At 65.5% G+C, this 53,431-nt stretch carries 61 protein-coding genes (2 of these 61 running past the window's edge); 31 read left to right on the top strand and 30 right to left on the bottom strand.

Annotation, left to right across the window (positions count from 1 at the left end):
• From HT578_RS13135 to HT578_RS13105, 7 genes are all read left to right on the top strand, one after another.
• Window positions 1–2,423, top strand: partial view of a TonB-dependent receptor gene (locus HT578_RS13135; RefSeq protein ID WP_213499955.1) — the 3' portion only. Its footprint begins 79 nt before the window's first position; 2,423 of the gene's 2,502 nt are visible here — the last part of the coding sequence; its start codon lies off the left edge, out of view; it ends in the stop codon at window positions 2,421–2,423.
• Window positions 2,423–3,418, top strand: a complete 996-nt coding sequence (locus HT578_RS13130) for an MBL fold metallo-hydrolase (protein WP_213499953.1) — start codon at window positions 2,423–2,425, stop codon at window positions 3,416–3,418. Before HT578_RS13135 ends, HT578_RS13130 begins: the two co-directional genes overlap by 1 nt.
• A 24-nt stretch (window positions 3,419–3,442) precedes the next feature.
• Window positions 3,443–4,471 (top strand): aromatic ring-hydroxylating oxygenase subunit alpha, encoded by a 1,029-nt coding sequence (locus HT578_RS13125; protein WP_213499951.1) that lies wholly within the window; start codon window positions 3,443–3,445, stop codon window positions 4,469–4,471.
• Window positions 4,468–5,370: a VOC family protein gene (locus tag HT578_RS13120; RefSeq protein ID WP_213499949.1), complete on the top strand. Its 903-nt coding sequence runs from the start codon at window positions 4,468–4,470 to the stop codon at window positions 5,368–5,370. Before HT578_RS13125 ends, HT578_RS13120 begins: the two co-directional genes overlap by 4 nt.
• A gap of 208 nt (window positions 5,371–5,578) precedes the next feature.
• Window positions 5,579–6,058, top strand: coding sequence for a 50S ribosomal protein L13 (gene rplM / locus HT578_RS13115; RefSeq protein ID WP_039389852.1), 480 nt, complete (start codon window positions 5,579–5,581; stop codon window positions 6,056–6,058).
• Window positions 6,058–6,588 (top strand): 30S ribosomal protein S9, encoded by a 531-nt coding sequence (gene rpsI / locus HT578_RS13110; protein WP_039389854.1) that lies wholly within the window; start codon window positions 6,058–6,060, stop codon window positions 6,586–6,588. Before rplM ends, rpsI begins: the two co-directional genes overlap by 1 nt.
• A 140-nt stretch (window positions 6,589–6,728) precedes the next feature.
• A complete protein-coding gene (locus tag HT578_RS13105) occupies window positions 6,729–7,346 on the top strand; it encodes a DUF2238 domain-containing protein (protein ID WP_213499947.1) in 618 nt (205 codons plus the stop codon).
• Between the two features lie 91 nt (window positions 7,347–7,437).
• Here the strand turns inward: HT578_RS13105 and HT578_RS13100 are convergent, their stop codons facing one another.
• On the bottom strand, window positions 7,438–9,120 hold the full coding sequence (locus tag HT578_RS13100) for an arylsulfatase (RefSeq protein ID WP_239026281.1): 1,683 nt from the start codon (window positions 9,118–9,120) through the stop codon (window positions 7,438–7,440).
• Window positions 9,121–9,434: 314 nt separating this feature from the next.
• On the opposite strand from HT578_RS13100, the gene HT578_RS13095 reads away from it, so the two are divergent.
• The 3 genes from HT578_RS13095 to HT578_RS13085 are packed head-to-tail and all read left to right on the top strand — an operon-like array spanning window position 9,435 to window position 11,134.
• Window positions 9,435–9,833, top strand: coding sequence for a PadR family transcriptional regulator (locus tag HT578_RS13095; protein ID WP_213499945.1), 399 nt, complete (start codon window positions 9,435–9,437; stop codon window positions 9,831–9,833).
• On the top strand, window positions 9,820–10,386 hold the full coding sequence (locus tag HT578_RS13090) for a DUF1700 domain-containing protein (RefSeq protein WP_213499943.1): 567 nt from the start codon (window positions 9,820–9,822) through the stop codon (window positions 10,384–10,386). The genes HT578_RS13095 and HT578_RS13090 overlap by 14 nt, the downstream gene beginning before the upstream one ends.
• Window positions 10,387–10,408: 22 nt before the next feature.
• Window positions 10,409–11,134, top strand: coding sequence for a GIN domain-containing protein (locus tag HT578_RS13085; RefSeq protein ID WP_213499941.1), 726 nt, complete (start codon window positions 10,409–10,411; stop codon window positions 11,132–11,134).
• A 196-nt stretch (window positions 11,135–11,330) separates the two neighbouring features.
• On the opposite strand, the gene HT578_RS13080 is transcribed toward HT578_RS13085, so the two are convergent.
• The 3 genes from HT578_RS13080 to HT578_RS13070 all read right to left on the bottom strand — a co-directional run bounded on the left by HT578_RS13080 (window position 11,331) and on the right by HT578_RS13070 (window position 13,491).
• Window positions 11,331–12,197, bottom strand: coding sequence for a metallophosphoesterase family protein (locus tag HT578_RS13080; RefSeq protein ID WP_213499940.1), 867 nt, complete (start codon window positions 12,195–12,197; stop codon window positions 11,331–11,333).
• Between the two features lie 71 nt (window positions 12,198–12,268).
• Window positions 12,269–13,180, bottom strand: coding sequence for a diacylglycerol/lipid kinase family protein (locus HT578_RS13075; RefSeq protein WP_213499939.1), 912 nt, complete (start codon window positions 13,178–13,180; stop codon window positions 12,269–12,271).
• Between the two features lie 38 nt (window positions 13,181–13,218).
• On the bottom strand, window positions 13,219–13,491 hold the full coding sequence (locus tag HT578_RS13070) for a hypothetical protein (protein WP_239026280.1): 273 nt from the start codon (window positions 13,489–13,491) through the stop codon (window positions 13,219–13,221).
• Window positions 13,492–13,807: 316 nt separating this feature from the next.
• On the opposite strand from HT578_RS13070, the gene HT578_RS13065 reads away from it, so the two are divergent.
• Window positions 13,808–14,149 (top strand): UrcA family protein, encoded by a 342-nt coding sequence (locus tag HT578_RS13065; protein ID WP_039391981.1) that lies wholly within the window; start codon window positions 13,808–13,810, stop codon window positions 14,147–14,149.
• A 251-nt stretch (window positions 14,150–14,400) separates the two neighbouring features.
• Here the strand turns inward: HT578_RS13065 and HT578_RS13060 are convergent, their stop codons facing one another.
• The 3 genes from HT578_RS13060 to HT578_RS13050 all read right to left on the bottom strand — a co-directional run bounded on the left by HT578_RS13060 (window position 14,401) and on the right by HT578_RS13050 (window position 18,412).
• Window positions 14,401–15,153 carry a LytR/AlgR family response regulator transcription factor gene (locus tag HT578_RS13060; protein WP_052322099.1) on the bottom strand — a complete coding sequence of 251 codons (753 nt, stop codon included), beginning with the start codon at window positions 15,151–15,153 and terminating at the stop codon, window positions 14,401–14,403.
• Between the two features lie 7 nt (window positions 15,154–15,160).
• The gene (locus HT578_RS13055) at window positions 15,161–16,579 is read right to left on the bottom strand and encodes a sensor histidine kinase (RefSeq protein ID WP_213499937.1); all 1,419 of its coding nucleotides are present in this window, start codon (window positions 16,577–16,579) and stop codon (window positions 15,161–15,163) included.
• A 309-nt stretch (window positions 16,580–16,888) separates the two neighbouring features.
• Window positions 16,889–18,412: a fumarate hydratase gene (locus HT578_RS13050; RefSeq protein ID WP_199904351.1), complete on the bottom strand. Its 1,524-nt coding sequence runs from the start codon at window positions 18,410–18,412 to the stop codon at window positions 16,889–16,891.
• A gap of 246 nt (window positions 18,413–18,658) precedes the next feature.
• Between HT578_RS13050 and HT578_RS13045 the strand changes: the two genes are divergently transcribed.
• The 5 genes from HT578_RS13045 (at window position 18,659) to HT578_RS13025 (ending at window position 22,101) form a co-directional block, all read left to right on the top strand.
• Window positions 18,659–19,258, top strand: coding sequence for a protein-L-isoaspartate O-methyltransferase family protein (locus HT578_RS13045; protein ID WP_039389868.1), 600 nt, complete (start codon window positions 18,659–18,661; stop codon window positions 19,256–19,258).
• A gap of 2 nt (window positions 19,259–19,260) precedes the next feature.
• On the top strand, window positions 19,261–20,715 hold the full coding sequence (locus HT578_RS13040; RefSeq protein WP_039389870.1) for a TolC family outer membrane protein: 1,455 nt from the start codon (window positions 19,261–19,263) through the stop codon (window positions 20,713–20,715).
• A 50-nt stretch (window positions 20,716–20,765) separates the two neighbouring features.
• On the top strand, window positions 20,766–21,230 hold the full coding sequence (locus tag HT578_RS13035; RefSeq protein ID WP_039389872.1) for a DUF2497 domain-containing protein: 465 nt from the start codon (window positions 20,766–20,768) through the stop codon (window positions 21,228–21,230).
• 74 nt (window positions 21,231–21,304) lie between these two features.
• Entirely contained in the window at window positions 21,305–21,727 is a 423-nt protein-coding gene (locus tag HT578_RS13030) for an acyl-CoA thioesterase (RefSeq protein ID WP_213499936.1), read from the top strand.
• On the top strand, window positions 21,724–22,101 hold the full coding sequence (locus tag HT578_RS13025) for a (2Fe-2S) ferredoxin domain-containing protein (RefSeq protein WP_239026279.1): 378 nt from the start codon (window positions 21,724–21,726) through the stop codon (window positions 22,099–22,101). Before HT578_RS13030 ends, HT578_RS13025 begins: the two co-directional genes overlap by 4 nt.
• A gap of 9 nt (window positions 22,102–22,110) precedes the next feature.
• Here HT578_RS13025 and HT578_RS13020 read toward each other — a convergent pair whose 3' ends face one another.
• Window positions 22,111–22,407, bottom strand: coding sequence for a hypothetical protein (locus HT578_RS13020; RefSeq protein WP_213499932.1), 297 nt, complete (start codon window positions 22,405–22,407; stop codon window positions 22,111–22,113).
• 332 nt (window positions 22,408–22,739) lie between these two features.
• Here HT578_RS13020 and HT578_RS13015 point away from each other — a divergent pair, with 332 nt between their 5' ends.
• The 3 genes from HT578_RS13015 (at window position 22,740) to xth (ending at window position 24,539) form a co-directional block, all read left to right on the top strand.
• Window positions 22,740–23,165: a CBS domain-containing protein gene (locus tag HT578_RS13015; protein ID WP_039389879.1), complete on the top strand. Its 426-nt coding sequence runs from the start codon at window positions 22,740–22,742 to the stop codon at window positions 23,163–23,165.
• Between the two features lie 132 nt (window positions 23,166–23,297).
• Window positions 23,298–23,630 carry an iron-sulfur cluster insertion protein ErpA gene (gene erpA, locus HT578_RS13010; protein ID WP_213504315.1) on the top strand — a complete coding sequence of 111 codons (333 nt, stop codon included), beginning with the start codon at window positions 23,298–23,300 and terminating at the stop codon, window positions 23,628–23,630.
• A 132-nt stretch (window positions 23,631–23,762) separates the two neighbouring features.
• A complete protein-coding gene (xth, locus tag HT578_RS13005) occupies window positions 23,763–24,539 on the top strand; it encodes an exodeoxyribonuclease III (protein ID WP_213499930.1) in 777 nt (258 codons plus the stop codon).
• A 77-nt stretch (window positions 24,540–24,616) separates the two neighbouring features.
• On the opposite strand, the gene HT578_RS13000 is transcribed toward xth, so the two are convergent.
• The 10 genes from HT578_RS13000 to HT578_RS12955 form a co-directional block, all read right to left on the bottom strand.
• Window positions 24,617–25,288, bottom strand: a complete 672-nt coding sequence (locus HT578_RS13000) for a cell wall hydrolase (protein WP_213499928.1) — start codon at window positions 25,286–25,288, stop codon at window positions 24,617–24,619.
• Window positions 25,289–25,484: 196 nt separating this feature from the next.
• Window positions 25,485–25,814, bottom strand: a complete 330-nt coding sequence (locus HT578_RS12995) for a DUF1491 family protein (protein ID WP_213499926.1) — start codon at window positions 25,812–25,814, stop codon at window positions 25,485–25,487.
• Window positions 25,815–25,819: 5 nt separating this feature from the next.
• Complete coding sequence (locus HT578_RS12990) at window positions 25,820–26,317, bottom strand: PaaI family thioesterase (RefSeq protein ID WP_213504313.1); 498 nt, start codon at window positions 26,315–26,317, stop codon at window positions 25,820–25,822.
• Entirely contained in the window at window positions 26,307–26,768 is a 462-nt protein-coding gene (locus HT578_RS12985; RefSeq protein ID WP_039389891.1) for a PTS sugar transporter subunit IIA, read from the bottom strand. The genes HT578_RS12990 and HT578_RS12985 overlap by 11 nt, the downstream gene beginning before the upstream one ends.
• Window positions 26,769–26,887: 119 nt before the next feature.
• Window positions 26,888–27,475 (bottom strand): ribosome hibernation-promoting factor, HPF/YfiA family, encoded by a 588-nt coding sequence (gene hpf, locus HT578_RS12980; protein ID WP_039389893.1) that lies wholly within the window; start codon window positions 27,473–27,475, stop codon window positions 26,888–26,890.
• Between the two features lie 28 nt (window positions 27,476–27,503).
• Window positions 27,504–28,187: a DNA polymerase III subunit epsilon gene (gene dnaQ, locus HT578_RS12975; RefSeq protein ID WP_213499924.1), complete on the bottom strand. Its 684-nt coding sequence runs from the start codon at window positions 28,185–28,187 to the stop codon at window positions 27,504–27,506.
• A 50-nt stretch (window positions 28,188–28,237) separates the two neighbouring features.
• Window positions 28,238–28,834, bottom strand: a complete 597-nt coding sequence (coaE, locus tag HT578_RS12970; RefSeq protein ID WP_213499922.1) for a dephospho-CoA kinase — start codon at window positions 28,832–28,834, stop codon at window positions 28,238–28,240.
• 34 nt (window positions 28,835–28,868) lie between these two features.
• Window positions 28,869–29,741 carry a shikimate dehydrogenase family protein gene (locus tag HT578_RS12965; protein ID WP_213499920.1) on the bottom strand — a complete coding sequence of 291 codons (873 nt, stop codon included), beginning with the start codon at window positions 29,739–29,741 and terminating at the stop codon, window positions 28,869–28,871.
• An 8-nt stretch (window positions 29,742–29,749) separates the two neighbouring features.
• Complete coding sequence (locus HT578_RS12960; protein ID WP_213499918.1) at window positions 29,750–30,334, bottom strand: Maf family protein; 585 nt, start codon at window positions 30,332–30,334, stop codon at window positions 29,750–29,752.
• A gap of 43 nt (window positions 30,335–30,377) precedes the next feature.
• Window positions 30,378–31,223: a pyruvate, water dikinase regulatory protein gene (locus tag HT578_RS12955; RefSeq protein WP_039389899.1), complete on the bottom strand. Its 846-nt coding sequence runs from the start codon at window positions 31,221–31,223 to the stop codon at window positions 30,378–30,380.
• Between the two features lie 370 nt (window positions 31,224–31,593).
• Here HT578_RS12955 and hemE point away from each other — a divergent pair, with 370 nt between their 5' ends.
• The 4 genes from hemE to HT578_RS12935 all read left to right on the top strand — a co-directional run bounded on the left by hemE (window position 31,594) and on the right by HT578_RS12935 (window position 35,416).
• Entirely contained in the window at window positions 31,594–32,622 is a 1,029-nt protein-coding gene (gene hemE, locus HT578_RS12950; RefSeq protein ID WP_213499916.1) for a uroporphyrinogen decarboxylase, read from the top strand.
• Window positions 32,623–32,697: 75 nt separating this feature from the next.
• Entirely contained in the window at window positions 32,698–33,141 is a 444-nt protein-coding gene (locus tag HT578_RS12945; RefSeq protein ID WP_039389904.1) for a CopD family protein, read from the top strand.
• 277 nt (window positions 33,142–33,418) lie between these two features.
• Window positions 33,419–34,675 carry a transcription termination factor Rho gene (gene rho / locus HT578_RS12940; protein ID WP_039389906.1) on the top strand — a complete coding sequence of 419 codons (1,257 nt, stop codon included), beginning with the start codon at window positions 33,419–33,421 and terminating at the stop codon, window positions 34,673–34,675.
• 30 nt (window positions 34,676–34,705) lie between these two features.
• The gene (locus tag HT578_RS12935) at window positions 34,706–35,416 is read left to right on the top strand and encodes a YjbE family putative metal transport protein (RefSeq protein ID WP_213504312.1); all 711 of its coding nucleotides are present in this window, start codon (window positions 34,706–34,708) and stop codon (window positions 35,414–35,416) included.
• Between the two features lie 170 nt (window positions 35,417–35,586).
• On the opposite strand, the gene HT578_RS12930 is transcribed toward HT578_RS12935, so the two are convergent.
• Genes HT578_RS12930 through HT578_RS12920 form a run of 3 tightly spaced genes read right to left on the bottom strand, consistent with a single transcriptional unit; the run spans window position 35,587 to window position 38,893 of the window.
• Window positions 35,587–36,567, bottom strand: coding sequence for a quinone oxidoreductase family protein (locus tag HT578_RS12930; protein ID WP_213499914.1), 981 nt, complete (start codon window positions 36,565–36,567; stop codon window positions 35,587–35,589).
• Window positions 36,568–36,581: 14 nt separating this feature from the next.
• Window positions 36,582–38,198, bottom strand: a complete 1,617-nt coding sequence (locus HT578_RS12925; RefSeq protein ID WP_422394351.1) for an FMN-binding glutamate synthase family protein — start codon at window positions 38,196–38,198, stop codon at window positions 36,582–36,584.
• Window positions 38,195–38,893 carry a dienelactone hydrolase family protein gene (locus HT578_RS12920; RefSeq protein WP_039389912.1) on the bottom strand — a complete coding sequence of 233 codons (699 nt, stop codon included), beginning with the start codon at window positions 38,891–38,893 and terminating at the stop codon, window positions 38,195–38,197. Before HT578_RS12920 ends, HT578_RS12925 begins: the two co-directional genes overlap by 4 nt.
• 151 nt (window positions 38,894–39,044) lie before the next feature.
• Here HT578_RS12920 and HT578_RS12915 point away from each other — a divergent pair, with 151 nt between their 5' ends.
• The 6 genes from HT578_RS12915 to HT578_RS12890 all read left to right on the top strand — a co-directional run bounded on the left by HT578_RS12915 (window position 39,045) and on the right by HT578_RS12890 (window position 45,070).
• Entirely contained in the window at window positions 39,045–39,320 is a 276-nt protein-coding gene (locus HT578_RS12915; protein WP_039389915.1) for a DUF6489 family protein, read from the top strand.
• 63 nt (window positions 39,321–39,383) lie between these two features.
• Complete coding sequence (gene mnmE, locus HT578_RS12910) at window positions 39,384–40,688, top strand: tRNA uridine-5-carboxymethylaminomethyl(34) synthesis GTPase MnmE (RefSeq protein WP_213499912.1); 1,305 nt, start codon at window positions 39,384–39,386, stop codon at window positions 40,686–40,688.
• 122 nt (window positions 40,689–40,810) lie between these two features.
• A complete protein-coding gene (mnmG, locus tag HT578_RS12905) occupies window positions 40,811–42,673 on the top strand; it encodes a tRNA uridine-5-carboxymethylaminomethyl(34) synthesis enzyme MnmG (protein WP_213499910.1) in 1,863 nt (620 codons plus the stop codon).
• Window positions 42,670–43,311, top strand: a complete 642-nt coding sequence (rsmG, locus tag HT578_RS12900; protein ID WP_213499908.1) for a 16S rRNA (guanine(527)-N(7))-methyltransferase RsmG — start codon at window positions 42,670–42,672, stop codon at window positions 43,309–43,311. Before mnmG ends, rsmG begins: the two co-directional genes overlap by 4 nt.
• Window positions 43,308–44,084 (top strand): ParA family protein, encoded by a 777-nt coding sequence (locus HT578_RS12895; protein WP_213499906.1) that lies wholly within the window; start codon window positions 43,308–43,310, stop codon window positions 44,082–44,084. Before rsmG ends, HT578_RS12895 begins: the two co-directional genes overlap by 4 nt.
• Window positions 44,081–45,070 (top strand): ParB/RepB/Spo0J family partition protein, encoded by a 990-nt coding sequence (locus tag HT578_RS12890; protein WP_213499904.1) that lies wholly within the window; start codon window positions 44,081–44,083, stop codon window positions 45,068–45,070. The genes HT578_RS12895 and HT578_RS12890 overlap by 4 nt, the downstream gene beginning before the upstream one ends.
• Window positions 45,071–45,212: 142 nt before the next feature.
• On the opposite strand, the gene HT578_RS12885 is transcribed toward HT578_RS12890, so the two are convergent.
• Both HT578_RS12885 and HT578_RS12880 read right to left on the bottom strand, forming a co-directional pair.
• On the bottom strand, window positions 45,213–45,596 hold the full coding sequence (locus HT578_RS12885) for a hypothetical protein (protein ID WP_213499902.1): 384 nt from the start codon (window positions 45,594–45,596) through the stop codon (window positions 45,213–45,215).
• Window positions 45,597–45,726: 130 nt separating this feature from the next.
• On the bottom strand, window positions 45,727–46,212 hold the full coding sequence (locus HT578_RS12880; RefSeq protein WP_213504307.1) for a GAF domain-containing protein: 486 nt from the start codon (window positions 46,210–46,212) through the stop codon (window positions 45,727–45,729).
• A gap of 61 nt (window positions 46,213–46,273) precedes the next feature.
• Between HT578_RS12880 and HT578_RS12875 the strand changes: the two genes are divergently transcribed.
• Window positions 46,274–47,773: a PQQ-dependent sugar dehydrogenase gene (locus HT578_RS12875; RefSeq protein WP_213504306.1), complete on the top strand. Its 1,500-nt coding sequence runs from the start codon at window positions 46,274–46,276 to the stop codon at window positions 47,771–47,773.
• Between the two features lie 24 nt (window positions 47,774–47,797).
• Here the strand turns inward: HT578_RS12875 and HT578_RS12870 are convergent, their stop codons facing one another.
• Window positions 47,798–48,643 carry a DUF815 domain-containing protein gene (locus HT578_RS12870; RefSeq protein ID WP_213499900.1) on the bottom strand — a complete coding sequence of 282 codons (846 nt, stop codon included), beginning with the start codon at window positions 48,641–48,643 and terminating at the stop codon, window positions 47,798–47,800.
• A 54-nt stretch (window positions 48,644–48,697) separates the two neighbouring features.
• Between HT578_RS12870 and HT578_RS12865 the strand changes: the two genes are divergently transcribed.
• Window positions 48,698–49,645 carry an L-threonylcarbamoyladenylate synthase gene (locus tag HT578_RS12865; protein ID WP_213499898.1) on the top strand — a complete coding sequence of 316 codons (948 nt, stop codon included), beginning with the start codon at window positions 48,698–48,700 and terminating at the stop codon, window positions 49,643–49,645.
• Between the two features lie 249 nt (window positions 49,646–49,894).
• Here HT578_RS12865 and HT578_RS12860 read toward each other — a convergent pair whose 3' ends face one another.
• The 6 genes from HT578_RS12860 to HT578_RS12835 form a co-directional block, all read right to left on the bottom strand.
• Window positions 49,895–51,235, bottom strand: coding sequence for an anti-phage deoxyguanosine triphosphatase (locus tag HT578_RS12860; RefSeq protein ID WP_213499896.1), 1,341 nt, complete (start codon window positions 51,233–51,235; stop codon window positions 49,895–49,897).
• A gap of 42 nt (window positions 51,236–51,277) precedes the next feature.
• The gene (locus tag HT578_RS12855) at window positions 51,278–51,610 is read right to left on the bottom strand and encodes a hypothetical protein (RefSeq protein ID WP_039389936.1); all 333 of its coding nucleotides are present in this window, start codon (window positions 51,608–51,610) and stop codon (window positions 51,278–51,280) included.
• Window positions 51,611–51,721: 111 nt separating this feature from the next.
• Window positions 51,722–52,255, bottom strand: a complete 534-nt coding sequence (locus HT578_RS12850) for a CarD family transcriptional regulator (RefSeq protein WP_039389939.1) — start codon at window positions 52,253–52,255, stop codon at window positions 51,722–51,724.
• A gap of 401 nt (window positions 52,256–52,656) precedes the next feature.
• Window positions 52,657–52,995, bottom strand: coding sequence for a ferredoxin FdxA (gene fdxA, locus HT578_RS12845; RefSeq protein WP_039389942.1), 339 nt, complete (start codon window positions 52,993–52,995; stop codon window positions 52,657–52,659).
• Complete coding sequence (locus HT578_RS12840) at window positions 52,992–53,309, bottom strand: RNA-binding S4 domain-containing protein (protein WP_084592003.1); 318 nt, start codon at window positions 53,307–53,309, stop codon at window positions 52,992–52,994. The genes fdxA and HT578_RS12840 overlap by 4 nt, the downstream gene beginning before the upstream one ends.
• A gap of 35 nt (window positions 53,310–53,344) precedes the next feature.
• Window positions 53,345–53,431, bottom strand: partial view of a helicase-related protein gene (locus tag HT578_RS12835; protein WP_422394396.1) — the end only. 2,847 nt of this gene lie beyond the right edge of the window; 87 of the gene's 2,934 nt are visible here — the last part of the coding sequence; its start codon lies beyond the right edge, outside the window — the gene reads right to left on this strand; it ends in the stop codon at window positions 53,345–53,347.

Below are 53,431 nucleotides of genomic sequence, written 5' to 3'. Positions count from 1 at the left end.
CTCAGGCCACTCAGACACAGACCTCCGAGACAGGCGAGACCTTCGGGCTCAACGCCATCATCGTCACCGCACAGCGCCGCGCCGAAACCCTGCAGGATGCGGCCATCGCGATCAACGCGGCCAGCGGCGACCAGCTGGTCCAGAACGGCGTCGCCGACGCGACCCAGCTCAACACCGTGGCGCCCGCGCTCTATGTCGCGGCGGGCGGCGGCGCGAACACCGGCTACTTCATTCGCGGCGTCGGCAACTTCGCGAACAACGGCTACACCAGCCCGGCCGTCGCCTTCAACATCGACGGCGTCTACATCGGGCGCCCCTCCTCGACCGTCGCCTCCTTCCTCGACGTCAACCGCGTGGAAGTGCTGAAGGGCCCCCAGGGCACGCTCTATGGACGCAACGCCACGGGCGGCGCGATCAACGTGATCCCGAACGCGCCGCAGCTGGGCGTTTCGGAAGGCTCGGTCAGCGCGCAATACGGCAACTACGATGCCTATGAGCTGACGGGCATGGTGAACGCGCCGCTCGGCAACGATGTCGCCCTGCGCCTTGCCGGGACGGTGAACGAGCGCGACGGTTACTTCTCGGACGGCACCGGCTCGGCCAAGGATCTGGCCCTGCGCGGACAGATCTATGCCGAACTCAGCCCCGCGATCAACCTGCGCGTCTCGGCCGACTACTCGACTCAGAAGGGCACAGGGCCCGGTCTCAACGTCGAGGGCGTCTACACCTTCACCCCCTTCAATCCCGGCGCGACGGTCCGCAACTGGCTCCACGTCGAGGCTCCGGACAATGTGCGCGCGCCCTACACCGGCCTGTTCACGCCGGAAGCCCTGGACTTCATCGAGAACACGGCCACCGCGGCCCCGCTCTTCGCGCCGCTGACCGGCTATGCATATCCGCGCCGCGACGATGAATACTGGGGCCTCAACGCCGAAGTGAACGTCGATCTGGGCGGGGTCGATCTCGTCGTGATCCCCGCCTATCGCCACTCCAAGCTGGACAACCAGTTCAACGGCCCCCCCTTCAAGGCCGCGATCAACTCCGACACCGCCGAGCAGTACAGCCTCGAAGCGCGCCTTTCGGGCACGAGCGGCCCTGTCGAGTGGCTGCTGGGCGGGTACTGGTTCGACGAGACGGTCAAGGGCGTCAATTCGTTCAACCAGTTCTCGACGACCACCTTCAACAGCTTCGACACGCACACCCGCTCGCTGGCCGCCTTCGGGCGCGTCACCTGGAGCCTCACCGATACGCTGCGGCTCGTGGGCGGCCTTCGCTATTCCGACGAGAAGCGCGACATCGTGGCCCAGGCCGATTCGCTGGCCGCGATCTGCCTGACCGAGCTGCCCTCCGGCCAGCCCAGTTGCCCGAACCTGCCGACCGTGCCGGTGGGGCTGACCTTGCGCGATTCGCTTGCCCAGTACGCCCCGGGGCTGTTCCCGGCAGGAAGCCCGCTCGATGCGCCTGCCCCCTACGGCGCCTTCCCCTTCGGCCCGTTCGGTCCCATGGGCCCCACCGCGCTTCTTGCGATTACCCCGACCGTGATCGACCGCGCGGCGAGCGACCGCGAAGTGACCTGGCGCGCCGCGGTCGAATTCGACGCAAGCCCCGACAACCTTGTCTACGCCAGCTTCGAGACCGGCTTTCGCGCCGGTGGCTTCAACATCACCTTCGGGCAGGAGGAATACGCCCCCGAGTTCATCGACGCCTGGACGCTGGGTTCGAAGAACAGCTTCTTCAACAACAGCCTGCAGCTGAACCTGGAGGCCTTCTACTGGAAGTACCGGGGCCAGCAGCTGGCCGCGCTGGGGCTCGACGACAACGGCAACAACGCCTTCTACACGCGCAACGTGGGCAAGTCCTCGGTCAAGGGCGTGGAGATGGACTTCCAGTGGCTGGCGGGCCCCACCACGCTCGTCCATGGCGGCGCGCAGTACCTCGATGCCACCTACGACAGCTTCCAGTACAACCAGATCGACCTGTCCGACGAAGGCGACCCGCCCTACTTCCTCACCCCGATCACGGGCTGCGGCTACACCCAGGTTTCCGAGCCCGTCCGCTCGTTCGACATCGACTGCTCGGGCAAGCCTGCCCTCTACGCGCCCAAGTGGAGCTTCAACCTGGGCGTCCAGCAGAAGCTTGAACTCGATCCGCTCGACATCACCTTCGCGCTCGATGGCCGCTACCGCGCCAACCGCGTGATCGGCTTTGCCTACCTGCCCACCGGCGACAGCGGCGCGGACTTCAAGATGGACGCCTCGATCCGCTTCGAGCCGACCGAGATTCCCGTCACGGTCATGCTCTTCGTGCGCAACCTGACCGACCAGGCGGTGCAGTCGACCTACCAGCTGGGCGCGGGCAACGTCGCCAGTTCCGCCTATGAACCCCCGCGCACTTACGGCCTCAGGGTCGGGTACACGTTCTGATGCGTCCTCTTCGCACGTTCGCCTGCCGCGTCCTCCCCCTACTCCTGCTCACGGCGGCCGGTACGCCCGCCGCGGCGCAGGAGCCGGCACCGGACAGGAAAGGTCTGGGGACCTGGATCACGCTGGGCACCAATGCGGGGCCCGTGGTCGTGCCCGAGCGCTCACAGCCTGCAAACCTGCTGCGCTTTGCCGGAAAGGACTACCTGGTCGACGTGGGCGATGGCGCGGCGGGGCGGATGGAGCAGGCCGGGGTGCAATCGCGCGCGGTGGACGCGATCTTCCTCAGCCACCTGCACTTCGACCACACCGGCGGCCTGGCGGCCGTCCTCGGCCTGCGCTTCCAGACCAGCGCGCGCGATCCGCTGACCATCTACGGACCGCCCGGAACGCGCGAACTGGTCGAGGGCCTCCTCGCCTCGATGGTCCCGGGGGTCACCGCGAACTATGGCGTGGAAGGCGCGCCGCCCGTCGATCACCGCGCGGGCATCACGGTGCGCGAACTGCGCGATGGCGACCGGATCGAAGTGGACGGCATGACCGTCACGGTGGCGCGCAACACCCACTACAGCTTCCCCGAGGGCAGCGCGATGGCGCAGCGCTTCCAGTCGCTCTCGCTGCGCTTCGATCTGCCGGGCCGCGCGATCGTCTACACCGGCGACACCGGCCCCAGCGCGCGGCTCGAGGAGCTGGCGAAGGGCGCGGACCTGATGGTTGCCGAGATGATGGACATTCCGCTCACCATCGCGCGCCTGATCGCGGCCAACCCCGGTATTCCCGAGGGGCAGTTGCAGGCCATGCAGACGCACCTGGCGCACCACCATCTCTCGCCCGCCGACCTTGGCGCGCTCGCCGCGCGCGCGGACGTGGGCGGACTGGTCGTCACGCACTTCTCGGGCTGGGACCCGCGCAGCCCCGAGCACTTCGCCTACCTCACCACCCTCTCCGCCGCCTACCCGGGCCCCTTCGAGATCGCCGACGACATGGACGCCTACTGAGCGTCCAAGCACAGGACTTTCGACATGACCGAGACGAAACCCTTCCTCGAGAACGCCTGGTACATGGCCGCCTGGAGCCATGAAGTGGGCGAGGACATGCTCCGCCGCCGCCTGCTCGGCGAGCCGATACTGCTCATGCGCCGACAGGACGGCACCGCGGCGGCGCTGGTCGACCGCTGCCCGCACCGCTACGCCCCGCTCAGCAAGGGCGAGCGCGAGGGGGACACCATTGTGTGCCCGTACCACGGCCTCACCTTCGATGCCGCGGGCCAGTGCGTGCGCAATCCCTTCTCCGAGAAGATCCCCGCAGGCGCGCAGCTGCGCAGCTTTCCCGTGGTCGAGCGCGACCACATCGTCTGGTTCTGGCCCGGCGATCCCGCGCGCGCCGAAGAGACGCCGGTGCCCGATTTTTCGGCCATCGTGATCGACGGCCATGCGCCCATCACCGGCGTGATGCCGATGGCCGCGAACTACGAATACGGCACCGACAACCTGATGGACCTCTCGCACATCGAGTTCGTCCACAAGGGCACCTTTGCCGGGCGCGGCGTGATCTTTGCCGGGACCCACGAGGTCAAGGCGCAGGGCGACCAGCTCCATTCCAACTGGTGGATGCCCGCAATCCCCGCGCCCGCGCACACCTTCGGGATCTACGACCCGGCCATGATCACCGACCACTGGCTGGACATGCGCTGGGAGGCGCCCGCCAGCATGTACCTGCAGGTCGGCGCCTGCCCCCAGGGCGGCGACCGGGCCGAGGGCGTGATCGCCCACCAGGCGCACATCCTCACCCCCGAGACGGAAGGCTCCAGCCACTACTTCTGGGCGACCACGCGGCAGGGCCCCCCCTCCCCCGAGGGCGACGCCATGCTGGCCGGTCTCATGGGAGCGGCCTTCGGCGAAGAGGACAAGCCGATCATCGAGGCCGCCTACGCCAACACCGACGGCGCCGACTTCTGGGAGCGCAAACCGCTCTCGCTCGGCATCGACACCGGCGGCACGCGCGCGCGCCGCATCATCGAGAAACGCAAGAAGGAAGAGGCCGCCCTATGAGCCGCGTGACCGAGATTCGCTATGTCGGCTATGGTGTCGAGGACTTCGACGCCGAGCGCCGCTTCTACACCCAGGACTGGGGCCTTGTCGAAGTCGCGGCCGAGGACGACACCGCCTGGTTCAAGGCGCAGGGGCACGATGAACACCACGTCCTGCGCCTCCACCGCCGCGAGACGAACTGCGTCGAGGTCATCGCCCTCGCCACTCCCGGCAGGGACGATGTCGATGCCCTCCACACAGCGGTGCAGGACGCAGGGTGCTCCATCATCCACGCGCCCCGCCCGCTCGACGCGCCCGGAGGCGGCTACGGCTTCCGCTTCTTCTCCCCCGATGGCCTGCCCTTCGAGATCTCGGCCGAGGTCGCGCCCCTCGACAAGCGCCCGCTGGAGCGCTGGGAAGGTGTGCCCGTGAAGATCAGCCACATAGTCCTGCATTCGCCCGACCATCAGGCGCTGGTGCGCTTCTTCACCGATGTGCTGGGCTTTCGCGTCTCGGACTGGCTGGGCGATTTCATGTGCTTCCTGCGCTGCAACGCGGCCCATCACCGCATCGCCATTCTGCCAGGCCCGCCCTGTCTCAACCACGTCGCCTACGACATGCTCAGCCTCGATGACATGATGCGTGGCGCCAGCCGTCTGCAGAAGCGCGGCACCGATCTGCGCTGGGGGCCGGGCCGCCACACCGCGGGCAACAACACCTTCAGCTATTTCGTGACGCCGGGCGGCTTTGCCGTCGAATACACCTCCGAACTCGACGAGGTCGACTTCGACACCCACGAGGCGAAAGTCCACGCGCCTGCCCCCCAGGTCATGGACCAGTGGGGAATCGGCACCGGCGGCCCCCAGACCATGCCCAAGCCTGCCGTGGACCCCTGCCTGTTCACACCTGCGCAAACCTGAGCCGGCCCAGACCGATCCATCCTGCGGATCGGTCCCGGAAACCGCTGCAGGATACATTACGGTATCATATTACCTCTTCGCAAAGCCGCATCCTGCTTGACTTGGCGCCCGATTTCGACGAATTGGCGCCACTTCCCGCGTACGGGACGGATTCGCGCCAGCGCCAATCCACCGGACGCGCGCACGAAACACAAGGGATAGACCAGCCATGAAGGCGCTCACAAAGGTCACCCGGTCGATCAAGCCGGCCGAGGTGGAAAAGAAGTGGCATCTGATCGATGCCGAAGGTCTGGTGGTTGGCCGTCTGGCTGTCATCATCGCCGACCTCCTGCGCGGCAAGCACAAGCCGAGCTTCACCCCGCACGTCGATTGCGGCGACCACGTCGTCGTGATCAACGCCGAGAAGGTCCGCTTCACCGGCAACAAGCTCAAGCAGCAGACCTACTACAAGCACACCGGCTACGCCGGCGGCCTCAAGGAAGTCACCGCGGACAAGGTCCTCGCCGGTCGCTTCCCCGAGCGCGTGCTTGAAAAGGCCGTGGAACGCATGATTCCCCGTGGTCCGCTGGGCCGCGACCAGATGCGCGCCCTGCACGTCTACGCCGGCACCGAGCACCCGCACGGTGGTACGCAGCCCGAAGCCCTCGACGTTGCTTCGATGAACCGTAAGAACAAGGTGGGTGCCTAATGTCCGACACTGATACCGTCCAGAGCCTGTCCGACCTCAAGGACCTCGGCACCGAAGTCGCGACCGAAGAAGCTGCTGCTGAAGAGCAGGGTTTCACCCCCGTCGTCTCGAACGTTCCCCTGCGCGAGCAGGAACTCGACGCCCAGGGCCGCGCCTACGCCACCGGCCGCCGCAAGGACGCCGTGGCCCGCGTGTGGATCAAGCCCGGCACCGGCAAGATCACCGTCAACGGCCGTGACCAGGAAGTCTACTTCGCACGTCCGACCCTGCGTCTGGTCATTGCCCAGCCGTTCCAGATCACCGCGCGCGAAGACCAGTACGACGTCATCGCCACCGTCAAGGGCGGCGGTCTCTCGGGTCAGGCCGGCGCTGTGAAGCACGGCATTTCGCAGGCACTCTCGAAGTACGAGCCGGTCCTGCGCGCCACGGTCAAGGCCGCCGGCTTCCTCACCCGCGACAGCCGCGTGGTCGAGCGTAAGAAGTACGGCCGCGCCAAGGCCCGTCGTTCGTTCCAGTTCTCGAAGCGCTAAGTTTCGAACGGACCGACGCACCGGTTTACGAAAAGAGGGTCGCGGGCAACCGCGGCCCTTTTTTCATGCCTGCGCTGCGCAGGTGTGCCTTGTGTTGCCGGGGCTTGCATGCACCCGGTATCTGGCCAATCCTGCCGGGAATGCACCGGACCACCCTTCACGACCTGACCGCCCTCACCCTCCTCTGGCTGGCAGGCCTTCTGGCCTCGGGCTGGAGCCCGTACGAGCGCGCGACCTGGCTGATGGAGGTGGCCCCCGTCCTGATCGCGCTGCCCGTGCTCTGGGTCTCCCGCAGGCGCCTGCCCCTGACCCGCCTCGCGCTGGCGCTGATTGGCCTGCATGGCCTCATCCTCATGCTCGGGGGCGCCTATACCTACGCGCGCGTGCCGCTGGGATTTACCTTGCAGGACCTGCTGGGCCTCGCGCGCAACCCCTACGACCGGATCGGCCACTTCGCGCAAGGCTTCGTGCCCGCAATCGTGCTGCGCGAACTGCTGCTGCGCCGGGGCGGCCTTGCGCCCGGGTGGCTTTCCAGTGTGCTGGTCACAGCCTGCTGCCTCGCGGTGAGCGCCGCCTACGAGCTGATCGAGTTCGGCGCGGCCATGGCGCTGGGTCAGGGCGCGGAGGCGTTCCTGGGCACCCAGGGCGACCCCTGGGACACCCAGTGGGACATGCTCATGTGCCTTGTGGGCGCGATCTGTGCTCTTGCCCTCCTCACCCCCTGGCACGACCGCCAGATCACCCGGATCGAGGCCTGAGCCCCAAACAAAAGGGCCCCGGATCGGCCGCGACCGATCCGGGGCATGCTTGAGGATGGCCCCCGGGGGGGGGGGGGGTGGGACAAAGGGGTTACTGGAGGCCCTGCTCCATGAACTCGGCCACGACATTGGACATGTCGAACGAGGCCCCGCCCTGCACCGGCGGGTATTCGGCCAGGGTCTTGAGGTGCTTGTTCATCAAGACGCCCATCGGCTGCATCAGCCACGAGACCTTCTGGAGCAGGTGCCCGTAGGCATCGACCGAATCGTAGCTCTCGAAGGGGTCCATGCGGATGTTGAACATGAGCGGCGCCGTGCGCGGGACCAGGTTGTCGTAGTAGTTTTCCTTGGTCGAGAAGTGGATCTTCCAGGGCCCCATGCGCACCGCGGTCAGCTTGCTCTCGTAGTAGTGGAAGATGTGGTCGCGGTTGGAATTCTCCTGCTGACCGGTCCAGTAAGGCACGTTGTTCACGCCATCGATGTACTGCTTCTTGGCACTCTGCATCCGGCTGTTCACGTCCGGAACACCGGCAATCGCAGCGAGGCTGGTGAACATGTCCTGGTGGGCCTGGATGCCGTTTAGCACCTGATCCTGCGGGATCATGCGCGGATAGCGCAGCATCGAGACCACGCGCACACCACCCTCGTAGGTGGTCATCTTCTCACCACGGAAGGGCGTGGTCGCGCCGTGCGGCCAGGAATCGTGCTCGGGACCGTTGTCGGTCGAGTACCAGATCAGCGTATCATCCAGGATGCCCTGCTGCGCGAGCCAGTCGAGCACGGTGCCCACGTCGCGGTCGTGCTGCATCATGCCCGAACCATGAAGATCGGCCTCGGAGGTGTACTTCTCGGCCGCGTAGCGCCACTCATCGTCAAGGTGCGTGTAGACGTGCATGCGCGAGGTGTTCATCCACACGAAGAACGGCTCGTTCGCGGCCTTGGCCTTGTCCATGAAGTCGAGCGCGGTCGGAATCATCTCGGCCGAATCGAAGTTCTCCATGCGCTTGCGGGTGAGCGGCCCGGTGTCCTGGATCGTCTGCTTGCCCACCTTGCCGAAACGCGGGTCCGAAGTCGTATCGTCCCGGTCGGTGGCAAAGCTGTGAATCACGCCGCGTGTGCCGAACTGCGCCTCGTACGTCTCCAGATCGCCCGAGAACTTCTTGCCGAAGGCCTGGTAGTCGCGCTGCTCGGCCTCTTCCTGGGTGTTGAGGTGGTAGAGGTTGCCGAAGAATTCATCGAAGCCATGCGCGGTGGGCAGATGCTCGTTGCGATCGCCCAGGTGGTTCTTACCGAAGTGGCCGGTGCGGTACCCCGCCATCTTCATCACCTCGGCCAGGCAGGGCGAGGCGGCCTGAAGCCCGAGTGCGGCGCCGGGCTGGCCCACCGTCGTCATGCCCGAACGGATCGGGTACTGGCCGGTGATGAAGGCCGCGCGGCCCGCCGTGCACGAGGGCTGCGCGTAGTGGTCGGTGAACTTGATGCCCTCGCGCCCGATGCGGTCGATGTTGGGGGTGCGGTAACCCATGGTTGCGAGGCCATAGGCGGAGACGTTCTGCCAACCGATGTCATCGCCCCAGATGACGAGGATGTTCGGCTTGCGGCCCGACGCGGCCTGCGCCAGCGCCTTCTGCGTGCCGATCAGCGATCCCAATGCGGGAAGTGCCGCCGCCATGCTCGAGGCCGAAAGCATCCTGCGCCGGGACATGCCCTTGGGCGTGTCACCTTCGCGTGCGGCGTGGGGACTGTCGGAATGCGGCGTATCGTCGTCGTGCATCGCGGAACTCTCCTCTGAACACGGGCCGAAGGACAGCGGCGCAATCGAAGACGATTCGCGCGAGGAAGCCCCCAACCTCTCAGGACGCCACTCTCGCCCGACCCGGCATCGCGCCGATATCAGGGTTTCCCCCCGGTTGAGGGCTGCCTGACCCTGACGAAGTCACGGAAGTCGCGAACAAAAACACATTCCTTCGCATGGCGCCTATCTTGCCGTGCACGGTATAGAGCATGGCCCTGTACCTCTTTTAAGAAGGTACCTTGCATCACACACTAGCTGTCTATATACAGTCTCCATCGACAGGAGATGATTCGATGTCCGAAATCGAAGTCCAGCTTAAGAAGGGGGTGCTTGGCCTTTGCGTGCTTGCCCTGCTTTCGCGGCGCAACAGCTACGCCTACGAGATCGCCAGCCGCATGGCCGACGCGGTCGATATGGGCGAAGGGACGATCTACCCGCTGATGCGCCGCATGCAGAAGGACGGTCTGGTCTCGACCTATCTCGAGGAATCGCCGTCCGGTCCGCCGCGCAAGTACTACGCCATCACCGAAGCCGGCCAGACGCGCCTTGCCGCGCAGATCACCGAATGGCGTGGTTTCACCGCCGCGGTCGATGAACTGATCGCGGGCGATGCGCCCGCCGCCACTGCGCCGGAACCCACCAGCGAACCCGCGAACGTGCAGGAAGGGGAATCCAGCCATGACGCGTCTTGAATTCATCCGTCGCCTCGAAGCCGGGCTCAAGGGCCTGCCGCGCGAGGACGTCGACGACATCCTCTCCGACTACGCCGAGCACTTCGAGGCCGGCATGGCCGAAGGCCGCAGCGAGGCGGAGATTGCCGCCGCGCTCGGCGATCCGGCGCGCCTCGCCCGCGAACTGCGCTTCGAGTTCGGCCAGCGCAACTGGAAGGAGGCGCGCTCGCCGTCCTCGGCCTGGGCCGCGATCATCGCCTTCGTCGGCCTCGCCTCGCTGGACATCCTCCTGCTGCTGCCGATCATCGTGACTGTGCTGGGCGTGCTCATCGCGCTGTTCGTGGCCGTCATCGCGGTGTTCATCGCCGGTGGCTTTGTCCTTCTCGCCGGCCCCTTTACCGGCTTCCCGGGAGGCTGGGCCGTCGCCCTTCTCGCCGGTCTCGGCATCCTGAGCGGATCGGTCGCGGCCGCGGCGATCCTCATCCTCGTCAGCATCTGGGTCATCAACGCCCTGATGTGGTTCGGCCGCCTGCACTTCCGGGTGCTCGAGCCCGCCATTCACCCCGACAAGTAACCGCGCCCGCAGGAGATACATCATGTTCCGCAAACTGCTCATTGTCTTCGCCAGCGCCGCGATCCTCTCGCTCGTTGCCTTCGCCGGGGCTTGGATCGTCGGGGGAGAGGACGCCCGCCGCGAGTTCGCCCAGGAAGGGGGCTGGCACTTCGGTGACGAGGACGAGGACCTGGGTCCCACCAAGACCCGCGAGTTCGCCATCGAGAGCGGATCGCAGATCGCCATGGAAGTGCCCGTCGACCTCAGCTTCACGCGCGGCGAGACGGCCAGCATGACCGTCAAGGGGCCCCAGAAGCTGCTGGAGCGCCTGGTCTGGGAAGATGGCCGCCTCAAGCTCGACGGCCGCCGCAGCCACTGGGGCGATGGACTCAAGGTCGTCATCACCGCGCCCGAGATCGAGGGCCTCGATCTCGACGCGCCGGGCGACGTCACGCTGGTCGGCCTCGACCAGGACCAGTTCACGCTGAAGGCCAATGGCGCGCTCGACCTCGAAGCCGAGGGCAAGGTCCGCACGATGGCCGTCACCACCAATGGCGCGGGCAACATCGACCTCGCCAAGCTCTACGGCGATGACGTCAAGGTCGAGGTCAACGGCGCGGGCGATGTCACGCTGGGCCCCAAGCGCCTCGCCGAAATCGAGATCAACGGCGTGGGCCACGTGACCCTGGTGCGCAAGCCCGAGATCCTGCGCAGCAACATCAACGGCCTGGGCTCGGTGGATCACGACTACGCGAAGGCGGACATGTAAGATGAAGGATTCTCAAGGGGCTATTGCCCCTTGACCCCAGAATGGGCGACCTCACCCTTCACAGCCCAGGTGGCGCGCAGAAGGTGAGGTCGACAGTTCGGGGAGCCCGAGGGCAATGGCCCTCGGATCTGTTCTTTCTAAACAACTATATACGAAAAGAGCCGCAGGAAACTGCGGCTCTTTTCGTATGTGCAGATCAGCTTACCGGCGGATCGACTTCGGGCACCCTGCCCACGGGCGCCACCGGCTCTTCGGGATCGCGCGGGGGCAGCGCGTTCTCGGGCACGTCGCAGATCATCATGTCGCGGCTTGCCACGTCTTCCAGGTTGCGCGCGGTGACCCGAATGTCCTCGCCCTCGATCACGATCTCGTTGAAGCTGGGCGGGGTCGAACGGATGCGCTGCGAGAGCGTGCCCGCGCCGATCATCCGCAGCGGGCCTGCCTTCGTCTCCGCGACGAGGTCGAAGGGATCGTGGATGTGGCCCGAAAGGATCGCGGCGACCTTGCGCCCCGCCAGCGCTTCCATCGTGCGGGTGCCGTTGATGGTCAGCAGCTTGTTGTCATGTTCGCGCCGCTCGGTCAGCGGGTGGTGCGCGGCGATGAGGATACGCGTGCCTTCGGGCTGCGCGTCGATCGCGGCCAGCGTTTCCTCCAGCGCCTTCTTCGTCACCCAGCCGTTCGACCAGGGAAAGCGCTGCCACTGCGCGCGCGTGGTCGTCTTGAGCGGGATCACGGCAAGACGCGGCAGGCCCAGTTCGGCCTCGACCAGATGCTCGATCCGGTTGAAGCGGCGGTAGGGATCGAAGAAGCGCTGGTAGAGATTGGCGTAGGGGATATCGTGGTTGCCCACCTCGACGGTGACGGGAAGGTCCAGCCCCTGAATCCACGCACAGGCCGCATCGAACTCGCGGTGGCGCGCGCGCATGGTGAGGTCGCCGGTGATGGCAAGGGCATCGGGCTTTTCGCGCTCGATGCAACGCTCGACCCAGGCGAGGGCGCTGCGGTCCTCGAGCCCGAAGTGGATATCGCTCAGATGAAACAGCTTGAGCGGGCGGTCATTCATGCACTTTCACCTGCGTTGAGTCTGCGTTTCGGGCCATTTCGCCCCGGCGCGAAGGAACTCGCCTTCACGCCCTATACCTCGCGCGTGGCAATAAGATCGACCTCGCAGGGTGCAAGCTCGAATATTTCCTCGGGCTCGCCATCAAAGGGTTCGCCGTCGATGAGCAGGCCCATCGGCTCGCCCGCCGGGCAGACGAGACGGATACGCTGGTGGACGCCAAGATCATCGTGCGGCCCATTGCGGAAGTCGCGGTTGAGCAGCGCAATCCCCTGCCCCGCATAGTCGGCCAGCGATTCTGCGTAGTAACCACGGGCGGACAGACCCTCCTCGCCCGGATTGACGGTGATCGCCGCATAGCCGTCCTCGCGCCCGCAATCGCTCTGGTCACACACGACCTTGGGCCCGTTGGTGGAATAGCTGATGGCCTGGCGCGCGGTGGCGACCACCTCGATCAGGTTCGCATCGCGCAAAGCCTCCCGCACCTCGTTCCAGATCGTGCCCGGCCCCGCAAGCACGCCGGTCAGCGCGGTTCCGTGCCGGGTGTCGATGACAGGCGTGCGCACGCGGCGCCCTTCCCCGCTTTCAAGACGCGCGGCGATCTCGTCCGCGCTGGCCGGGCCGTGCAGCGTTTTGGCGAGGAGATTCATCGTGCCGCCCGGCAGGACCAGGACCGCACCGCCCCAGCCGAACAGGCCCGTGACGACCGCATGGACCGTGCCATCGCCGCCGAACGTGGCGACAACCTCGACCCCTTCCTCATCCAGATCCGCCGCCTTGGGCGCGGGATCATCGGGGAAGTACAACGTGCGCGCGACATCGAAGCCCGCGGACTCCAGAGCCTGCTTCGCCTCGCGCTGGGTCTGCGCGTCGTTGCTGCCGCTTGCCGGATTGCACACCAGCCAGAGACGCCGCGCCTTTGCGCCGCCGGGCGTTGAATCGTCGGGTTGCGCTACGTCGGCGGGTGTCTGCGATGCCTGTTCCATGCTTGGCGAAAAGCCCCGTACGCCCCCCGGTTCCCGACCTACAGACGCTCGGTGACAATCAGCCAGGCGGCAACGCCGTTGACGAGCGAATAGACAAGGTAGAGCAGCGCCCAGCCCTGCGATCCGGCCGAGACCATCAGCAGCGCGCCCAGCAGCATCACGAACTCGACGATAAGACTGGCCCGCCCGCCCAGCGACTTCAGCAGCCAGGGGACCTGCGCGAGCATGGGATGCCCGCTTTCCAGGACGGCCTTGTGGGCGGCGAAGTTGATCACGCCCAGACAGAAGACGACGAGAACGGCAATGGTCACATCGCGCAGCCTAACGCGGCTTGCGCCCCGATGCCAATCCCCCTGCATGGGGGCCTGCACCGGGGCCCTGCACGCCCCTTGCGAATCAGGTCCTGCGAGTCGCCGCCTTGCGCAGGCATCCCCGCATTTGCGCGGGCTCCGGCCCATGCCGTTCGTCGACTACAAACGTCGTTTGTCCGCTGCCCTTGCCTTTGGTCGACCTTGGACGACCCACCATAGATGCCCGCGTGAAGGGGGGCCGGGATGGGTGCAGAAGAAACTCAACGAGCCGGCCGACACACACATCGCGGACCTGCTCACCATAGGAGGAAACACGATGTTCACGAAGACTGCCCTTTTCGCCGCTGCCCTTGTTGGTCCCGCTGCCATGGTCGGCCTCGCCGCTACCGCCACTCCCGCCGCTGCGCAGGAAAGCATCCCCACCGCGACCGTCTACTACACCGACCTCGACCTCAGCACGGTCGAAGGCCAGGAGACCCTGGAGCGCCGCCTCGTGAAGACGGCCCGCAAGGTTTGCCGGATGGACGAACGCGCGGTCGACTCCTTCCTGCCCAGCTCCTCGTCGCAGGCCTGCTACCGCAAGGCCACCGAGAAGGTCGACGGCCAGATCGCGGCCGCCATGCGCGACCAGGAAAAGGCCCAGCGCTACGGCGGCTGATCCCCCATCCCCGAGGTCCCATAAGAAGAAATGACCCGGATACCGACTTGGTGGGCTGCCTCTGGCGGCCCGCCTCTTTGTGTGTGCGGGGTACAGGAAAAGAGAGATTTCCGAGGGCCATCGCTCTCGGGCTCCCAAAACTGTCGACCTCACCTCACACACGCGACGGTATCTGAGAGAAATGAGGTCGCCCGTTCTGGGGTCAAGGGGCGATGGCCCGTTGAATCAATACCTTCTTCCTGAGCCCAGGATCAGCGCCCCGCCATCTTCTTCACCTCGGGCAGGTACGTGCGCCCGATGCGCAGGCTGTCACCGCTCGTCGTTTCGACCGACCACACGCCCAGGCCCTCGTGCTTGAGGCCGGTCACGTGGTCGCGGCGCAGGATGTGGCTGCGGTGGATGCGAATGAAGCGCGCCGGGTCGAGCCGCTCCTGCAGGCTGGTGATGGTCTGGAGCAGGAGATAGCTCTGCTCGCCCACGTGGAGGCGCACGTAGTCACGCTCGGCATCGATGCGCTGCACATCGTCGGCGGGCACGCGCACCAGTTCGGAGCGGTGCGGCACCCAGAATTCCTCCAGCCAGTCGCTCCTGGGCTCGGTGCGTTCGCCGCGCCGGGCAATGACGCGCCCGATCGCGCGTTCCAGCCGCTCGGGCGTCACGGGCTTGAGGACATAGTCCACCGCGTCGAGATCGAAGGCCTCGACCGCGAATTCGTCGTGCGCGGTGACGAAGATCACCGCGGGCGCATTGTCCTGGCGCGCCAGACGCCGCGCGACGGTCAGTCCATCGGTCTCGGGCATGGTGAGATCGAGCAGCAGAAGATCGGGATGCAGCGCCTCGCACAGGCGCAGCGCGGCCTCGCCATCGCTGGCCGTGCCGACCACCGAGACCGAACCCAGCCGCGAGCAGATCACCTGCATGCGCTCCACCGCCAGCGGCTCGTCGTCCACGATCAGGGTGCGCAGCGGCGCACTGGTCACGGTGTCGTTGGCACCATTCGGCATGGCGTTGCTATCCGTCAAATCTCGTCTCCCTCGCCCCGGCTGCTCCCTGTTCGGTCTCCAGCGGCAGGTCGAGGACGGTCGCAAAGCCCCCCTCCTCCTGCGGACCGTAGGCCAGCCTGGCCGTATTCGCGTAGCGCGCGCGCAAGCGATCGCGCACGTTGGTCAATCCGATGCCGCACCCGTCGGCCTTGTTCAAGGGCACGCCGGGGCCATCGTCGCACACGGTGAGCACAAGGCGATCGGCCTCACCGTCTTCCCCTTCGCCGCGCCGGGCCGAGATCGTGATCGTGACCGGACGCTGCGTGGCCGCGACCGCGTACTTCACCGAGTTCTCGACCAGCGGCTGCAGGATCATGCCCGGTACCATCGCATCGGCGACGTCCTCGTCAATCGTGAAGTGAGTCTGCAAACGATTAGGGAAACGTACCCCCTCGATCGAGAGGTAGAGCTTCTGCATCTCGATCTCATCCAGCAGGCGCATGTCGTTGGTGGGATCGCCGTTCAGCGTGCGGCGGTAGAAGGTCGAGAGCGTCTGGATCATCGTCTCGGCCGCCTCCTGGCGCCCGGTCATGACCAGCGCGGAGAGCGAGTTCAGCGTATTGAACAGGAAGTGCGGATTGACCTGGTAGCGCAGCGAGCGCAGCTCGGCCGCTTCGGCGGCGCGGCGGTACTCGCCCTCGCGCCGCTCGGCCGCGCGCGCCTCTTCCGCCTTGGCGAGCGCGAAATAGAGTGCGGCCCAGGCCAGGACGAGGAAGTAGCGCCCGAAGGTCGTGTCGGCCATGCCCGCCCAGCGCCCGAACAGGGTGTCACGCGCGCCGCCGTTGGTGCGGATGGTAATCCCCCCTTCCGCGCCGGGCATGATACCCGCCGACGCAGGGCCCCGGCCGGTATCGTCCAGCAGCGGTCCTGCATCATCGCTCATGCCGGGGACGACATCGGGCACGGCCGAGCTCGTGACGGGAGGGGCGGGCGGCGCCTCCTGCTGGTCCGTTTCGCGCGAGGACGACTTGGGCAGATCAACAAGGATGTTCCCCGCCTCATCCTGCATCACGCGGACCTTGCCCGGATCGATCTGGGTCAGACCTTCCTTGTCGGCCGTCTTCATCGCCATTTCCAGGTCGGCAAAGACCATTGCGTTGATGAGACTGAGCAGCAGGGCAAGCGGCAAGGCGCCCACCAGCACGATCACCAGGCGCACCAGGTTCGACTTGCGGTCGAGCATCTGGAGCAGCGGCCAGACCGCGGCCATGACCATCATCGAGAGCAGACAGATCGTCAGCCTTCGCGAGATGATCGGCCAGGCGAAATCGAAGCCCATGAAGGCCCCGCGCAAGGTCGCGACGATGAAATAGCACGCCCAGAGCGCTGCCAGCGAAAGCAGCACCATGCGCGCAGGAACGCGTGGATTTTCAGATACGATGGCCATTGTTCCCCTGCCTTAGCCCCGGCAGGTGCAATCAGGCCAGTTCCCCGGTCGGTTCGCAATGGCTTTTTGTCGAGAGGTGTGCGGATCGTCCGGCAGAAGCCGGAAAGTCATAGAGTTCCGAGGGCCATCGCCCTCGGGCTCCCCGAACTGTCTACCTCACCTTGCGCACGCCGCGTTGCGTGAGAAAGGTGAGGTAGACCGTTTTGGGGTCAAGGGGCGATGGCCCCATGAATATTTGCCCCTGACAGCAAAACGGGCGGGTCAGCTTGCGCCGCCCGCCCGTCTTCAGGTTCGCAAAGGTTCTCCCGCTCAGTCGGCGAGCAGGTGCTCCTTGGCGATCTTTTCCTGCCACACCAGCGGGGCGAGCTGGTGGACGTTCTTGCCTTCGGAATCGACCGCCACGGTCACCGGCATATCCTCGACGGTGAACTCGTAGATCGCTTCCATGCCCAGGTCCTCGAAGCCGACGACCTTGGCTTCCTTGATCGCGCGGGACACGAGGTAGGCCGCACCGCCAACCGCCATGAGGTAGGAGGATTCGTGCTTGGCGATGGATTCGGTCGCGGCGGGTCCGCGCTCGGCCTTACCGACGCACGCCAGGAGGCCCTGCTCGAGCATGGTGTCCATGAACTTGTCCATGCGCGTGGCGGTGGTCGGGCCAGCCGGGCCGACGACTTCGTCGCGCACCGGGTCGACGGGGCCCACGTAGTAGATCACGCGGCCCTTGAAATCGACAGGCAGTTCCTCGCCCTTGGCGAGCATGTCCTGGATGCGCTTGTGGGCCGCGTCACGTCCGGTCAGCATCTTGCCGTTCAGCAGCAGGCGGTCACCCTGCTTCCAGCTCTTCACATCCTCGGGGGTGAGGGTGTCGAGATCGACGCGGATGGCTTCCTTGCTCGGCTTCCATTCCACCTGCGGCCAGTCGGCGAGGTTGGGCTTTTCGAGGTAGCTCGGGCCCGAACCGTCCAGCGTGAAGTGCGCGTGGCGGGTCGCCGCGCAGTTGGGGATCATCGCGACCGGCTTGTTCGCCGCGTGGCAGGGCCAGTCGAGGATCTTGACGTCGAGGATGGTGGCAAGGCCGCCCAGCCCCTGCGCGCCGATGCCCATCGCGTTGACCTTGTCGAAGATCTCGATGCGCAGCGCCTCGATGTCGTTCTGGGGGCCGCGCGCCTTGAGCTGGCCCATGTCGATCGGGTCCATCAGGCTCTGCTTGGCAAGCTTGACGCAGTGCTCGGCGGTGCCGCCGATGCCGATGCCCAGCATGCCCGGCGGGCACCAGCCCGCGCCCATCTGCGGCAGCATTTCGAGCACCCAGTCGACGATGTTGTCGCTGGGGTTCATCATCTTGAACTTGGACTTGGCTTCCGAGCCGCCGCCCTTGGCCGCCACGTCGACGGTGATCTTGTTGCCCGGAACCATCGAGACCGAGAGCACCGAAGGCGTGTTGTCCTTGGTGTTGCGGCGGGTGAAGGCCGGATCCGCCAGCACCGAGGCGCGCAGCTTGTTTTCCTTGTTGCCGTAAGCGCGGCGCACGCCTTCATCGACCACTTCCTGCAAGGAGCGGTCGCTCTCGAGGCGGCAGTTCTGGCCCCACTCGATGAAGACGTTGACGATGCCGGTGTCCTGGCAGATCGGGCGGTGGCCTTCGGCGCACATGCGCGAATTGGTGAGAATCTGCGCGATCGCGTCCTTCGCGGCGGGGCCCTGCTCGGCCTCGTAGGCCTCGCCCAGCGCGCGGATGTAGTCCATCGGATGGTAGTAGCTGATGTACTGGAGAGCGTCGGCGACACTTTCGATCAGGTCGTCTTCGCGGATAGTCACCATTTCGGCCATGGGATCAAACGCTCCTGTTGCGCGGTCCCGGACTTGGGACCTGTTGTGCTTTTGCGAGTTCCCATAGGCCGCGTGCCCCCCATCGTCAAAGCGTCAAGATGGATCGACCAGTGCCGTTCAAAGCACTTGAGCCCGAAGGCCTCCTTGGCCTAGAAGGCGCTTTGCAAAAGCCGACTTATCCGCGCGCATCTTCTGCCTGGGACCATCAGGCCCGACAGCCGCGCTTGCTTGAGGGATAGTGAACAGATGACCCTGACCGAGGACCGGTCCGCCACCGCGCCGAACGAAGCCCGCCGCGCGATGATCTCCAGCCAGCTGCGCACCAGCGGCGTCAACGAACCCTGGGTTCTGACCGCGATGGCGAGCGTCGCGCGTGAAGACTTCGTGCCCGCGGACTGGAAGGACGCCGCCTACATCGACCGCGCCGTGCCGCTGGGCGAAGGCCGTTTCCTGGCCGCCCCGCTGTTCTACGGCGCCGCGCTGACCGAGGCGGACCCGACCCAGGCGAAGAAGATCCTGCTGGTGGGCGATGCCAATGGCTACTACGCCGCCCTGCTGCGCACGCTCGTCGCCGAGTTCGACACGATCACCCCGGCACAGGCGCTCGAAGCCGGCCAGGGCGGCTACGACCTGATCCTGGTCGACGGCGCCGCCGAGGAACTGCCCGAAGCGCTCGTTGCCCGCCTGGACGATGAAGGCCGCGTGGTCACCGGGGAAATCCTGCGCGGCGTCTCGCGTCTCGCCGTGGGCGTCAAGACGGCTGGCCACCTGGCCCTCCTGCCCGTCCACGAGCAGGGCATTCCCGCCGTTCCCGAATTCGCAGCGCCCAAGCGCTGGAGCTTCTGACCATGTCCCGGCTCGCGCGGCGTGCCGGGATGATGACAGGCGCTGCACTGGTCAGCCTCGCCGGGGTACTTCCGGCGCGGGCCGATACCTTGCGCGAAGCTCTCGTCCAGGCCTACCAGACCAACCCGACGCTGGAAGCGGCCCGTTCCGGCCAGCGCGGCGTGGACGAGAACGTGGCGATTGCCCGCGCAGCCGGCCTTCCCAGCGCCAGCGTCTCGGGCACCTACACCGAGTTCGTGGTGACCAGCCGCACCTCGTTCACCGCGCCTGAACGCCTCGTACAGGGTCAGGGCGATGTGCAGGTGCCGATCTATTCGGGCGGCGCGGTCAAGAACCGCGTCAAGGCCGCCAAGATCCGTGTGGGCGCGGGCCAGGCCGACCTGCGCGCCAGCGAAAGCCAGCTCTTTGCCAACGTGGTCGCGGCCTACATGGACGTGATCCGGGGCGAGGCGCTGGTCGGGCTCAACCGCAAGAACGTCGCGGTGCTGGAGGTCAACCTTCAGGCCACGCGCGACCGTTTCGAGATCGGCGATGTCACGCGCACCGATGTCGCGCAGTCGCAGTCGCGCCTGGCGCTGGCGCAGAGCAACGTGCTGAGCGCCGAAGCGACGCTCGCCGCCGCGCGCGAAACCTACATCCAGCTTGTCGGCAAGGCGCCCGAAGCGCTGGCCCCGCCTCCGCCTCTGCCCGGCCTGCCGGACGACGCGCGCGAGGCGGTGATGGTCGCGCTCGACAACAACCCCGCGCTGATCTCCGCACGGGAATCGAGCCGGGCGGCGGAAAAGGACATCGACGTCGCCGGGGCCGGGCGCCTGCCCACCCTCGCGCTGTTCGGGCGGGGCAGCTACAGCAACTACCTCGACACGCTGGGCGGCGTGGGCAGCAGCGCCGTGCCGCAGACCGACCGCCAGGCGCAGATCGGCGCGCAGGTCTCGATTCCCCTCTTCCAGGGCGGCCTTCCCGCCGCCCAGCGCCGCCAGGCTCAGGCCCAGGCCTCGGCCGCGCTCGAACAGGAAATCGCCGCCGAACGCGACGTGATCGCGCAGGTCCGCTCGGCCTTCACCGCCTACCGAGCCGCGCTCGATCTCATCGAATCCTCGCAGGTCGCCGTCGATGCCAGCGAACTCAGCCTAGAGGGCGTGCGCGCCGAAAACTCGGTGGGCAACCGCACGATCCTCGACATTCTTGATGCCGAGCAGGAATACCTGAACGCGCAGACCGATCTCGTCACCGCACAGCGCAATTCCTACGTGGCCGGCTTCACTCTGCTGGCCGCGATGGGCCGCGCCGAAGCGCGCGATCTCAACCTCGAAGGCGGCATTCTCTACGACCCTGAGGTCAATTACGAGCGCGTCCACGACAAGATCTTTGATTGGGAAAGCGACCCCGCACCTGTGGCCCGTTCGACGCGCACCGTTGACACGCCGGTCCAGGACGGCGACATTCCGGAAAGCTAGATCTACCGCGCGCCCGACTCGAGGGCCTGCTTTTTAAGGGTTTTTACGAGATGGGTCACAACGGCGAACCTTCGGTCGAGGAGATTCTCCAGTCGATCAAGAAGGTGATCGCGCGCGAGACGCTCTCGGGCATCGGGGCCAATGCGCAAGGCGCACGCGCCCATGCCGCGCCCGAACCGACCCCTGTGTCCCGCTACGAGGAATCGGTGCTCGAGCTCGACGAGGCCGAAGCGCTCGCCGACGATGCTCCGCAGACCCCGCCCGCCCGGGACGACACGTCGCTGCTCCAGCCGCAGAGCCGCAAGTCGATGCAGGATTCGCTCGCCGCTCTGGCGATGATGTCCGAACCCGGCATGAAGCCGCGCATCGTGCGCTCGGGCGAAACCTCGCTCGAAGACCTCACGCGCGAACTCCTGCGCCCTGCGCTCGCCGAATGGCTCGACCGCAACCTGCCCCCGATGGTCGAGCGCCTCGTCGCCGACGAGATCGCGCGCATCGTCGGCAAGAAGGTCTGATCAGGCCAGTAGGGCAGGGCTAGAGCGCCTTCAGGGGCTGGACCTGGGCCTTGGTACTTCCTACCTGATCGGCCATGGCCAAACCTGATCCCGCGCTGCTCGATGCCAGCCGTTACCCCTTTCACCACGAGATCGTCCCGCGCTTTGCCGACCTCGATCTCAACCGGCACATCAACAACGTCACCATGGCGGCCTACATCGAGGACGCGCGCGTGCGCTTCTACGAGGCCTCGGGCTACCGCAAGCACCTGACCGGGCTCAGCACGATGGTGGTCAGCCTCAACCTCGAATATCTGAACCAGACGCACTATCCCGACCCGGTGACCATCGCCTGCGCGGTCGAACGTGTCGGGCGCACCTCCATGACCATGATTCACGTCGTCACCCAGAACGAGGTCCCCGTGGTCTTCTCGCGCTGCGTGACGGTAGCGGTTGACGCTTCGGGGCAGACGGTCGCCATTCCCGAACTTCTCAACGAATGGACACTGCGCCCGTGAGCGCGAGCGAGGCCGAGCTTCGCATCGCGCGCGCCGCGCTCGCCAAGGCGGGGGGCGAGGATATCTCGCGCCACATCTTCCTGTGCGCCGAGCCCCAGAAGGCCAAGTGCTGCCCGCCCGAGAAGGGCGCAGCCGCCTGGAAGTACCTCAAGAAGCGCCTGAAGCAGCTGGGTCTCGAAGGGCAGGGGGGCATTGCCCGTTCCAAGGCCGATTGCCTGCGCATCTGCACTGCGGGGCCCGTCGCGGTCGTCTGGCCCGACGGGGTCTGGTACCATTCGTGCACCGAGGAGGTGCTGGAAGAGATCATCCAGGAGCACCTCGTCGCCGGCCGTCCGGTCGAGCGCTACCGTCTGCGCCCTCCCGAGAAGGCCTGAAGCCAGTCCTCAGGGCGCGTTGCGCTCATCCTCCAGGGGATCGACGATCGATTCGTCGTGCCCCGTGCCGCTCGACAGGAACGCGAGGCCCATCAGCGCCGAGGCCAGCAACATCGTGAATCCCACGCCCAGCGCGGCGGCGATGTAGAAGTGGATCGAGACCGCGCCGTTGGAACGGTAGAGCAGGTAGATCGCGGCCGCGACGAAGCCGACCGTGACCAGCATCATCCAGCGCATGATGCGCAGGTACCGCGCCCAGGCGTGCGCGGCCTTCTCGGGATCGTCGAGGGGGGAAGGGGGGACCATGGGCCACCTCTGCGCCTTTGGTGGGCCCTCTGCAAGTGGAAGCAGGCCAGAAGAATGATTCCGAAGGCCATCGCCCTCGGGCTCCCAGAACGGTCAACCTCACCTTACACACGCCATGTTGGCCAAGTGCGCTGCGGCTGACAGTTCTGGGGTCAAGGGGTAATAACCCCTTGAATCACTATTTCCTTTTTACCCCTTATACTTCTCTATCCGGCAATCCTAAGCGTCACCCCGGGAAAGCTCCGCAAGTAGTAGGCGGCCGCGGCCTGTGGTATTCTCTTTGCGCCGGTCCAACGAGTCCGGCGCCGTCGCTCACGAACAGGGAGAGCAGGATGACGATTGAAAGGATACTCGAAGGCCGCCACGACATTGTAACCTGCCCCGCCTCGGCCACGGTGCGTGAGGCGGCCGGGCTTCTTGCCGAGCGCCGCATCGGCGCGATGCCGGTGATGGACGGCGAGTCCATTGCAGGCATCTTTTCCGAGCGCGACGTGCTCTACCGCCTGCGCGAATTCGGCGCAGAACTCCTCGACAAGCCCGTGCGCGAGGTGATGACCGCGCCCGCCGTCACGGTTGATCCCACCACCTCAGCCATGACCGCACTGGCGATGATGACCAAGCGCCGCATCCGCCACCTGCCGGTGGTCGAAGGGGGGCGCATGGTCGGCTTCGTCTCGATCGGCGACATCGTGAAGTACCGGATCGACAAGGTCGAAGGCGAGGCTGCGGCACTGCGCGACTACATCCAGATGGCCTGATCCGTCCTCTGCAGGGCTCCTGGGGGCAGGGGCCCTGACACGATCCGGGAATCCGCATGCGATTCCCGGACCTTGCCCGCAACCTCGCGCAGCGAACTTGTCGGCACGGCCGCGCAGGCCTACATTGGGGGCATGGAAAACACCGCAATCACTCTCAGCCCGTCCGCCGCCGCCCGTGTCGCCACGATCGCGCAGAAGCAGGACAAGCCCGCGATCCTGCGGCTGTCGGTCGAGGGTGGGGGCTGTTCGGGCTTCCAGTACAAGTTCGGCCTGGCCGAGACTCCCGACAGCGAGGACTGCGTGGTCGAGACCGATGGGGTGCGTCTGGTCGTCGATCCGGTCAGCCTCGACCTCGTCAACGGCTGCGTGGTCGACTACGTCGAATCGCTCGGCGGCGCGGCCTTCCGAGTCGAGAACCCGATGGCCGCCGCAGGTTGCGGCTGCGGCTCCAGCTTCAGCATCTGATCCCCAAGTTCCGGTTCGAACGAATGTGCGCGCCCTGCGCGTGCGCATAGCGGCGGACAAGCGCGCCGCGCAGGCCAAAAGGCACGGCGCGGGCCTTGACGTGCGCCCCTCCTCCTGCCGAGAAGGCGGGCCATGAAAATCGCCAGCTTCAACATCAACGGCGTCAAGGCACGCCTGCCCCGCCTGCTCGAATGGCTCGCCGAGACGCGCCCTGCCGTGGCTTGCCTCCAGGAGATTAAGTCGCAGGATGAAGGCTTCCCGATCGCCGAGTTCGAGAAGCTGGGCTACAAGGGCATCTGGCATGGCCAGAAGAGCTTCAATGGCGTGGCCATCCTGGCCGACGGGGAAATGCCGGTCGAGGTGCAGCGCGGGCTTGCGGGCGAGCCGGAGGACGACCATTCGCGCTATATCGAAGCCGACGTCTTCGGTATCCGCGTGGCCGGTATCTACCTGCCCAACGGCAACCCTGTTCCCGGCCCCAAGTTCGACTACAAGCTGCGCTGGATGCAGCGCCTGCGCGAACGCATGGCCCAGATCCGCGCCGAGGAAGTGCCCGCCATCGTCACCGGCGACTTCAACGTCATCCCCTTCGACCGCGACATCTGGTCACCGCCCGCAATGGCGAGCGATGCGCTGATGCAGCCGGAATCGCGCGATGCCTACTTCCGCCTGCTCGGCGATGGCTGGACCGACGCGATCGCGACGCACAACCCGCAAGGCGGCGTATGGACCTACTGGGACTACCAGGCAGGCGCCTGGCCGCGCGACCATGGCTTTCGCATCGACCACGCGCTGCTCTCGCCCGAACTGGCCGACCGGCTGGTCGCCTGCGGCGTCGACAAGGCGCACCGTGGCCGGGAGAAGGCTAGCGACCATGCTCCGGTCTGGGTGGAGCTGCGCGACGCCTGATAGCGTCTGCACCGGACACACGAAGGCCGGGAAGCGCATAAGGGCGCTCCCCGGCCTTTCTCAGCCCACTAGAGGGCTCAGCGGTAGAAGATGTGGTTGTCGACGCGTGCGAGGCGCGCGTGACCCCAGCGCGGCGAGATACGGGCCGCGTGGAAGAACAGCGCGCCCTTGGCCGGATTGTCCCAGCCATCCGCCGCGGCAATGCGCGCGACCGCAACGGCACGCTTCCAGGCGGCCGAACGCTCGGGGATATGGGGCAGGCGGCCACGGCGCACGAACGAGAACTGCGAACGCTGCAGCACGACCGAGCAGTAGCTGTCGGGGAAGCGGTCGGAGTTGGCGCGGTTGATGACCACGCGCCCCACGGCCAGCTGGCCTTCGAGCGACTCGCCACGCGCCTCGAAGTAGATCGCACCGGCCAAGCAGCGCATATTGCGGCTCAGCTTGGCGGGCGCATCCTGCATGGCCACGAGCTGGGCCAGCGTCTCGGCGGTGTCATCGCCCGAAACCTCGGTGCCGCCGCTCGCGGGGAGCGTCTGGACCACCGGCTCGGCCACGAACGCGACGTCGCTGGAATCGGAAGAGGGAAGGGCAGAGGCGTCCTCAGCCTCCACCACGGGGTTCTGATCGAGTGCCGGGACCGGCTGATGATCGGACGCGGCTGCACCCGAACCCTGGGTGCTTACGACAGCAGTGACAACTGATGCGGCCAGCGCCACCGCGCTCGCCCACTCAAGCTTCGTACCCATCAAGACAAAATCTAATGCGGTGAACGGTCCGACACAGGTTGGAACGAAGTGGCTGCGAAAGCCGTTACATCTTCGTTCGGACCTGCCGACGATTCCCCGTCTGCGTGCTAGCCGGATGTGCCGAAATGCCACCGGGCCGCGTTCGCCTTTGCGGGGCGCCCTTTAGCTTGCAAGGCTTGCAAGTCAACCCAAAAAGCTACTCAGCTTCGATGAAACGCACCCCATCGGCGATGTCCAGTTCCACGATCCAGAGGTCCGGGTCCTGCTCCCCGCGGCGCTCGAGAAATTCGGAAAATTCCCAAGGATTTTCAGGATCTTGTTCGCGCGACAGGGTCCATTTTCGGGTCCCGTCAAGCTGTGGCATGCGCTCGTAAGCCCTTGAATCGCGGCCTCTTTCGACAAGCACGACCATGAGCGTTCCGGCGTCGCGCTCGCCCTTGTTGAGCACCATGCCGAAGCCCCCTTCCGACTCGATTCGCCGGATCAGGGCGGAGACTTCCATGTGGGCCGGGAGACGCGCATCCATAGGGCTCAGTCCTTGCTGGCGGTGTGGTAGCCAGGCAGGCCCGAAAGCGCGATGCGCGAGCGCATGAAGGTACCGCTGCCCCGGCCAACCTCATCGCCCGCCTCGTCGATCAGGCGCGATTCCGCCACGAACACCCGGCGCCGACCACTGATCCAGGTGCCCTCGGCCACCAGGCGGCCGCCCGTGACCGGCTTGGTCAGGTGCAGGTTGAAGGCGGTAGTCAGCAGGAAACGGTCCGAGACGAGCGTATTGGCCGCGTAGAAGGCAGCATCGTCGAGCATCTTGAAATAGATCGTGCCATGCGCCGCGCCCCCTGCGTGGAAGACCTCGGGACGGACATCGAAAAGGATGCGCGCACGGCCCTCGCCCGGAATTTCGAGACGCGAGGCGAATGTCTGGTTGATCGCTGCCGAGGCGTAGAGGCTTTCCAGCCCGCGCCAGTGGAGATTGGCTCCCGGGGGATTGCCGCTGGCCCCGGCCTCGGGGCCACGCTCAGGCGGCATCGCGGTCAAGGACGTTGCTGAGAAGGGCGTAGATGGCCTCAGGGCCGGTCGCCTCGACCAGCGTGGCGTGCATGCGTTCATCGCGCATCATGCGCGAGATGGCGGCCAGGGCGTGAAGGTGCGTGGCGCCTGCGCCCAGCGGCGAAAGCAGACCGAAGACGAGATCGACCGGAAGACCATCGGCCGATTGGAACTCGGCCGGGGATTCCAGCCGGATAAAGGCCGCAACGGGGCGCTTGAGGCCCTCGACGCGGGCGTGCGGGATCGCGATGCGGCGCCCGAACCCGGTGCTGCCCAGCTGCTCACGTTCCAGCAGCGCGCCCAGGACATGCGCCTCGTCGAGTTCATAGACCTCGGCAAAGAGCCCGGCGAGATGCTTGAGAATGGCGTCCTTGCCCTCCACGTCGATCGACGTGACTGCGGCCGGAAGCAAAGTGAAAAGACTGGTCATTGCAGATAAGATCGCGGTCGTGTGACCACTCTTCCGTCCCGTTTATGCACGATCAGCCCCCGAATGCTCGGGGGCTGCCGAATTTCCGCGAAGTGGAAATTGCGGGCTCGCGCTGTGCGTCAGGCCGGCTCAACCCACCCGATCGAGCCGTCGCCGCGGCGGTAAACCATATTATGACGGCCCGTGCCAGCGTTTTTGAAAAAGAGCGCCGTGGTGTTGCGCAAGTCCAGCATCATCACCGCATCCGACACCGTGGCCTCGGGAATGTCGACCCGGGTTTCGGCGATCACGACGGGGGCATCGGTGTCGATATCCTCTTCCTGCTCGCTCGGGGCTTCCTCGAAGATGGTGTAGGCCGCTTCCTCGACGATCGACCCATCGGCCATGGCCATCGCGTGCGCGGCCTGCTCGGAACGGTCGGTAAGGCGGCGCTTGTAGCGGCGCAGCTGCTTGTCGATCTTCTCGGCCGCCTGGTCGAGCGCGACATGCGCGTCATGGGCGATGCCGGTGCCCTTGAGCACGAGATTCTGCATGGCGTGCATGACAATGTCGCAGCGGAACGCTCCGGCCGGGGCACGCCCGAAAGTCACCTGTGACGATATGGCCCTGTTGAAGTACTTTTCGATGATCGCCGTCAGCCGTTCGTTGGCGTGGATCTGCAGGGCCTCGCCGGTTTCGACTTGATGACCGGAGACACGGATATCCATGGGCGAATACTCCTCTTTTCTATCGTTATCAGGCACCCCAAAGCGGGGTATCGACCGACTTCAGAAACTCCGCGTGCGCGGAAAGTTCCTCATCGGTGGCCGCGTGGGGACGCGGCTGTCGGAAGGGACGATCCTTTCGTGTGAGGACCTTGGTTTCCGACACGATCTCAGTTGTTTGTGCGACCAGTTCGAGACCTATCTGGCGGCCGCCCCGCAGCTCCACATAGACCTGCGCCAACAATTCGGCGTCTAGGAGAGCGCCGTGCTTGGTGCGATGACTTCGATCAATTCCATAGCGCGAGCACAGCGCATCGAGCGAAAGTTTCGCGCCCGGGTGCTTGGCCTTGGCCAGCACGATGGTGTCGACCATGCGATCAAGGTCGATCGCACGGTGTCCGGCCATCGCCAGCTCGGCGTTGATGAAGTTGAAGTCGAAGGTCGCGTTGTGGGCGACCATCGGGCTGTCCTGGACGAAGTCGAGAAACTCCTGCGCGCACTCGGCAAAGAGTGGCTTGTCGGCAAGGAAGGCTTCGGACAGGCCGTGGACCGCCTCGGCCTCGGCGGGCATCGAGCGCTGGGGGTTGAAATAGGCGTGGTAGGAATTGCCCGTCTCGACCCGGTTGATCATCTCGACACAGCCGATCTCGACCATACGGTCCCCGTTCTTGGGGTCAAAGCCGGTGGTCTCGGTATCGAAGATAATCTCGCGCATCTTATCTCATATCTGCCTCACAGAGCCCGGGCGCAAGGTCTGAACAGCGATTATTCTGCACCGCCGAGCGCCGTGACGAGGGCGTGCACCTGCGCGCGCGTTTCCTCCAGGCTGGTTCCGGTATCGATCACGTGATCGGCGCGCGCGCGTTTCTCCGCGTCAGGCACCTGAAGTTTCAGAATCCTCTCGAACTTTTCCTCGTTCATCCCCGGCCGGGCCAGCACGCGTTCGCGCTGGATATCGGCCGGAGCGGACACGACCGCAACCGCGTCCACGTCCCGGTATCCGCCCTTTTCGTAAAGGAGCGGTATATCGAAGACCACGAAGGGGCACCCGAGATTGGCCGCGACGAACGCCTCGCGCCGAGTCGCCACGGCGGGATGGACGATGGCTTCGAGTCGCGCGAGCGCCTCGGTATCGCCGAACACCGCCGCGCCCAGCGCCGCGCGGTCCACTCCGTCCGGCCCGGTCGTGCCCGGAAAAGCGGACTCGATGGCACCCAGCAGTTCGCCGCCCGGGCCCTGCAGGGCATGGACCTCGGCGTCCGCATCGAAGACCGGCACGCCTTCGTCGCGAAACATGCTCGCCACGGTCGACTTGCCCATGCCGATCGATCCGGTCAGGCCCAGGAAGCGGGGTCGTGCCATGGCGGTGTCCTCTCCTTGTGGCGGCACCAGGGTGTCAGGCCAGAATCCGCGCGCGCAGTTCCTCGTCGTCCTCGCGCGGAGGCTTGGCGCCGAAGAAGCGTTCGAAGGCGACGTCCGCCTGGCCGATCAGCATCGAGAGCCCGTCGACGGTGGCAAAGCCAGCCTCCTGCGCCGCTGTCAGAAAATCGGTCTCGAGCGGGCTGGTGACGATGTCGTAGACCACCGAGGCGGGCGGTGCGTGGCTGAAATCGAAGGCGAGCGGGGGCTGTCCGGTCATGCCCAGCGGACTGGCGTTGACGATGAGGTCGAAACAGCCCTGCCGGTCATCAAAGGCAAAGTCGGTGGCATCGGCGAAATGGTCGAGGGCGATGGCGTGGTGCTCCCCCTCGGGGTCGAGCTCGTCCAGCATCGCGCGCGCTTTTTCCGGATTGCGTCCGGCCAACACGATGGTGAAGTGCTCGCGCGCCAGTGCGGCAACGATGGCCCGCGCCGCGCCGCCGGTCCCCAGCACGCGCGCCATGCGGAAGAGGTGAGTCTTGTCGAGCGTGGCGCGCAGCGGCTCGAGAAAGCCCGGCGCATCGGTGTTGGTGCCCGTCAGCGTGCCGTCATCCTCGCGCACGATAGTGTTCACCGCGCCAATAGACTCGGCAATCGGCTCCAGTCGGTCGAGCAGTGGCAGGACTGCCAGCTTGTGCGGCATGGTGACGTTGCAGCCGCGCCAGAGCGGATCGCCCCTCCGACGCGCCAGATAGTCCTCCAGGTCTTCAAGGCGGACATGGCAATGGTCATAGCGCGCGGACAGCCCCAGCTTCTCGATCCAGAAGCCGTGAATCACGGGCGACTTGGATTGGGCAATCGGATCGCCGATCACTTCGGCATAGGGCAGCGCGTCTGCCTCGTTCGTCATGCTTGTACTCATCGCTCCAGGACTCCCATGCGGCGCAGTGCCGCCTGTACCTTGAGCAGCGGCATGCCCAGGATCGTGAAATAGTCGCCCGCGATCTCCTCGAAGATCTGCACGCCGCGCCCCTCGATGCGAAACACGCCGACACACCCGGCCACTTCGGGCCACTCGGCCGCAAGATAGGTCTCGATGAAGGCCTCGGAGAGAGGGGCGACATGAAGACGCGCCTCGGCAGCTTCGGACCAGAGCACCTCGCCCCCGCGGGCGAGCGCGGCCGCGCTGTGAAGGTGCATCACCTTGCCCGAGAAGAAGCGCAGATGGGCCGCGGCGGCCTCGCGGTCGGCCGGCTTGTCGAAGCGCATGTCGCCGCACACCACGAGTGAATCGCTCCCCAGCACCAGTTCGCCCGGGTTCGCCTGCGAAACGGCAAGTGCCTTCTCGCGCGCCAGGGCCAGGGCGATTTCGGGGGCAGGGGCCCCGCCAAGTGACGCTTCGAGCGCCCGCTCGTCGATATCGGCGGGCTGGGCGGTGAAGGCGATATCGGCCGCCTCGAGCATGGCGCGCCGCGAGGCGCTCTTGGATGCAAGCAGGATCATGGGTATTTTCGCAATGAGTGAGTCAGGGATAGCAACGCCAGGGTCAGATCGGCTTCGGGCCGACCTGGCCGGTCCGACCGGCCGCCTTGCGTTCGTTGTGCAGGTTGATGACCGCGGCCGCCGTCTCCTCGATCGAACGGCGGGTGACATCGATCACCGGCCAGGAATTGTCCGCGAACATACGCCGGGCATATTTCACTTCGCTTTCGACCTTCTCGCTCTGGACGTAGTCGGTGTCGGGCGACTGGCTGAGCGAAAGAAGACGGTTGCGGCGCACCTGGATCAGGCGCTCGGGCGCGGTCGTCAGGCCCACCACCAGCGGACGCTTCAGGCCATAGAGAGAAGGGGGAGGAGGGCTCTCGGGCACGATGGGAATGTTCGCCACCTTGAAGCCACGGTTGGCAAGGTAGATCGAGGTCGGCGTCTTGCTCGTGCGCGAGACGCCCGCGAGCACGATGTCGGCTTCCTCCCAGTCCTCCCAGGCGATGCCGTCGTCGTGCGCGATGGTGAATTGAATCGCGTCCACGCGCGCGAAGTAGGCGTCATCGAGGCGGTGCTGGCGGCCCGGACGGCCCTTGGCTTCCTGGCCCAGAAGTGCCTCGAGCGCATCGGTCACCCCGTCGAGTACGGCGATCGCGGGCAGGCCCAGCTTCTGGCAGGTCTCTTCCAGGCGGCTGCGCGTGTTCTCGTTGACGAGGGTATAGAAGACGAGCCCGGGGTTTGTGGAAATCTCCCCCATGATCCGGTCGAGGTGCTGCTGCGAACGGACCATCGGCCAGAAGTGCCGCAGCACTTCGGTATCGTCGAACTGCGCGAGCGCCGCCTTGGCGATCATCTCGAGCGTTTCGCCCGTGGAATCCGAAAGAAGATGGAGGTGAAAACGCGCCATGACGGCTAGGCAAGGTCCTTTGCGGGGCACTTCGGGAGCCGGGGCCCCGTGGGACAGCCCTGTGGATAGAGGGGCCATAAACCACGGGATAGCTTCGGTGACAACTCGCGAGGCACTTATCCTCCCCAGTGCCCCGGATTCGCTCCTCCACTTCTGGACAGGCTCTCGGAATCTTCCACACCCTGTGGATAGGGCGGATAATGAATCTTTGACTCCGGAGTCAGGAAGAGTCGTTCGGACTCATTCGCCCTGTTCATCCGGGGACAATTCGGGCATTGCCCGCCAATCCCCGATATCCACAGGGCCAACAGACTCCATCAACCTTTTATAAAAATTCTAAATTTTTTTGTTCGGAACGGAAAAGAACGCGATGCCTGGTCTCCTTCTCGACACTCTGCGCGGCTCGAACACCGAGGAACGCCCGATCTGGCTGATGCGCCAGGCCGGCCGCTATCTCCCGGAATACCGCGAGTTGCGGGCCGAAAAGGGCGGCTTCCTGGCGCTGGTTTATGACACCGATGCCGCCGCCGAGATCACGATGCAGCCGATCCGCCGTTTCGGGTTCGATGGCGCGATCCTGTTTTCCGACATTCTGATCGTACCGTTTGCGATGGGACAGGACCTCACCTTCGTGGCAGGTGAGGGTCCCAGGCTTTCTCCACGCCTTGTGGATAGTGCCCTGAGCGCCCTGGAAGCGGTCCCTGAGCGTCTGGCGCCTATCTACGATACCGTGCGCAAGGTTCGGGCCCAGCTTGACCCTACCAAGACGATGCTCGGCTTCGCCGGGTCTCCCTGGACCGTGGCTACCTATATGGTCGCGGGTGAGGGGAGTCGGGACCAGGCAGAGACACGCGCGCTGGCCTATCGCGATCCCGAGGGCTTTCAGGCTATCGTGGAGGGTATAACCGAGGTCACCGTCGACTATCTCTCCGGGCAGATCGAGGCCGGAGCCGAAGCGATCCAGCTTTTCGACTCCTGGTCGGGGACTCTTTCCCCGTCGCAGTTCGAACGCTGGGTCATCGCGCCCAATGCACGCATCGTGAAGGAACTGCGCGCCCGCCATCCCGAGACACCTATCATCGGTTTTCCCAAGGGCGCGGGCGAGAAGCTGCCCGCCTATGCCCGCGAGAGCGGCGTCGACGCAGTCGGCGTGGATGAAACCATCGACCCGGTCTGGGCCGCGCGCGAACTGCCTGCCGGAATGCCGGTGCAGGGCAATTTCGATCCCCTCCTCGTGCTGGCGGGCGGAGACGAGCTGGAATCCGAGGCCCGGCGCGTTCTCGATGCCTTCGCGGACCGTCCCCATGTCTTCAATCTCGGACATGGAATCGGCCAGCATACCCCGATCGCGCACGTCGAGCGCCTTCTTTCCACCGTCCGGGCCTGGCGCCGCGCCTGATCTTTTCAGGCACGCGTCGAGCCCCTAGATAGCCGCCAACAGGGCACACGCTTTCAAGAGGGACGATTAAGGCTCATGGAGCAGATCTTGCAGACCACCTACCTCTGGCTGAAGGCCGGCCACATCATCTTCGTGATCTTCTGGATGGCCGGATTGTTCATGCTGCCGCGCTATTTCGTCTACCATCAGGAGGCCGAAGCCGGCTCGCCCGAAGAGGCGCGCTGGATCGATCGCGAGGCCAAGCTGCGCAAGATCATCCTCACGCCTTCACTCATCGCCGTGTGGGTCTTCGGGATCGCGCTGGCGACGGCCATGCACTACTGGTCCATGCCCTGGCTGCACGCCAAGCTGCTCTTCGTGGTGGCGCTCTCGGCCTATCATGGCTGGCTGGTGAGCTATGGCAAGAAGCTGGCGAAGGGACAGCGCGGGATGAGCGGCAAGGCGCTGCGCATGCTGAACGAGGTGCCCAGCCTCGTGGCGGTCGTCGTGGTGATCCTGGTGGTCGTCAAACCCTTCTGAGACTCCGAGAGATCCCGCTCACCGAAAAAGGCCCGGCGCGAAAGCCCCGGGCCTTTTTTCATACCAGTTTTCGATTCACCGCAGGGGAGTCCGGACTGGACCCGCATGAAGGCTGCGCGAGTCCATGACTCATTGACCGCAGGCCCGCAAAAGCCTATTTGCAGGCCCGTCCCGGCACAGGGCGGCGCCTTCAGCTCGCCTGCCCGGATCCGCTTTCCCCAAGCCCAATGATCCGCCCGGCCGACACTTTCTCTCTTTCCATTCGGAAACCACCAAGATGCACCTGAAAGAACTCAAGAAGAAGACGCCGGCCGAACTGGTCGCCATGGCCGAGGAAATGGGCGTCGAAGGCGCTTCCACGATGCGCCGCCAGGATCTCATGTTCGGGATTCTCAAGGAAGTCGCCGAGGACGGCGAAGAAATCATGGGCCTTGGCACTATCGAGGTGCTGCCCGATGGCTTCGGCTTCCTGCGCAGCCCCGAGGCGAATTACCTTGCCGGGCCCGACGACATCTATGTCTCGCCCAACCAGGTCCGCAAGTGGGGCCTGCGCACGGGCGACACCGTCGAAGGCGAAATCCGCGCCCCGCGCGACGGAGAGCGCTACTTCGCGATCACCAAGCTGACCAAGGTCAACTTCGACGATCCCGACGTCGTGCGCCACCGCGTCAACTTCGACAACCTGACCCCGCTCTATCCCGAACAGCGCCTGCAGCTCGACACCCTCGACCCCACGGTCAAGGACAAGTCGGCGCGCGTGATCGATCTCATCAGCCCGCAGGGCAAGGGCCAGCGCGCGCTGATCGTCGCGCCGCCGCGCACGGGTAAGACCGTGCTGCTGCAGAACATGGCCAAGGCCATCACCGACAACCACCCCGAGGTGTTCCTGCTCGTCCTCCTGGTCGACGAACGTCCCGAGGAAGTCACCGACATGCAGCGCTCGGTGAACGGCGAGGTGATCTCCTCGACCTTCGACGAACCGGCCCAGCGTCATGTGCAAGTTGCTGAAATGGTTATCGAAAAGGCAAAGCGACTGGTCGAGCACAAGCGCGACGTGGTCATCCTCCTGGACTCGATCACGCGTCTGGGCCGCGCCTACAACACCGTGGTTCCCAGCTCCGGCAAGGTGCTCACCGGTGGTGTCGATGCCAACGCCCTGCAGCGTCCCAAGCGCTTCTTCGGTGCCGCGCGCAACATCGAGGAGGGCGGCTCGCTCTCGATCATCGCGACCGCGCTTATCGACACCGGCAGCCGCATGGACGAGGTCATCTTCGAAGAGTTCAAGGGCACCGGCAACTCGGAAATCGTCCTGGATCGCAAGGTTGCCGACAAGCGCATCTTCCCGGCGCTTGACGTGGGCAAGTCGGGCACCCGCAAGGAAGAGCTGCTGGTTCCCAAGGACCAGCTCTCCAAGATGTGGCTGCTGCGCCGTATCCTGATGCAGATGGGCACGGTCGATGCGATGGAATTCCTGCTCGACAAGATGAAGGATTCCAAGACCAACGAGGACTTCTTCGCCACGATGAACCAGTAAAGCGGGTAACGGGGGCTTTCTTACGTGACTATCCTAGATGCCCTGGTCGCGTCCGGCTCGATTGGCGGGCCGGCCGAGATCTGGCAGCATATCGTGGCGGACTTCGCCAACATCACCGAGCCGGCGGCCCTCGCGGCCTTCGGCCAGGTGCTGATGATCGACCTCCTCCTGGCGGGTGACAACGCAATCGTCGTTGGCGCGCTGGCCGCGGGGCTTCCGGCTGCGGATCGCAAGAAAGTCATCCTGATCGGCATCGGCGCGGCCCTTGTCCTGCGTATCGTCTTCGCGCTCGCGGTGACGTGGCTGTTGGGGGTCGTCGGGCTGATCTTCGCGGGCGGTCTGCTGCTCCTCTGGGTGGCCTGGAAGTTCTGGCGCGAACTGCGTGAGGACGCAGGCCAGTCGACCGGTTCGCCCGAAATCGAGGGCGACCAGCATTCGGGTCTGAAGTCGGCGAAAAGCTTTGCAGGGGCCGCCTGGGCCGTTGCGGTGGCCGACGTCTCGATGAGTCTCGACAACGTGCTCGCCGTGGCAGGCGCCGCGCGCGAGCATCCGGGCATCCTGATTGTCGGCCTGCTGCTCTCGGTCGTGCTGATGGGCGTCGCTGCGAACTTCATCGCTCGCTACATCGAGCGCTACCGCTGGATTGCCTACATCGGGCTTGCAGTCATCCTCTACGTGGCTTGCAAGATGATCTACGAAGGCTGGATCGATCCGCAGTTGGGGATCGTCTCGCTGGTCTGACCAAAAAGGCCCGGAAGGCATGAACCTTCCGGGCCTTTTTGTTTGTGGGAAGGAAGAAGGCTCCAAAACTGTCGACCTCACCTCCCGCGCGCTACCTTGGCTGAGAAAGGTGAGCCAGACAGTTTTGGGAGCCCGAGGGCGATGGCCCTCGGAACTTCCTCTTCATCTTCTCAGGGAATAAGCACCGTCGAACCGGTCGTCGCCCGACTCTCAAGCGCCCGGTGCGCATCGGCCGCATCTTCAAGCGCGAACGTCTGACCGATCTTCACATCGAGAACACCATTCGCGATACGGTCAAACAGCTTCGCAGCGCTAGCGTTACGCGCCTCGGGCGTAGCGATGTAGTGGGCGAGGGTAGGGCGCGTGGCGTAGAGGGATCCCCCGCCGCCGTTCATCAGGTCGAGCATGGCGACGGGCGGGACGGCGCCTGAGGCGTTGCCGAAGCTCACCATGAGGCCGCGGCTGCGCAGGCAGGCGAGCGAGGCCTCCCAGCTTGCGGCCCCCACGCCATCGTAGACCACATCACACATCTTGCCATTCGTGATCTCGCGGACCTGATCAGCGAGCGTGGCGAAATCGCCATGCAGGGAGTAGCCATCCGGTACGGGGACCTGCGCGGCCTTCTCTGCGCTGCCGCAGTGCGCGATGACGGTGACGCCCTTGTCGGTCAGCCAGGGCACGAGCAGCGATCCCACGCCGCCCGCCGCAGCATGGACGAGGGCGATGTCGCCTGACTTGGCGGGGAAGGTGTCCTCGGCCAGATAGCAGGCGGTCAGACCCTTGAGCAGGACAGCGGCAGCGACCTTGGGATCGATCGAGGAGGGCACGCGGATGGCCTTGTTGGCGGGCACGATGCGGTGTGTTGCATAGGCCCCACCGTTGCTCGTCAGGCCCACACGCTCGCCAAGGGCGAAGCCCTCGACACCGTCGCCCAGAGCCACGATGGAGCCCACGCTCTCCGATCCCAGCACGATCGGCAGGGCATCGGGATAGAGTCCCTTGCGAAAGTAGGTGTCGATGAAATTGAGGCCGACAGCCTCGGTTTCGATCAGCAGTTCGCCCGGACCAGGGGAGGGGACCTCGAATGTTTCACGTGAAACCTTTTCGGGGCCACCGTGCTCGGCGACAATCATGCGGTATCCGGTAGTCATGGCAATTCCTGTGGTCAGGGGTGTAGGGAGGCCGCCAGGCTGGAGACGCGGCGGAACGTGTGCGCAGCCGAAACCTTCCACGCATGCGCGTAGTGCGTGCTGTCGGGAGCGTCGAGAAGCTGGCCGGGGGCGACGAAGCTGTAAACCTCGTCAAGTGGTCCGGCCTTGGCGCTGTCGATGCGCTGGTACATGTCATGCTCGTTGAGCTGCCAGGGGCTGCGATACCCCATGGCAACCACGATCTCGCGCAGCGACCGCAGAGTCTCCTTCTGGAAACGGGCGACGCGCTCGGCCTTGTCGTCGACGACGAGACCGCGCTGGCGCCAGTCGACTTGCGTGGCAACACCTGTGGGGCATTCGCCCGTGTGACACTTCATCGACTGCACGCAGCCCAGAGCGAACATGAAGGGGCGGGCGGCGTTGCACCAGTCGGCTCCCAGGGCAAAGGCGCGGGCCATGCCCGCACCGGAGTGAATCTTGCCCGAGGCGGCAAGACGAACCCGGTCTTTGAGATTGGTGCCGACAAGGGCGTTGCGCATCAGCATGAGACCTTCGCGCAGGGGCATTCCGACATTGTCGGTCAATTCCTGCGGGGCCGCGCCCGTGCCGCCTTCGGCGCCGTCAATGACGATGAAGTCGGGCGTGATACCGGTCTCCAGCATGGCCTTGACCAGCGCCATCACTTCGTGGGGCTGGCCCACGCAGAGCTTGAATCCGGTGGGCTTCCCCCCGGACAGGCTGCGCAGCTGCGCGACGAATTCCAGGAGCTCGATCGGCGTCGAGAACGCCGGATGGGCGGCCGGAGAGATGCAGTCCTCGCCGACCTCCACATGGCGGGCCTCGGCAATTTCGGGCGTGACCTTGGCGCCGGGCAGGACCCCGCCATGGCCGGGCTTGGCGCCCTGGCTCAGCTTGATCTCGACCATCTTCACCTGGTTGTCGCTTGCCTGCTGGGCAAACAGTTCAGGGTTGAACGATCCGTCCTTGTTCCGACAGCCGAAGTAGCCGCTGCCCAGTTCCCATATCAGATCGCCGCCATGCTTGCGGTGGTAGCGGCTGATCGAGCCTTCGCCCGTGTCATGGGCGAAGCCCCCGATAGCCGCGCCCTTGTTGAGGGATTCGATGGCGTTGGCCGACAGCGAACCGAAGCTCATCGCCGAGATGTTGAGGAGCGCGCTCGAATAGGGCTTGGCGCATTCCTCGCCGCCGACGCGCACGTGCCAGCTCTCCGGTGCGTCCTCGTTGGGCGTGATCGAATGGCCGAGCCACTCGTATTCGTCCGAGTAGACGTCGAGTTCGGTTCCCATGGGGTGCGTCGAAACTTCGCCCTTGGCGCGGGCGTAGACGAGCCCGCGCTGGTCGATGGTGAAGGGACGCCCCTCACGTTCGTTCTCCACGATATAGGCGCGCAGGAACGGGCGCAGGTCTTCGAAGAGCCACCGCACCCGGGCCACGAGCGGGTAATTGCGGCGCAGCGCGTGCCGGTTCTGGAAGAAATCCAGAAGCGTCACACCCAGAACCGGAACGAGGATAACAAGCAGCCAGCGCAGTGAGGGGAGGGCCGCGCAGGCCAATGTCAGTGCCAGGACGGCGAGGGGGACGAGGTAGCGCGGACCCGTCAGAGCCTTCACCCGATGTGCTCCACGATGAAAGCTTCGGTGCGGCTGTCGGCAAGCTGGGCACCGGCTTCGTCACGGCGCGACCCCATCTCGGCGGCAAATCCGTGGTCGAGCCCCTCGTAGTCATAGAGAGTCACCTTGGGGTGGTCGTCGAGCCCCTCGTGCATGGCCTTCTGCACTTCGGGCGGATTGAACCCGTCGGCGGTCGGAATGTGGAGGAGGAGGGCATTCGAGATGGCGTGCTTCTCGTTCAGCATCTCGTCGATCCCCACGCCATAGTACCCGACCGAGGCATCGATATCGGTGCGCGCGGCGGCCTGGTAGGCGATCTTGCCCCCCATGCAGAAGCCGACGAGGGCGACCTTGGGGACACCGGCCTCGTTGCGGATCCAGTGAATCACGGCTTCGATGTCGCGGATGCCTGCGTCGAAATCGTGCCCTCCCATGAGGTCGAGCGCCTTCTTGAATTCGGGCTCCTTGTCGGCGTCGAGTTCAACACCCGGCTCCTGGCGCCAGAAGCTGTCCGGCGCCACGGCCAGATAGCCCTTGGCGGCCCACTGGTCGGCCTTCTGGACGATCCCCGGGTTCACGCCGAAGATCTCCTGCTGGACGATGATGGCCCCACGCGGAGTACCTTCCGGACGGGCGACATAGGCCGGAATCGCGGCGGTGCCGTCCAGGGTGGGAATCATGGTGTTGGTGGCCATGGGGAATGTCTCCTTGGTGTGCGGCGCCTTATGGCGTCATGCTGCGGGTGCCGCGCATCGGCGTCCCCCTTGCAAGTAGGTACGGGCAATGGACTTTGCCATGCGTATGTGTCAGCCTTCATTCGACAAAAATCGAGATCAGGAGAGCCTCATGAAGGTCAATGTCGAGGTCGAATGTTCACCTGAGGAGGCGCGGCGCTTTCTTGGTCTCCCGGATGTGACCCGTGCGAACGAGGTTTACGTCGAGGCCGTGACCAATGCGATGAAAGGGGCAGGCAGTTTCGATCAGCTCCAGGAGCTGACCAAGCAGATGGCACCGATGGGCCAGATGGGCCTCAAGCTTTTCCAGCAGTTCCTCGAAAGCGGCATGTCCATGGCCATGAGCGGGGCCGCGCAGGGGATGGGCGAGAAGCCGAAATCGGAGTAAGGGCGCCGCTCACGTTCCTGTCCGGCGACGCTGTTCGCCTTCCGCTTGAGTGAACACGAGCCCATGTCCGAAACCATCTTCGCCTTATCAAGCGGCGCACCTCCGGCCGCGCTTGCTGTCATCCGCATCAGTGGCAAGGAGGCCGGGAAGGCGCTGAGCGCACTCGCAGGGGCGCTCCCGGAACCGCGACGGGCGAGCCTTCGAACCTTGCGTGTTTCACGTGAAACAGTGCTCGATCAGGCCTTGGTGCTGTGGTTCCCGGGACCCGCGACGGCGACCGGGGAAGATCTTGCCGAACTACATCTGCATGGTGGGCGGGCTGTTGTCCGGGCCGTGGAGGCCGCACTTGCGGGATTGGAGCATGCGGGGGAAGGGCAGCCGGCGCTTTCCATCCGTCCGGCCGAACCCGGTGAATTCACACGTCGTGCCTTTGCCAATGGCCGGATCGATCTGGCCGAAGCCGAGGGCCTTGCAGATCTCCTTTCCGCCGAGACCGAGCTGCAGCGCCGCGCGGCCATCGCAATGGCGGGCGGCGCCTTGTCCCAGCAGGTCCACGCGTGGCGTGATCGGGTCCTGGGCGCTTCCGCCGGTGTGGAGGCGGTTCTTGATTTCAGCGACGAAGACGATGTGGCCGCGCTGCCCACATCGTTCTACGCCGATCTGGCAAGTCTCGCCGAGGAACTTGAGACCTGGCTGTCCCGGCCACGGGCCGAAGCCTTGCGCGAAGGCCTGCGCATCGTTCTGGCCGGACCACCCAACGCGGGCAAGAGCACACTCTTCAATGCGCTCGTGGAGGATGAAGCCGCGATCACGGCACCGCTTGCGGGGACGACCCGTGACGTCCTGATCCGAGCGGTGGCGCTGGACGGCGTTCCTTTTGCCTTCATCGATACCGCTGGCCTGCGGGACGGTACGGACGATGCGATCGAGGCTATTGGCGTGGACCGTGCGCGTGGCGAACTGGAACGGGCTGACCTCGTCCTATGGCTGGGCCCAGAAGGGGAAGGGCCCGAGCTGGCCTGGGAAATTGACGCCCAGATCGACCGGGAAGGGCATGACGCGAAGGCCCACGCCCGCCACCGTATTTCTGCCAAGACAGGGGAGGGGCTTGATGACTTGCGCCGTGATCTGGTTTCACATGGCCGTTCCTGCCTTCCCCGACCGGGTGAGCTTGCGCTCAATCGGCGGCAGGGGGAGTTGCTTTCGCAGGCCCTGACCGGGCTTCGGGGAGCTGGCGTGCAGTCGGATCTTCTCATCCTCGCCGAGGAACTGCGTACGGCGCGGGTCGCCTTCGATTCCCTGATCGGACGTGCGACGACTGAGGACATGCTTGATGCCCTTTTCGGTCGCTTCTGTATCGGGAAGTAGTCGGCATAGGGTTTCAGGGCTCAGTCGCTTCATTGCCTTTGTCCATATGTTTCACGTGAAACACCACGGGTGATGCAATGGGAACTTTGACGGGGCAGGGGCGGTGGAGTAAGCGCGTTCTCATGCATTCCTTTGATGTCATCGTGATCGGTGGCGGCCATGCCGGTTGTGAAGCCGCGGCCGTGGCAGCGCGCATGGGCGCGCGCGTGGCGCTCGTCAGTTTCGATCTCGACGCGGTCGGGGCGATGAGTTGCAATCCGGCCATCGGGGGGCTCGGCAAAGGCCACCTCGTGCGCGAGGTCGATGCCTTCGATGGCCTGATCGGACGCGCCGCCGATGCGGCCGCGATTCACTACCGCATGCTCAACCGTTCGAAGGGCAGCGCGGTGCAAGGGCCGCGTATCCAGGCCGACCGACGCCTGTTCAAGGCGGCGATCCATCGCCTGCTCAAGGAGCAGGGCGATCTCACCCTGGTCGCGGGTGAGGCCGCCGAACTGGTCCTTGCGCAGGGAAGGGTGGCCGGGATTCGCCTTGCCGATGGGACCCTGCTGAGCGCGCCCGCCACGATCCTGTGCACCGGCACCTTCCTTGGCGGGACCTTGTTCCGCGGCGAGGAGCGACTGGTCGGTGGCCGGATCGGGGAAGCTTCCGCGCAGAAGCTGGCGCAGCAGATGCGCGGGGCCAACCTGCCGATGGCCCGGCTCAAGACAGGCACCCCGCCGCGTCTCGATGGCCGAACCATCGACTGGGGGCGTCTGGAGGAACAGGCTTCCGATACGGACGCGTGGACGATGTCCGCGCTGGGGCAGCGGACGGTTCCGCAGGTCTTCTGCGCCATCACGCGCACCAACCCGCAGACTCACGATATCATCCGCGCCAACCTCGATCGTTCGCCCCTGTTCTCGGGTGCCATTGGTGCACAGGGGCCGCGCTATTGCCCTTCCATCGAAGACAAGATTCACCGGTTCGCCGACCGCGACGGGCACCAGGTCTTTCTTGAACCGGAGGGGCTTTCGACCCATCTGGTCTATCCCAACGGTGTCAGCACCTCGCTGCCGACCGATGTCCAGCTGGCCATGATGCGCAGCATGGAAGGGCTGGAGACCGTCGAGATGGTCGTGCCGGGATATGCGGTCGAATACGATCACATCGATCCGCGCGCGCTACGCCCGAGCTTGGAGCTGCGCGAAATGCCCGGGCTCTATTGCGCCGGCCAGATCAATGGGACGACGGGCTATGAAGAGGCTGCGGCCCAGGGGCTCGTGGCCGGCATGCATGCCGCCGCGGCTATCCTGGAGCGTGCGCCGGCCCCGCTCGACCGGGCCAACAGCTATATGGCGGTGATGATCGATGATCTCACCTTGCATGGCGTCAGCGAGCCCTACCGCATGCTGACGGCGCGTGCCGAATATCGCCTGCGTCTGCGCGCGAACAACGCCAGCACACGTCTGACGCCGCTGGCGCTTGGCGTCGGGGCTGTCGGCGGGGAGCGAGCGGCCTGGTTCGCACAGCGTGAAGAGGCCCGCGCCGATCTGGAGAGGGGCCTCGATCAGCAGGTTCCGGCCAGTGAGCTTGCCCAGGCCGGAATGGCGGTGCGCATGGACCTGGGGCGTCTGCCCTTGCGCGAATGGCTGCGGTTTGACGGAATCGATCTGGAGCGACTTGCGCCATGGCTGGAGAGGGATGGGGCGCCATCGCCGCTTGCCGATGCCGCCTTGGCTGAGGAAGTTGTCGAGGACGCAGCCTATGCGCCTTATCTCGAACGCCAGGAACGCGAATTGAAGGACCTGCGCGCGAGTGAGGCACTGCCCCTTGGCGATGATTTTCCCTACGACCAGATTCCTGGTCTATCCCGTGAAATGGTCGAGCGTCTGACCAAGGCGCGTCCGGCAACACTGGCGGCTGCGGGCCGTATCCCGGGCATCACCCCGGCGGCGCTTGCCGCTGTTCTTGTTCGCGCGCGTCGGGAGGTATCGGCCGCATGATTACCACAGAAGTCGAGGCGCGTGCCTGGCTTGAAGCGCTGCCCGAATTCGATGCAGAGGCGGCGGAACGTCTCGAGTGTCTGGTATCCATGCTGGCCGAGGAAAACCAGCGCCAGAATCTGGTTTCGGCCGCGAGCCTGGAGCAGGTCTGGCTGCGGCATATCGTCGACTCGGCCCAGTTGCTGACCCATGTTCCACGTGAAACACGGGGGCCCTGGTTCGATCTTGGTACGGGAGCGGGCTTCCCGGGTCTCGCCATTGCGGCGCTGCGGCCGGACTGTGAAGTGATCATGGTCGAATCGCGCGCACGGCGAATCGAGTGGCTGGAGCGCGCGCGCGAGGCGATGGGGCTGGCTAAGGCGCGCGTGGCCGGGCAACGTCTCGAACAGGTCGAATCGCGCGATGCTGCGGTGATCTCGGCCCGCGCCTTTGCGCCCCTGCAGAAGCTTTTGGAGTTATCCGCGCGATTTTCCACAAGTGACACCCTCTGGGTGTTGCCCAAGGGGCGCTCGGCACAGCAAGAATTGGACGACCTTCGCAAGTGGCGGCACGTGTTCCACGTGGAACAGTCCCTGACGGACCCGCAGGCAGGCATTATTGTCGGAACGCTGTCCGGCAGGAAGGGAAAGACCACGTGATCCGTATTGCTATCGCCAACCAGAAGGGCGGCGTCGGGAAGACAACCACGGCCATCAACGTTGCGACCGCCCTTGCGGCCACCGGGTGGAAGACTCTGCTGGTCGATCTCGATCCCCAGGGAAACGCCTCCACGGGCATCGGCGTCTATCCCGCCGATCGCGAGTTTTCGTCCTACGATGTCCTTGTCGACAAGCGCCCGCTCGCCGAGTGCGTGGTGCCCAGTTCGATCCCCGGTCTTGACCTCCTGGCTGCGACGGTCGATCTCTCGGGGGCCGAAGTGGAACTGGTCAACGCCGATGACCGCGCGCACCGCCTGCGCGCCGCGCTGCGCGACGATTCCGGATACGATGTCTGCCTGATCGACTGTCCGCCCTCGCTTGGCCTCCTGACGCTCAACGCGCTGACCGCAGCCGACAAACTGCTCGTGCCCTTGCAGTGCGAATTCTTCGCACTCGAAGGGCTCAGCCAATTGCTGACCACTGTCGAGCGTGTCCAGCAGCGGTTTAACCCGGATCTGGGCATCATTGGCATCGTTCTCACCATGTTCGATCGCCGCAACCGCCTGACCGATCAGGTGTCGGATGATGTGCGGTCTTGCCTTGGCCCGCTGATCTTCGAGACCAACATCCCGCGCAATGTCCGCCTGTCCGAGGCCCCGAGTCATGGAGTTCCGGCCTTGATCTACGACCACTCCTGCGCGGGGAGTCGGGCCTATATGGCGCTGGCCCGCGAACTGATTACGCGGCTCCCCGAAGCGAGGAAGGCAGCATGAGCGACGACACCGCCCCCCGTAGCACTCCGGCGATGACGCGGCAGAAGTCCCGTGGCCTGGGCCGTGGCCTCGGAGCTCTGTTGGGCGAGAGCCGCCGCGAGGAACCGGTGGTCGCATCCGGGGGAGGGGAAGCGTTGGCGTCGGCATCGGCAGGGAGCGGGCCAGACGCGGTACGCGGCCTTGGCCTGCGCTCGCTGACGATTGCCGAGATCAAGCCCGACCCGCTACAGCCGCGCCGTCATTTCGATGAGGAGGCGCTGGACGAACTCGCGGCCTCGATCGCCCAGCGTGGGGTTATCCAGCCCATTATCGTCCGCCCAACCGACACCGGCGCGTTCCAGCTTGTGGCGGGCGAGCGTCGCTGGCGCGCCGCGCAGAAAGCCCAGCTGCACGAGATCCCGGCGCTGGTTCGCGATCTTTCCGATCGCGAGGTCATGGCGCTGGCGCTGATCGAGAACCTCCAGCGTGAGGATCTCAACCCCATCGAAGAGGCCCGGGCCTACCAGCGCCTGTCCGAATCCGAGGGGATGACGCAGGCCGAGATCGCGCGCCTGGTCGACAAGAGCCGCAGCCACGTGGCCAACTTCCAGCGCCTGCTTTCGCTGCCTGACGATGTGGTCAGGCTCGTCGAGAAGGGCGATCTGTCGATGGGCCATGCGCGCGCGCTGATCGGCTGCGACGATGCCGAAGATATCGCGGGGCAGGCCGTCTCGGCGCAGATGTCGGTGCGTGACGTTGAAAAGCTCGTGCGCAAGAAGATGCGCGGTGAGACCGCTCCGGCGCCGCGCCGTGCCGCCCGTCCGGCGCGCGATCCTGCGCAGGATGCCGATATCGTTGCCGTGCAGGATCACCTTGAGGAATTCCTGGGCCTTCCGGTCAAGATTCAGTCCGATGAGGACCCGCGTTCGGGAACCGTGACGATCAAGTATGCGACACTCGACCAGCTGGATCTCGTGTGCCAGCGCCTGACCGGCGGAGCGATTTGAACAAAGTGATTCCGAGGGCCATTGCCCTCGGGCTCCCCGACCTGTCGAGCTCATCTTTCGCGCGCCCACGAGGCTGAAGGAGGTGAGGTTGCCGATTCCGGGGTCAAGGGGCAATGGCCCCTTGAATCACTTCGTCCTTGCCTCAGGGTAGGCTCTGAACAACCTCTTCAGAAGTGAAGTTCGGGCCCGCTGCGACCGTATAGTCCGCGCCGTAGCGGCTTGCCTCGTAGCCAGGCGCTGCAAAACCGGGCGCGGCCTGGCTTTGCGAGGGCGTGGTGCGCGTGCGGGTGTAGCGCGCATAGTAGGCATCGAGATAGGTCTGGCACTCGTCCGGGGCGTCGGGGGCGGGCTGGATTCCCGCCTGGGCATCGCGTTGTGCAACCTTCTGGTAGCAATCGACAAGCCAGGCATCGCGGGCGACCGGATCGAAGCCTCCATAGCGTACGGTATCCCGAGCCTGGGCTGGGGGCGTGGATAGAGCCAGAAGCAGTGCCGTGCAGGCAAGGTGAGGGCAGGACAGGCGCATCGCAGGGTCTCCTTCGCAAGGGCATCGCCGGGAGTCCTCCCGAATGTCTGCCCTTGCGAATTAGCACCGAGGTCCGGGACGGACTATCGCGCGCGTGTGGCTGTCCCGAAACGGCGCAGGCCTGCAGGCGTCAGCCGATGGCCCTGGCCGTGATTTCGGCAAGGCGTGCGAAACCCTTGGCATCCTCGTCGTCGAAGCGGTCGGGAAGGGGGCTGTCGAGGTCGATGACCGCGATCACCTTGCCATTGACCACGACAGGCACAACGAGCTCGGAGCGGCTGTCGGCATCGCAGGCGATGTGGCCGGGGAAGGCGTGGACGTCGGGCACGAGCTGGGTCTCGCCGGTCCGCGCGGCCGCCCCGCACACGCCCGAGCTGAGCGGAATACGGATGCAGGCGGGCTTGCCGATGAAGGGGCCGAGCACGAGTTCGTCCTCGACCATGCGGTAGAAACCCGACCAGTTGAGATCGGGCACGAACTGCCAGATGAGCGCGGCCAGGTTCGCCATGTTGGCCACGGCATCGGGCTCGCCTTCGACCAGAGCCTGGGCGGCGCGGGCGAGTTCCTCATAGAGTTCGGGCTTGGGGGCGTCGGTAAGGGGGGCAAAATCGTACATGGCCCTCAGGTAGCGCAACTCGAGGTTGCCGCATAGACGGGGGGCATCTATCTCGGTGCCCATGCGCTCGATCCTGCTCAAGGCCCTTGCGGCCCTTATCGTTCTCGTCCTGGCGCTTGTCGCCTTCTTTGCCTGGACGCAGTATTCCAACAGCTCGGACCTGCCGAGCGATGCCACTGCGGGCAAGGACCCGACCCTGGTCGATCCTGACCCGCAGACGATCCCCAGCATGAAGCTGGTCGATCCGGTGGGTTGGGCCGAGGGTGAGGCGCCGACGCCCGCCAAGGGCCTTGTCGTCACGCGTTTCGCGCAAGGCCTCCGGCATCCGCGCACGATGCTCACGCTTCCCAACGGCGATGTGCTGGTGGCCGAGACCGGCGCACCCAAGGCAAGCGAGAGTGGCGGTCTGACCGGAATGGTCATGGGCTGGGCGATGGGCAAGGTGGGCGCAGGCGCCCCGTCAGCCGACACTATCAAGCTGCTGCGCGATTCCAATGGGGACGGCACGGCCGATCAGACCTTTGATCTGCGCACGGCCGATCTCGTCTCGCCCTCGGGCATGGCTTACCGGGACGGCAAGCTCTACGTCGCCAACCACGACGCGATTCTCGAATTTGCCTTCACTCCGGGCGACACGAAGATCGAGGGCACCCCGAAGAAGCTCATGGACTTGTGTCCGGGCGGCAATCACTGGATGCGCAACCTGCTCCTGAGCGAAGACGGCAAGGCGCTCTACGTTGCGGTCGGTTCGGCCACCAACATTGCCGACAATGGCCTGGAAGAAGAGGCCGGGCGCGCGGCCATCTGGGAAATCGACACCGAAACAGGTCGCCGCCGCCAGTTCGCGGCGGGCATGCGCAACCCCAACGGCCTCGACTGGAATCCCGCGACGGGTGAGATGTGGGCGACGGTGCAGGAGCGCGACATGCTTGGGCCCGATCTTGTGCCCGACTACTTCACCAACGTGCCGGTTGGCGCGCAGTACGGGTGGCCTTGGGTCTACTGGAAGAACATTTTCGACGACCGCGTCCAGTACGACATGCAGACCTACATGATCGAGTACACGCGCAAGCCCGAATACGCGATGGGCGCGCACACCGGCACGCTCGGCATGGTGTTCGACAAGGGCGGCACGAAGCTGGGCAAGGCGTTCCGGAACGGTGCCTTCATCGCCCGCCATGGTTCGTGGAATCGCCGTCCGGCGGTGGGCTACGACGTCGTCTTCATTCCCTTTGATGCCAACGGGAACCCGCGGGACGTCAAGCCGCAGCGCGTGCTGACCGGATTCCTTGGAGAAGATGGCAGCACCACCCACGGCCGTCCGACCTGGGTCGCTCTCGATGGGACTGGTGCGCTTCTCGTGACCGACGATACCGCGGGTATCATCTGGCGCGTCGTGGCACCCGATGCGGACGCCTCGCCCGAGATCAAGCCCATCGTGACCGACCATCTCGAGCCCAAGCCGGGCCTCGTCGATCCCAACTCGCCCGAAGCCGCGCAGAAGCGTCTCCAGGCCGGTTTTCGGGGGACCGACCGGATCCTCAACCGCGAGAAGGACTAAGCTTCAGGCGGGGCGGGCAGGGCTTCAGATGGTCTTGCCCGCGCGTCCTGCCAGTTCGTTGACGTACTGCCAGGCCACACGGCCTGAACGCGCGCCGCGCCGGCGTGACCACTCCAGCGCATCGCCCTGGTCCCACTCCAGTCCGAATTCCTGTGCGTAGCCGCCGATGATGGCGAGATAGGCGTCCTGGTCGCAGGCGTGGAATCCGATGGAGAGACCGAACCGGTCCGCCAGAGCAAGGCGATCATCGACGACGTCGCGCGGATTGATGGGATCGTCCTGTTCGTGCATCGAGCGTGAGACGATGGCGCGGCGGTTGGAGGTGACGGCAAGGCGGACGTTGGCCGGGCGTGCCTCGACCCCGCCTTCAAGCCAGGAGCGCAGGAGGCGCGGACCTGCGCCATCGTTCTCCTCAAAGCCCAGATCATCGACGAAGACGAGGAAGCGGCGCTCGATCTTCCCCAGAGTCGCAAAGAGATCCGTCACCCCGGCAAGCGCATCCTGACCGACCTGGACGAGGGCGATGGCATCGTTGTGTTCGGCCTGGCCCTTGCGGATCGCGGCGCGCAAAAGCGCGGACTTGCCCATTCCGCGCGAGCCCCACAGCAGCATGTCGTGCGCCGCATGGCCTGCGGCCAGACGCAGCACGTTGGTGACGACGCTGGCCTTCTGGTCATCGATCCCGCGCAGCATGTCGAGCGCGGGGGCCTCCAGCTGGGCTACGCCGCGTGCCGAGGTGCCGTTCCAGACATAGGCGGGGAAGGCCAGCCAGTCGGTCGCGGGGACGGGGGCCGGCGCGATGCGCTCGAGCGCATCGGCAATACGGGAGAGAAGGGCGGGCGTGTCCGTTTCGGGCAGCGGTGTGGTCATGGCTTCCTTGCGCTTTTCCTTGGCTTTCGCTGCGCTGCGCTATAGCGGCAGGGTATGAATCCCGCCAGTCGTCCCCGCCTTCTGACTTCATCCTCGCCCGATCTTGCCGCGGCGGGCGAGATTCTGCGCAGTGGCGGTCTGGTCGCGGTGCCCACCGAGACGGTCTATGGCCTGGCCGCCAGAGCCGACCGGGATGAGTCCGTTGCGGCCATCTATGCGGCGAAAGGGCGGCCCAGCTTCAACCCGCTTATCGTCCATGTCGCGGACCTCGCCGCCGCGCAGGCCATCGCGACCCTCGATGCGCGGGCAAAAGCTCTTGCCGAGGTGTTCTGGCCAGGACCGCTTACCCTGGTGCTCCCCTTGCGCGCGGGCGCTCCTGTGGCGGCCGCCGTGACCGCGGGCCTGCCGACGGTGGCGCTGCGCTGCCCGGCGCATCCCGTCATGCGCGCGGTCATTGCCGAGACGGGGCTGCCGCTCGCCGCCCCATCGGCCAACGCCAGCGGCGGGGTGAGCCCCACCAGCGCGGCGCACGTGGTCGCCTCACTCGGCGCGCGCGTCGATGCCGTGATCGACGGTGGTCCGTGCGAGGCAGGCCTGGAATCGACCATCGTGGGCCTTCGCGAAGGGGGACGCTGGCAGGTCCTGCGGCCGGGTCCCATCGCCGCCGACACGCTGGCTCAGGTGCTGGGCTGTGATCCCGATCCGGTCACCTCACGAGCCATCGAGGCCCCCGGCCAGCTCGCCAGTCACTACGCGCCCGGCAAGCCCGTGCGTCTCGATGCCGAGGCGGCCGAGGCCGACGAATTCCATATCGGCTTCGGTCCCGTTGCGGGTGACGCCTCGCTTTCGCCCACAGGCGACCTCAACGAGGCGGCGAGCCGTCTCTACGCGCTCCTGCATCAGGGCGCGGCCGCCAGCCCCCCCCGCATCGCCATCGCGCCCGTGCCTGAGACCGGGATTGGGGCGGCGATCAACGACCGGTTGCGCCGCGCGGCGGCGTAGGAGGTCGGACGAAATTTCTCCGAGGGCCATCGCCCTCGGGCTCCCGGAATCGGAGAGCGCATTTGGGGCGGGATGGCGCAGTTTTGCACCCGTTAGTGGGTGTGCAGGAATTAGGAGGGGCAAAGCCCCTCAATGGTGCATCTGGATACGATGCTCTCGCCCACAATCGGCGTTGCAGGCACCCAGGCGCTAGACAGTTTGGGGAGCCCGAGGGCGATGGCCCTCGGATGTTCCTTCTTCCCGTGGCGATTAAAGCCGGTCGAACACCGAACCCATGCGCGGGCTGAAAAGCCGCTCATAGGTCTTCAGGAGGTGCGTGTCGGTCATGGCGGCCACGTGGTCGCAGATGACCCGGATATCGCCTGAGGAGGCTTCGTAGCGGACGAGAGCGGCCTTCGGGAGCAGGCGGGCCGGATCGGCGGCGAGAGCTTCGAAGACGGCGACGACCATGGCCTGCCCCTTGAACTCCAGATGCTGGACTTCGGGGCTGGCGATGACGTCCTTCACGATGAAGGCCTGGAGCGCATCGAGGAACGCCCGGCGCGGGCCTTCCAGGCACACACGCCAGCGCAGCAGCGGTTCGTCGAAGGCGGTCTCTTCCCGGTAGCTGGCGCCGGTCAGGAAGTGGTGGACGAGGCGGCTGATGTAGCGCTTGCGGGTGCCTTCGTCCTCGCCGAACAGGCCCTCGACCATGCGCGAGAAGACGTCGTTCTCGCTTTCGCCGGGGTATTTCTCCTTGAGCGCATCGAGGAAGGGCGCGCTGGCGCTCTCTGTGGCCTTCGCGAAACGCTCGCGGGTGACGAGGCCGAGCGAGATGGCATCCTCCAGATCGTGGATGCCGTAGGCGATGTCGTCGGCGAGATCCATGATCGAACAGTCGAGGCTCTTGTGGAGGGTCTTCGCGTGCTTGCCGGGACGTGCTTCGATGGCGGTGAAGGCCGTGCGCTCAGGATGGGTGAGGGGGGCGAGAATCCAGTCCACCACGTCCTGTTCGCAGTCGAGATAGGCCTTGGGCGGCTTGCACTGGCGGGAATCGAGGATGCGTAGGGTGCTGGGGCCGTCGAGCAGACGCGGCTCCAGATAGGGGTTTGCCGCCTGCGAGAACGCGGCCGGGTATTTGAGCACGCCCAGCATCGTGCGGCGGCTGAGATTGGCCCCGGCGTTGGCCGAGAAGCTCTCGAGCCGGGCCAGGATGCGCAGAGTCTGGCCGTTGCCCTCGAAGCCGCCGTGGCGGCGCATGCAGTAGTTGAGCGCGACTTCACCGCCATGGCCGAAAGGCGGGTGGCCGAAGTCGTGGGTGCAGCCGATGGCGTGGATGAGGCTGCGGTCCGGCAGGTGCGCGGTCGCCGGATGATCGGGGAAGCTCTTGTTGAGCTGGCGGGCGAGGCCTCCTGCGATCTGCGCCACTTCAAGCGAATGGGTGAGGCGGGTGCGGTAGAAGTCGCTGTCGCCCAGGTTGAGGATCTGGGTCTTGCCCTGGAGCCGCCGGAACGAGGCGGAATGGACGACGCGGGCGTAGTCGATATCGCCGTCCTCGCGCGCGTCCTCGCTTTGCGCGGCCCAGGATTCGCGCCTCTCGTACCAGCTCATCTCGTCACCATGGGAGGGGTATTCCACCCGCGTGCCGCAGCGTCAATATGGCCGGTTCTGGGGGGCCTGGAGGATCTGCATCTGCGCGTAATCGTCGCGCGCATCCAGGCAGGCGCTCTGGCTTCCCGCGTCGCACTTGCGCAAGTGCTTCTCGTAGCGGCGCTGGAGGTCGCGCAGCTTTTCCTCGTGCTCGCGCATCGCGCGGCCACGCTTCTCGTCCGCTTCCGACTGGCTGGTTGTGGCCCAGTCCACGCCCTGGCTCGCCGCGCGTACGGGCAGCGTCGCCACATCGACCGCGGTCCTGGCGACGCAGCCGCCCAGAACAGGAAGCAGGGCGAGGGCCAGAAGGGGGGCAGGGCGCACAGCAGGAGACATGACGTGCAAGAGGTCTCATGCCCGCAGCTCCTTCGCAAGCGGCAAAGGGAAAGGGCCGCTTCACCTTGCGGCGAAGCGGCCCTTCATCCTGCCGGATACGGCGAAACGCGCTTAGGCGGTCTCGGCCGTGTCGTAGTACTTGGGCGCATGCTCGTTGAGGATCGCGAGGATCTTCTTGAGCGCGGCCGGTTCGTCGGTCTTTTCCATCGCGGCCAGTTCGCGTGCGAGGCGCGAGGAGGCGGCCTCGAAGATCTGACGCTCGGAGTAGCTCTGCTCGGGCTGGTCGTCGGCGCGGAACAGGTCGCGCGTGACTTCCGCGATCGAGACGAGATCGCCCGAATTGATCTTGGCTTCGTACTCCTGGGCGCGGCGCGACCACATGGTGCGCTTCACCTTGGGCTTGCCCTTGAGCGTGTCGAGAGCTTCGCGCAGGGTCTTGTCGGACGACAGCTTGCGCATGCCGATCGATTCCACCTTGTTCACCGGAACGCGGAGCGTCATGCGCTCCTTTTCGAAACGCAGCACGTAGAGTTCGAGCTGCATCCCGGCAATTTCCTGCTTCTGCAACTCGATCACACGGCCTACGCCGTGCTTGGGATAAACGACGTAATCTCCAACATCGAAGGCATCGGCCTTGGTTGCCATGTATCGTCCTTTCACCTGCAGGGTGGATGCGAGCAAACAGGCGGTGAGAGTCGGTGTCCCGGTAGGCTGCGACCTGTGGCACGAATGCCTTTCGCCGACCGGTCAGATCACGCTCTTACCGCTTGTTTTCGAACCCTGCCTCGTCATGAAAAATCTCTGCCGGACGAGTGGAAGACTCGGGCAGTTGCCGTATTATATAGCACCGATGTGACAAAATATCCAGTGGCAGCCGCAGGATTCCTGCGCTAGCCTCCTGTGAGGTCCCGATTCGAGACGATGACAGGCAGATTCGCCTGCGTTTCCGGGCGTCTATCCTCGCCCATTTATTTTAGCGCTATTTGCCTTGGGGCCCGTTCAGCCTGGAAATTCCTGTCCAGCGGGCCCTCAGGCACTGGGCGCGATCAGTCGCCTTCGCCGGGCTCGGGCGAGAAGTGCGTTTCCAGCTTGTTCTGGACGTCCTTCATCTCGTCCGCGTTGTCGGGCGCGTCCTTCTTGGTGGTGAGGTTGGGCCACTCGGCCGAGTACTTGGCGTTGAGTTCGATCCACTGTTCCACACCGCTTTCGGTGTCGGGGATGATCGCCTCGGCCGGGCATTCCGGTTCGCACACGCCGCAGTCGATGCACTCGGAAGGATTGATGACGAGCATGTTCTCGCCTTCATAGAAGCAGTCGACCGGGCAAACCTCGACGCAATCCGTGTACTTGCAGGCAATGCAGGCGTCGGTGACGACGTAGGTCATGACGGCGAAATCCTTTTTGAGAGACTTACGGCTGAAAGTGGAGCCGCTACGGGATGAGTCGGGTTGACGTCAAGCACTCTGTAACAGGCCTGGGCCTCGGGAGCCGGTCCACGGCGCTCGGGGAGGGCAAGAATTTCTATCACCCGCACGTTTCTGCCTATCGGCACGGTCAGGATGTCGCCCGGAGCGATCTTCTGATGGGCGCGTTCGATGCGCCGGCCGTTGAGCCGCATGTGCCCGTCGTGCGCGAGGCCCTGCGCCACCGCCCGTGTCTTGGCGAGGCGTAGGAACCAGAGCAGCTTGTCGACGCGCACCGGGATCGGTCCGGGTCAGCTGACGCGCATCGCGCTTAGCGCACCATGTCCGCGAGCGCGGCAAAGGCATTGCCTTCACGCGGGCGCGCGGGACGCTTGGAGGGAGCCTGCTGGGGGGCCTG

Source organism: Novosphingobium decolorationis, from assembly GCF_018417475.1.
GTDB lineage: Bacteria > Pseudomonadota > Alphaproteobacteria > Sphingomonadales > Sphingomonadaceae > Novosphingobium > Novosphingobium decolorationis.
The sequence above is the reverse complement of the archived record's forward strand: the minus strand, read 5'-3'. Positions and strand labels throughout refer to the sequence as shown.

What these genes read in the sequence shown, in the direction of transcription:
- HT578_RS13130 (WP_213499953.1), top strand. Translation starts at nt 2,423, where the DNA reads ATGCGTCCTCTTCGCACGTTCGCCTGCCGCGTCCTCCCCCTACTCCTG.
- HT578_RS13080 (WP_213499940.1), bottom strand. Translation starts at nt 12,197, where the DNA reads ATGAATGACCGCCCGCTCAAGCTGTTTCATCTGAGCGATATCCACTTC.
- HT578_RS12865 (WP_213499898.1), top strand. Translation starts at nt 48,698, where the DNA reads ATGAATCCCGCCAGTCGTCCCCGCCTTCTGACTTCATCCTCGCCCGAT.
- HT578_RS12955 (WP_039389899.1), bottom strand. Translation starts at nt 31,223, where the DNA reads ATGGCGCGTTTTCACCTCCATCTTCTTTCGGATTCCACGGGCGAAACG.
- HT578_RS13030 (WP_213499936.1), top strand. Translation starts at nt 21,305, where the DNA reads ATGGCCAAACCTGATCCCGCGCTGCTCGATGCCAGCCGTTACCCCTTT.
- HT578_RS12870 (WP_213499900.1), bottom strand. Translation starts at nt 48,643, where the DNA reads ATGACCACACCGCTGCCCGAAACGGACACGCCCGCCCTTCTCTCCCGT.
- HT578_RS12880 (WP_213504307.1), bottom strand. Translation starts at nt 46,212, where the DNA reads ATGTACGATTTTGCCCCCCTTACCGACGCCCCCAAGCCCGAACTCTAT.
- HT578_RS13000 (WP_213499928.1), bottom strand. Translation starts at nt 25,288, where the DNA reads ATGGGTACGAAGCTTGAGTGGGCGAGCGCGGTGGCGCTGGCCGCATCA.
- HT578_RS12920 (WP_039389912.1), bottom strand. Translation starts at nt 38,893, where the DNA reads ATGGCCACCAACACCATGATTCCCACCCTGGACGGCACCGCCGCGATT.
- dnaQ (WP_213499924.1), bottom strand. Translation starts at nt 28,187, where the DNA reads ATGCGCGAGATTATCTTCGATACCGAGACCACCGGCTTTGACCCCAAG.
- HT578_RS13095 (WP_213499945.1), top strand. Translation starts at nt 9,435, where the DNA reads ATGTCCGAAATCGAAGTCCAGCTTAAGAAGGGGGTGCTTGGCCTTTGC.
- HT578_RS13065 (WP_039391981.1), top strand. Translation starts at nt 13,808, where the DNA reads ATGTTCACGAAGACTGCCCTTTTCGCCGCTGCCCTTGTTGGTCCCGCT.
- HT578_RS12930 (WP_213499914.1), bottom strand. Translation starts at nt 36,567, where the DNA reads ATGACTACCGGATACCGCATGATTGTCGCCGAGCACGGTGGCCCCGAA.
- HT578_RS12860 (WP_213499896.1), bottom strand. Translation starts at nt 51,235, where the DNA reads ATGAGCTGGTACGAGAGGCGCGAATCCTGGGCCGCGCAAAGCGAGGAC.
- HT578_RS13045 (WP_039389868.1), top strand. Translation starts at nt 18,659, where the DNA reads ATGACCCTGACCGAGGACCGGTCCGCCACCGCGCCGAACGAAGCCCGC.
- HT578_RS12875 (WP_213504306.1), top strand. Translation starts at nt 46,274, where the DNA reads ATGCGCTCGATCCTGCTCAAGGCCCTTGCGGCCCTTATCGTTCTCGTC.
- HT578_RS13120 (WP_213499949.1), top strand. Translation starts at nt 4,468, where the DNA reads ATGAGCCGCGTGACCGAGATTCGCTATGTCGGCTATGGTGTCGAGGAC.
- HT578_RS12965 (WP_213499920.1), bottom strand. Translation starts at nt 29,741, where the DNA reads ATGACGAACGAGGCAGACGCGCTGCCCTATGCCGAAGTGATCGGCGAT.
- HT578_RS13020 (WP_213499932.1), bottom strand. Translation starts at nt 22,407, where the DNA reads ATGGTCCCCCCTTCCCCCCTCGACGATCCCGAGAAGGCCGCGCACGCC.
- HT578_RS13125 (WP_213499951.1), top strand. Translation starts at nt 3,443, where the DNA reads ATGACCGAGACGAAACCCTTCCTCGAGAACGCCTGGTACATGGCCGCC.
- rsmG (WP_213499908.1), top strand. Translation starts at nt 42,670, where the DNA reads ATGATTACCACAGAAGTCGAGGCGCGTGCCTGGCTTGAAGCGCTGCCC.
- HT578_RS12850 (WP_039389939.1), bottom strand. Translation starts at nt 52,255, where the DNA reads ATGGCAACCAAGGCCGATGCCTTCGATGTTGGAGATTACGTCGTTTAT.
- rplM (WP_039389852.1), top strand. Translation starts at nt 5,579, where the DNA reads ATGAAGGCGCTCACAAAGGTCACCCGGTCGATCAAGCCGGCCGAGGTG.
- hemE (WP_213499916.1), top strand. Translation starts at nt 31,594, where the DNA reads ATGCCTGGTCTCCTTCTCGACACTCTGCGCGGCTCGAACACCGAGGAA.
- HT578_RS13060 (WP_052322099.1), bottom strand. Translation starts at nt 15,153, where the DNA reads ATGCCGAATGGTGCCAACGACACCGTGACCAGTGCGCCGCTGCGCACC.
- HT578_RS12915 (WP_039389915.1), top strand. Translation starts at nt 39,045, where the DNA reads ATGAAGGTCAATGTCGAGGTCGAATGTTCACCTGAGGAGGCGCGGCGC.
- HT578_RS12995 (WP_213499926.1), bottom strand. Translation starts at nt 25,814, where the DNA reads ATGGATGCGCGTCTCCCGGCCCACATGGAAGTCTCCGCCCTGATCCGG.
- HT578_RS13090 (WP_213499943.1), top strand. Translation starts at nt 9,820, where the DNA reads ATGACGCGTCTTGAATTCATCCGTCGCCTCGAAGCCGGGCTCAAGGGC.
- hpf (WP_039389893.1), bottom strand. Translation starts at nt 27,475, where the DNA reads ATGGATATCCGTGTCTCCGGTCATCAAGTCGAAACCGGCGAGGCCCTG.
- HT578_RS12945 (WP_039389904.1), top strand. Translation starts at nt 32,698, where the DNA reads ATGGAGCAGATCTTGCAGACCACCTACCTCTGGCTGAAGGCCGGCCAC.
- rho (WP_039389906.1), top strand. Translation starts at nt 33,419, where the DNA reads ATGCACCTGAAAGAACTCAAGAAGAAGACGCCGGCCGAACTGGTCGCC.
- HT578_RS12985 (WP_039389891.1), bottom strand. Translation starts at nt 26,768, where the DNA reads ATGACCAGTCTTTTCACTTTGCTTCCGGCCGCAGTCACGTCGATCGAC.
- HT578_RS13100 (WP_239026281.1), bottom strand. Translation starts at nt 9,120, where the DNA reads ATGCACGACGACGATACGCCGCATTCCGACAGTCCCCACGCCGCACGC.
- HT578_RS13040 (WP_039389870.1), top strand. Translation starts at nt 19,261, where the DNA reads ATGTCCCGGCTCGCGCGGCGTGCCGGGATGATGACAGGCGCTGCACTG.
- HT578_RS13085 (WP_213499941.1), top strand. Translation starts at nt 10,409, where the DNA reads ATGTTCCGCAAACTGCTCATTGTCTTCGCCAGCGCCGCGATCCTCTCG.
- HT578_RS13075 (WP_213499939.1), bottom strand. Translation starts at nt 13,180, where the DNA reads ATGGAACAGGCATCGCAGACACCCGCCGACGTAGCGCAACCCGACGAT.
- HT578_RS12960 (WP_213499918.1), bottom strand. Translation starts at nt 30,334, where the DNA reads ATGATCCTGCTTGCATCCAAGAGCGCCTCGCGGCGCGCCATGCTCGAG.
- coaE (WP_213499922.1), bottom strand. Translation starts at nt 28,834, where the DNA reads ATGGCACGACCCCGCTTCCTGGGCCTGACCGGATCGATCGGCATGGGC.
- HT578_RS13035 (WP_039389872.1), top strand. Translation starts at nt 20,766, where the DNA reads ATGGGTCACAACGGCGAACCTTCGGTCGAGGAGATTCTCCAGTCGATC.
- HT578_RS12885 (WP_213499902.1), bottom strand. Translation starts at nt 45,596, where the DNA reads ATGCGCCTGTCCTGCCCTCACCTTGCCTGCACGGCACTGCTTCTGGCT.
- erpA (WP_213504315.1), top strand. Translation starts at nt 23,298, where the DNA reads ATGGAAAACACCGCAATCACTCTCAGCCCGTCCGCCGCCGCCCGTGTC.
- fdxA (WP_039389942.1), bottom strand. Translation starts at nt 52,995, where the DNA reads ATGACCTACGTCGTCACCGACGCCTGCATTGCCTGCAAGTACACGGAT.
- xth (WP_213499930.1), top strand. Translation starts at nt 23,763, where the DNA reads ATGAAAATCGCCAGCTTCAACATCAACGGCGTCAAGGCACGCCTGCCC.
- HT578_RS12990 (WP_213504313.1), bottom strand. Translation starts at nt 26,317, where the DNA reads ATGCCGCCTGAGCGTGGCCCCGAGGCCGGGGCCAGCGGCAATCCCCCG.
- HT578_RS12890 (WP_213499904.1), top strand. Translation starts at nt 44,081, where the DNA reads ATGAGCGACGACACCGCCCCCCGTAGCACTCCGGCGATGACGCGGCAG.
- HT578_RS13105 (WP_213499947.1), top strand. Translation starts at nt 6,729, where the DNA reads ATGCACCGGACCACCCTTCACGACCTGACCGCCCTCACCCTCCTCTGG.
- rpsI (WP_039389854.1), top strand. Translation starts at nt 6,058, where the DNA reads ATGTCCGACACTGATACCGTCCAGAGCCTGTCCGACCTCAAGGACCTC.
- mnmG (WP_213499910.1), top strand. Translation starts at nt 40,811, where the DNA reads ATGCATTCCTTTGATGTCATCGTGATCGGTGGCGGCCATGCCGGTTGT.
- mnmE (WP_213499912.1), top strand. Translation starts at nt 39,384, where the DNA reads ATGTCCGAAACCATCTTCGCCTTATCAAGCGGCGCACCTCCGGCCGCG.
- HT578_RS12855 (WP_039389936.1), bottom strand. Translation starts at nt 51,610, where the DNA reads ATGTCTCCTGCTGTGCGCCCTGCCCCCCTTCTGGCCCTCGCCCTGCTT.
- HT578_RS13015 (WP_039389879.1), top strand. Translation starts at nt 22,740, where the DNA reads ATGACGATTGAAAGGATACTCGAAGGCCGCCACGACATTGTAACCTGC.
- HT578_RS13050 (WP_199904351.1), bottom strand. Translation starts at nt 18,412, where the DNA reads ATGGCCGAAATGGTGACTATCCGCGAAGACGACCTGATCGAAAGTGTC.
- HT578_RS13055 (WP_213499937.1), bottom strand. Translation starts at nt 16,579, where the DNA reads ATGGCCATCGTATCTGAAAATCCACGCGTTCCTGCGCGCATGGTGCTG.